This is a genomic window from Corallococcus interemptor (genome assembly GCF_003668875.1).
GTDB lineage: Bacteria > Myxococcota > Myxococcia > Myxococcales > Myxococcaceae > Corallococcus > Corallococcus interemptor.
Genome location: NZ_RAWM01000072.1, coordinates 1 through 43,549, shown reverse-complemented (window position 1 = coordinate 43,549; position 43,549 = coordinate 1). Strand labels below are relative to the sequence as shown.

The following is a 43,549-nucleotide window of genomic DNA, read 5'->3' as shown; positions in this document are numbered from 1 at the left end:
TGTCAGTTGGTGGCGGGGCTTTCGCCGTTGGCCCACGCCTGGGAGGAGACGCGCACGACGCCCTGGCAGCGGGCACACACCCGGCCTTCGGAGTCCATCAGCTTCGCGGAGGCGAAGACGGTGGACGGGCCGCCGTTGTCGATGACGGCCTCCACGCGCAGGTGGTTGCCGGTGGCGGGGCGCTCGAAGCTCATGGACAGCTGGACGGTGGCGCAGCGGCGGGTGGGGTCGCGCAGCGCCGGGGTGCAGCCGATGGCGAAGTCGAAGAGGGCGGAGAGCACGCCGCCGTTGACGGCCGAGGCCCCCAGGCCGCCCCGGTGCTGGGGCTGAACCTCCGGGAGCTCCACCACCACCATGCGTCCCTCCGGGAAGGACATCTTCGCGCCGAAGTGGCGCAGGGTGAGGCTCTGGTTGAAGAGCTCCGCGAAGCGGTCGAGCTGGGCCTGGGTGGGGCGGGACGGGGTGTCGGACATGGCGGGTGTCCCTTCTTATAACCCACGCTCCTGCCCGTCCCGAGGGCGGACGGCCCGGCGGGCGCCAGGGTTGGCGGAAGACCCGGCACCCGCCCGCGAAAGACGTTAGAAGGCGGGGTTCTTCCCCCTGGTGGAACCCTCCGTGAACGCCCACGAAACCGCCCTCCTCGAAGACCTCAACCCGCCCCAGGCGGAAGCCGTGCTCCACGGCGACGGCCCCCTGCTCGTGCTGTCGGGCGCCGGCAGCGGCAAGACGCGCGTCATCACCCGCCGCGTGGCCCACCTGGTGAAGGTCCGCCGCGTCTTCCCGTGGCGCATCCTGGCCGTCACCTTCACCAACAAGGCCGCGCGCGAGATGCGCGAGCGCCTCACCCAGCTGTTGGGCGCGCAGGCCAACGACCTGGTGGTGAGCACGTTCCACTCCGCCGCGTCCATGATTCTGCGCCGCGAGGCGGAGGCCGTGGGCCTGACGAGGTCCTTCGTCATCTACGACGACGGCGACCAGCTCAGCCTGGTGAAGCGCGCCATGCGCGACGCGGGCGTGGAGCCGGTGATGCAGCCGCGCGAAATCCTGCACCGCATCGACCAGGAGAAGAACGCCGCGCGCCTGCCGGAGGACATGCGCGTGGAGCAGGACGACATCCGCGGGCAGATCGTCAAGCGCGTGTACGCGGGCTACCAGAAGCTGTTGCGCGCGGCGAACGCGGTGGACTTCGGGGACCTGCTGCTCCTGTTGGTGAAGCTCTTCCGCGACCGGCCGGACGTGCTGGAGCGCTACCGCACGCGCTTCACGCACGTGCTGGTGGACGAGTTCCAGGACACCAACCCCGTGCAGTACGCGTTCCTGCGCCAGCTTGCGCCGCCGCCGTCCGCGAACCTGGTGGTGGTGGGCGACGATGATCAGTCCATCTACCGCTGGCGCGGCGCGGACGTGGACAACATCCTCCAGTTCCCCATGCAGTACCCGGGCGCGAAGGTGGTGAAGCTGGAGCAGAACTACCGCTCCGACCAGAACATCCTCACCGCCGCGCACGAGGTCATCTCCAAGAACCCGCGCCGCATGGCGAAGAAGCTCTGGAGCGAGCGGCCCAAGGGGGAGAACCTGGAGCTGTTGCTCCACCGCGACGAGCGCGCGGAGGCGCAGGAGGTGGCCCGGCGCATCCTGGCGCTCCAGCGCGAGGGCTTCATCAAGTTCTCCAGCATGGCGGTGTTCTACCGGACCAACGCGCAGAGCCGCGTGCTGGAAGAGGCGCTGCGCCTGGCGCGCGTGCCGTACCAGCTGGTGAGCGGCCGCAGCTTCTACGACCGCGCGGAGGTCCGTGACGCGTCCGCGTACCTGCGGCTGATGGCGAACCCGCGCTCGGACGCGGACCTGCTGCGCGTGCTCAACGTGCCGGCGCGCGGCATCGGTGACACCACCGAGGAGCGGCTGACGGACTTCGCGAACGAGCAGGGCCTGAGCCTCTTCGAGGCCCTGGGCGAGCGCCACCGCATCCCGTCCCTCAACGCCACCGCGCAGAAGCGGCTGGGCGGCTTCCACCAGCTGCTCCAGTCGCTGCACGCCTTCTCCCTCACGGCGAAGGACGCGGCGGGCGCGGTGGACCAGATGCTCAAGGAGACGAAGCTCGTGGAGACGCTGGTCGCGGAAGGCAGCGACGAGGCGCTCACCCGGGCGGAGAACCTGAAGGAGCTTTTGGGCGCGGCGCAGGAGTTCGACCTGAAGCGCGCGTCGGACATGGTGGCCTCAGCGCAGGCGGCCGAGGAGCGCGAGGAGGAGGCGCCGGAGGGCGTGGACTCCGCGCCGCTCACCGCGGACATCCCGCCGCTGCAGGCCTTCCTGGAGCAGATCAGCCTGGTGGGCGAAGCGGACGCGGAGGTCAGCGAAGGCCGCGTGGCGCTGATGACGCTGCACGCGGCCAAGGGCCTGGAGTTCGACGCCGTGTTCCTCACGGGCCTGGAGGAGGGCGTCTTCCCGCACTCGCGCGCGCTCAAGAGCGACGAGCCCGACGGCGGGGAGGAGATGGCCGAGGAGCGGAGGCTCTGCTACGTGGGCTTCACCCGCGCGCGCAAGCGGCTCTTCGTGAGCCTGGCGCAGTGCCGCTCCCTCTTCGGCGAGCTCAAGTACAACCCGCCCAGCCGCTTCCTCGCGGACGTGCCGCAGGCGCTCTTCGGCTTCAAGGAGAACGACCTGCCGCCCCCGCCGCGCGCCGCCGCCATGCCGCAGCGCCGCCGCAACTGGGAGGACGACGAGATGGGCCCGCGCGTGGACCGCAGCTACTCGCAGGCCTCGTCCGACATGGACGGCGTGGGCGGCGACGTGCGCGGCATGCGCGTGCGCCATGAACAGTTCGGCTCCGGCCGAATCGTCGCCGCGGAGGGCAGCGGCCCCAACGCCAAGGTCACCGTGGAGTTCGGCGGGAGCGTGGGCCTCAAGCGCGTCATCGCGCGCTTCCTGATTCCCGGCTGATCCGGTCAGGGCGGCGGTTTCCAGTATTCATGTGGACCGCCGCCTGCCCGGCCGGGGTGCGGATTGACTTCCAGACGTATCCCCAGTGGGATGACCTCCAACGAACGGAGGCGCTTCCCCCCATGGCGCAACGTCGACGATGGAAGAGTTCCGCGTTGCTCGCGGCCTCCTTGAGTTTCCTGGTTGGCTGCGAAGGCCAGATTTCTGACGCGGCGAATCCGCACAATCCGGGCCCTGGTGGTACGAACAAACCGCCCCCTGCTGGCGTGGAGCAGGCAGCGCGCTCGGTGCGCGTCGCGCGGCTGACGCATGCGCAGTGGCTGAGCACCGTGAAGGACCTGCTCAAGCTGGACGCGGCGCCCACGACGCTGGCGCAGTCGTTCCGCGCGGATCCGTCCCAGAGCGGCTTCCTCTTCGACAACGACGCTCGCGCGCTGTCGGTGGATGAGGCGCTGTGGGGCGCGTACCAGCGCGCGGCGGCGGACCTGGCCGGGCAGGTGGCCACGGACGCGACGAAGCTGGGCAAGCTGCTGCCGGCGGGCAACACCACGGACGAGGCCCGCGCGAAGGCGTTCGTGGAGTCCTTCGGCCTGCGCGCCCTGCGCCGCCCGCTGAGCGCGGACGAGGTGGAGACGTACCTCAAGCTGTACCGCGAGGGCCCGAAGGCGTACCCGACGATGGCCGCGTTCCAGGGCGGCCTGCGGCTGGTGCTGGAGGGCTTCCTCCAGTCGCCCCTGTTCCTCTACCGCGTGGAGCGCAGCACGCAGGCGGCGGAGGGCAGGGTGCAGTTGGACGCGTTCGAGGTGGCGTCCCGCCTGAGCTACGCGCTCTGGAACTCCATGCCGGACGACGCGCTGTTCGCCGCGGCCCGCGAGGGTTTGCTTGCGAAGCGCGAGGGCGTGGCCGCCGAGGCGCGCCGGATGATGGCGGACCCCCGGGCGCGCGGCGTGGTGACCGCCTACCACCAGGCCGTCTTCGACGTGCCCCGCTACGCGAGCATCCGGCCCAACACCACGCGCTTCCCCAACGTCACCACGAAGCTGGCGGAGTCCGCGGCGAAGGAGAACGCGCTCTTCGTCCAGGACGTCGTCTTCGGGCGCAAGGGGCGCTTCACGGACCTGCTCACGTCGCGGGACACCTTCGTCAACGACGAGCTGGCGCGCATCTACGGCCTCACCGGGACGTTCACCGCGGACTTCGTGCCGGTGACGCTGGACGGGGCGCAGCGCCGGGGCGTGCTCACGCAGGTGGGCTTCCTCGCGTCGCACGCGACGTCCATCGACCCGGACCCCATCCACCGGGGCGTGTTCCTGTCGGAGCACCTGCTGTGCCAGAAGATTGGCGCGCCGCCGGCCAACATCCCCGCGCTGCCCGCGCCCAACGGCCGCACCAACCGCGAGGTGGTGACGTCGCACACGGAGGCGCCCGGCACGATGTGCGCGTCCTGCCACGCGACGCTCATCAACCCGCTGGGCTTCCCCTTCGAGAACTTCGACGCCGTGGGCGGCTACCGCACGACGGACAACGGGCACCCGGTGGACGCCTCGTCGGCGCCGGGCATCGGCGGCCAGAAGGTGTCCGTGAAGGACGCGCTGGACCTGGCGGACGCGCTCGCGAACACGCAGGCGGTGCACGAGTGCTACGCGCGCCACTGGGTGGAGTTCCTGAGCGGACGCCCCGCCGTGGCGGAGGACGACGCGCTGGTGGCGCGGCTGGGCAAGCTGTCGCAGTCCGGGCAGCTGCCCATCGTGGACCTGGTCGTCGAGGTCGTGACGGGCGTGGGCTTCGTGACGCGCCACCCGGAGGAGCTGCCGTGAAACTGAGCCGTCGACGCGTATTGCAGGGCCTGGGTGGCGTCATGCTGGGGCTGCCGGTGCTGGAGGGGCTGTTGCCCCGCAAGGCCCACGCGGCGGATGCGAACGCGCTGCCCTTCGCCATCTTCCTGCGCCAGGCGGATGGCGTGGCCGCCGCGCAGAGCACCTCCGAATTGGGCAGCGAGCCGGAGCGCTTCTGGCCGGAGCCGCTGGGCAACCTCACCACCACCACGCTCGCGGGCAAGTCGCTGGTGGAGCTGGCGGACCACCGCGCGCGCCTGCTGGTGGTGCGCAACGTCAACATGAAGGACTACAACTACGGGGACGGCCACGCCCGTGGCGCGCTGCAGTGCCTCACCGCGCGCGGCCCCGCCGTGGAGGGCGTGGGCGGCGACTCCGAGGCGTCCGGTGAGTCGCTGGACCACCGCATCGGCCGCGAGCTGAACCCGCAGAAGCGCGACTCGCTCTACCTCTACGCGGGGCAGGCCGGCGGGTGGCTGGGCGGCCCCTGCATCTCCCACCGGGGCAGCGCCTCGCGCCGGGCCGCGCTGCACGATCCGTGGGTGGCCTACCAGACCATGGTGGGCGGCCCCGGGGGCCTCACGCCGGAGGCGCGCGAGCAGCTGCTGGTGCGCCAGAAGAGCCTCAACGACCTGGTGTCGGGCCAGCTGAAGGCGCTCCAGTCGCGGCCGGAGCTGAGCAGCACGGACCGGCAGCGCCTGGACCTGCACCTATCCAACGTGCGCGACCTGGAGGTGGCGCTCAGCTGCCGTGCTCGCGCGGACGAGGAGCTGCGGCTGCAGCAGCAGGCCCCCGGCTACAACAGCACGGACGGCGACGAGGTGCTGGCCACGGTGCGGCTGCACATGGACATCGCGGTGCTGGCGGTGGCGTGCGGCACCACGCGCTCGGTGGCCATCCAGGTGGGCAACGGCAACGACAGCGCCACGCGCTACCGCGACCCCACGACGGGGCAGTTGATGGAGAACTTCCACTACATCTCCCACCGGCGCGCGTCGCACGACGCGTCGGGCGGCATCATCGCGGGCTCGGACGTGCTGCACTCGCGCGTGGACGCGCAGTTCGCGCAGACGTTCAACTACCTCCTGGACCGGCTGGCGTCGTACACGCTGCCGGACGGCAAGAAGCTGGTGGACCAGGGCGTGTCCGTCTGGTTCAACGACCTGGGCAACGGGCCGGCGCACTCGGCGCGCCACATCCCGTTCATCCTGGCGGGCAGCTGCAACGGCTATCTCAAGCAGGGCGTCGCGGTGACGGCGGCGGGCGGCAACAGCAGCCCCAACCTCAACAAGATGCTCAACACCATTGGTGCCGCGGTGGGCCTGAAGAACGCGGCCGGCGGACCGCTGGATGACTTCGGCGACCCCTCGCTGCCCAAGGGCCTGCTGACGGAGCTGCTGGCCTGAAGTGGGAGCGCGCCAGCCAGGACCTGGCGTGGATTCGCCGTAGCTCCGCGTGTTTCCTGTGGCCACTTCCTGCCCTCAGGGGTCCCCCCCCCCATTTCCTTGGGAACCGGACGCTGTATACTGGCGGACAATTACGCTGAACATGGAAAGCCCGGGGGCAAAGGTCTGAGTCTTTCCGGACCCTCCGCCATGCGCGTGATCCTTCCGGCGGCGGCACGCCCCTTCGGGTGCCGCCGGCGGGAGTTCCCCTGAATGCAGCGGAGTCAATTCCATGCCCAAGCCGTGGCCCCAGTGGCCTCTGCTCCTCGCCGGTGTCCTGTCGGCGGGTTCATCCCTCGCGGCTGAGAAACTCAACCCTGTCGCCCCGGCCACGCTGATGCAGCTCCAGGTCCGGGAGCCAGCGCGTGTGGCGCAATCGCTGGCGAACCTCAAGTCGCAGAGCCTCAAGCTCGGGCTGAGCTCGCGGGACGACTTCCAGCTGGCCAACTCCAGCACGGACGCCTTCGGACAGACGCACGCGCGCTTCGAGCAGACGTACCAGGGCGTCCCCGTGTGGGGCGCCATGGCCATCACCCACCAGGGCGTGTCCGGGGGGGACATCCGCATCACCACCGACGGCCTGCGCAAGGGCATCCGCCTGCGCGTGACGCCCACGCTGGACGCGAAGTCCGCGGCGGCGAAGGCCACCCAGGAGCTGGCGCCCCAGGGCGAGCTCGCCGTCACGCCGAAGAGCGAGCTCGTCGTCTATCCCCAGACGCGGCTCGTGAACCGCTACCCCGGCAAGCCGCTGGCGGAGCAGAACGCGGCGGACTTCGACACGCAGGTCGTCGCCTACCGGCTCGCGTACCACGTGCACACCGAGCTGGAGAACGCGAAGGACGGCGTCAAGCACACGGACTTCATCGTCGACGCGCACTCGGGCGAGGTGCTGAAGCAGTGGGACTCGCTCCAGACGGCCGCCGCCAAGGGCCTCGGCCACTCGCAGTACAGCGGTGACGTCCCGCTGGACGTCTTCCAGAACGCCCAGGGCCAGTTCGAGCTGCGCGACGTCACGCGCGCCGGTGGCGAGGGCATCCGGACCTACGACGTCAACCACGCCGCCGTGCAGAACGGCGTCGTTCCCACGCTGACGCTCTACACGGACGCCGACAACGTCTGGGGCGACGGGCAGAACTACATCGTCGGGGCCAACAACACCCTGAGCACCAACGGCCAGACGGCCGCCGTCGACGCGCACTTCGGCCTGCTGGCGACCTGGGACTTCTACAAGAAGATCTTCGGCCGCGACGGCATCGACGGCCTGGGCACGCCCACCTACAACCGGGTGCACGCCAGCAACCTCTACAACAACGCCTTCTGGAGCGACGGCTGCTTCTGCATGAGCTACGGCGACGGCTCGTTCCCGGCCGCCAACGGCTTCAAGTCCATGGGTGTGCTCGACGTGACGGGCCACGAGATGTCCCACGGCGTCACCTCGCAGACGGCCAGCCTCATCTACGACGGCGAGTCCGGCGGCCTCAACGAGGCCAGCTCGGACATCTTCGGCGCCCTGACGGAGTTCTGGGTGGCCAACGGCCGTGGCAGCGCCATTGGTGACACCGCGGGCAACTGGCTCATGGGTGAGCAGCTCAGCGCCTTCCCGCTGCGCATCATGTTCCGCCCGTCGCTGGACGGCTCGAGCGTGGACGCCTGGTACCCCGGTATCGGCAACATCGACGTGCACTTCAGCAGCGGCCCGATGAACCGCGCCTTCTACTTCCTGTCCCAGGGCGTGCAGCCGCTGGCGATCAGCACCGACTTCTCCAGCACCTACCTGCCCGCGGGCATGAGGGGCATTGGCAACGACAAGGCGGCGGCCATCTGGTACCGCGCGCTCACCGTCTACCTGTTCCCGTCGTCCAACTACCTGTCGGCCCGCACCAGCAGCCTCCAGGCCGCGGCGGACCTCTTCGGCTCCCAGTCCAACGAGTACCGCGCGGTGCAGAACGCCTTCGCGGCCATCAACGTGGGCTACACCGCCGGGAACTACGACGACCGCACGGCCCCCACCGTCGCCGCGAGCGTCTCTGGCAGCTCGCCCGGCATCCAGCTGCAGGCGCAGGCCGACGACAACGTCGGCGTGGCCCGCGTGGAGTTCTACGTTGACGGAGCCCTGACGGCGAACGTCTCCGCGCGTCCGTTCCAGGTCCCGCTGGACGCCACCTCGCTGACCAACGGCACGCACGCGCTGGTGGCGGTGGCGTTCGACGCGGCCGGCAACTCCGCCGCGTCCGCTCCGGCGAGCTTCACCGTCTCCAACAGCTTCGATCAGCTGCTCATCAACCCGGGCTTCGAACAGGACACCCTGGGCTGGACGGATGACCCGTCGAACATCAACTTCCCGGTCTCCTCCGGCCCTCGCAACGGCCAGGGCTTCGCGTGGCTCAACGGCTATGGCACGACGCACGTCGACCGGCTGTGGCAGGACGTCACCATCCCCGCCGGCGTCACCAGGGCCGCGCTGACCTTCTTCCTCAGCATCACCACCTCCGAGACGACGACCACCGCGGTGCGCGACACGCTGACGCTGCAGGTGCGCGACACCTCGGGCACGGTGCTGGGGACGGTGGGGACGTGGTCCAACCTGGACGCGACGCTGGGCTACGCGCAGCAGAGCGTGGACCTGACGGCCTACGCGGGCCAGACGGTGCGCATCTTCCTGGAAGGCAGCGAGAACGCCTCGCTCGCCACCAACTTCCAGGTGGATGACTTCTCGCTGCGCGTCATCCGCGCGACGGACGCCGAGGCGCCCCGGGTGAACGCCAGTGTGGTCTTCTCCGGCACGCGCGTGGGCTACTTCGCGGACGTGTCCGACAACGGCTTCGTCAACGCGGTGGAGTTCCTCGTCGACGGCGTGTCCCTGGGCAACTCGGTCAAGTCGTTCACCCGGGCCGTCAACCTCTCCACGCTGACGGCCGGCGCGCACTCGCTCGTGGCCCGGGCCACGGACGCGGACGGCAACGTGGGGGACTCTCCCGCGGTGACGTTCTACGTGGACACCACCTCCACCCAGCGCGTGCTCAACCCCAGCTTCGAGACCTCCACGAGCTGGACGAGCGCGACGACGCAGTCGGGCTCGACGGGCATGCTCACCAGCGCGTCCTTCGCGCACACCGGCAGCCGGATGTACGTCTTCTATACCAACGCGGGTCCGGCGCGGCACTCCGTCCGTCAGTCCGTGGCCATCCCGGCGACCGCGACCTCGGCCATCTTCAGCTTCTGGCTGCGCATCTACAACGGCTCCTTCAGCGATGGCTTGCCCCACCACACCCTCAGCGCGAAGGTGCGGGACTCCGCCGGCACCGAGCTGGCGACGCTGAAGACGCTCTCCAACGTGGATGACACCGGCGGGGAGTACCGCGAGCACCGCTTCGACCTGACCGCGTACAAGGGCCAGACGGTGCAGCTGTTCTTCGACGCGGACCAGACGGCGGCCCCGCAGATTCCGGGTGGCGTCACCCAGGTCTTCCTGGATGACGTCACCCTGGTCACGTCCACCCAGGCGGACCTCCAGGCCCCCTCGCTCTCCGTGGCGGTCGACGGCAGCTACGGGACGGTGCAGCTCACGGCCAACGTGAGCGACAACGTCTGGGCATCCAGCCTCGCGTTCCTGGTGGACGACGCCCCGGTGACCACGTTCAGCGACGTCCAGGGCATCTACGCGGAGGCGTTCGACACGAAGAGCCTGTCCAACGGCCCGCACCAGTTCAAGGCGGTGGCCACGGACAAGGAGGGCAACACGACGGAGCGTGTGGTGACCTTCGAGGTCCGCAACTCCACCACCCAGGACCAGGGCTCACCGCACGTCACCGCCAGCGTGGAGGGCCTGTTCGAGACCTACGCGATGCGGGCCGAGGCCACCGACGACACGGGCGTGGCCTACGTGGAGTTCTACGTGGACGGCGCGCTGAAGGGCCGGGTCTCGTCCGCGCCCTACACGCTGCCGCTGTTCCCGATTCCGCTGGCGCCGGGGGAGCACACCCTCGAGGCGGTGGCGTACGACGCCTATGGCAACTGGTCCAAGGCGACCACCCCCTTCACGCTCCTGCCCGTCACGGTGGAGCTGGCGGAGGCGCGGCAGGTGGTGCCGGTGGGCGGCTCCGTCGCCCTGCAGGCGAACGTGGCGAACGTGGTGAACACGGCGGTGAGCTGGTCCGTGGCGGAGGGCCGCGTCTGCGGCACCGTCGGTACGGACGGCGTCTACACCGCGCCCCTGGCCCGTGGCCTGTGCCACGTGTCCGCGGCGAGCGTCGTGGTGCCCTCGGCGAAGGCCGTGGCGGACATCCAGGTCTACACGGGTGACATCAACGGCGACAACGTCGTGGACGGAGAGGACATGGGCCTGCTCGCGCAGGACTACGGCACCAACGGCTCCGAGATGACGAACCTCGATGGCGCCGGCTCCGTGAACGACAACGACATCTCCCTCTTCGTCAGCCAGTTCGGACGGTAATCCTTCATGAAAACGTGGATGAAGCTCATTGTTCCGCTCCTCATTGGAGCGCTGGCGGCCTGCACCGACCCCGACGCGGGGCCGGTGACGGTGACTCCGAAGACCGTCACGGTGAAGGCCGGTGAGAAGACGGCCTTCAGCGCCTCGGTGAAGGACGCGAAGCAGCCGCGCGTGCTCTGGTCGGTGGAGGGAGGCGACTCCCATGGCACCATCAGCAGCTCGGGCATCTACACCGCGCCGGCCGAAACCGGCACGTACACCGTGGTGGCCACCAACGCGGTGGACACCTCGAAGAAGGACACGGCCACCGTCAAGGTGGAGCCCGCGGAGGTCGGCGAGACTCCGACGGTCATCGTGAAGGTGACGCCGGAGGTGGTGACCATCGGGCAGGGGACCGTCGCGGACTTCACGGCGGAGGTCTCCGGTTCCTCCATCACCGCGGTGCAGTGGTCCGTGGAGGGTGGCGACGAGAACGGCACCGTCAGCAGCACGGGCCGCTACACGGCGCCGGACAAGTCCGGCACGTTCACCGTGACGGCCACCAGCGTGGCGGACCCGGCGAAGAAGGCCTCCGCCTCCATCACGGTGGAGCCCGTCGTCGTCGCGGAGGTCAAGGTGTCCGTGAGCCCTTCGACGGGCAACACGACCTGGGATGGCACGGTCCAGCTGACGGCCCAGGTCACCGGCACCAACAACCTGGCGGTGCAGTGGTCCGTGGAGGGTGGCGACGCGAACGGCTACGTCAGCAGCACGGGCGTGTACCGCGCGCCGAAGAAGTCGGGCACGTTCACCGTGACGGCCACCAGCGTGGCGGATGCGTCGAAGAAGGCTTCGGCCTCCATCACGGTGGAGCCCGTCGTCGTCGCGGAGGTCTCGGTGACCGTCTCTCCGAAGACGGGCACGGTGGCGCAGGATGCCGCCTTCACCCTGTCCGCGCAGGTCACCGGCACCAACAACGTCGCGGTGCAGTGGTCCGTGGCGGGCGGTGACGACAACGGCACCGTGAGCAGCACGGGCGTGTACCGCGCGCCGCGCCGCGAGGGCACGTTCACCGTGACGGCCACCAGCGTGGCGGAGCCGACGAAGTCCGACTCGGCCACCCTCACCGTGGGCCCCTATGTCCCCCCGGCGGTGACGGTGAGCGTCACGCCGAAGACGGCCACCGTGGAGCAGGGCAACTCCGTTGACCTGTCGGCTGACGTCACGGGCTCCTCCGTCGTCGCGGTGACCTGGTCCGTGGAGGGCGGTCCGGCCAACGGTACCGTCACCAGCGCGGGCCGGTACACGGCGCCCAACAAGCCGGGCACGTACACCGTGACCGCCTCCAGCGTGGCGAACCCGGCGGGCAAGGACTCCGCCGTCATCACCGTGCCCGTCGCCGGCTCGGTGAGGTACGTGGACCCCGCGGGTACGGGCTGGCGCCTGGTTCGCAACGCCAGCCTGTCCTCGGGCAACACGCTGGTGCTGGACCTGATGGGCCCCACGGGCCAGTCTGGCCGCGGCGCGGACCTGACGCTGGGGCTGGATGCGGCCACCGCGGCCTGGTCCACCGTGGAGGGCTCCGAGTACGTGGCCAACGGTGGCTATGACCTCGGCGCCGCGCCCCACCTGCTCAAGTCGGGTGTGAAGGGCGGCACGCTGAGCGTGGGCGTGTACCAGAAGGGCGCCGCGGCGCACGCGTACAACGGCGCGCTGCTGTCCGTGGCGCTGACCGTGAAGGCCACCGCCGAGACGCCGGCCGGTGCCGTGGTTCCGCTGACCGTCCTCAAGGCGCATGCGCTGCCGGCTTCCGGCTCGCTGCAGGCCATCAACGTCGCGGTGGGCACCATCACCACCGCTCCGTAGTCCACGGTCCGAAGCAGTGAGAGCGGCGGCCTTCCCCAGGGGAGGCCGCCGTTTTCATTTCAGGACTTCAGGCGGCCCTGGCTCCACGGTGAAGGTCACCTCACCCCGGGCGGGAATCTGGATCTTCCGGGGCGTGAACCGGGTTTCTTCCTCCGCGTCGGGCGGCCTGCTGGCCCGCAGCATGTATTCGCCGGGTTCGACGCCTCGCAGGATGAGGGTGCCCGAGGGGGCGGGGCCCACGTACCGGGTCATGAGGGCGCTCCCCGCCTCCATCAGTGAGATGTGCGCGGGCTGGGGCTTGCCGCTCCGGTCCTGGACCGTGAGCCGCACGGTCGCGCCGCGGTCCAGGGCCACGGTGAGCGTGTCCACGCGGGCCGTCACCTGCTGCTCGAAGGGCCGCGTGCTCCGGCTCTGGAGCGACAGGGTGAAGGGCGGGGGTGGCAGCTGCGACAGGGTGTAGACCCCGTCGCGAACGGAGACGTCGCGGGGACGCGCCAGCGCGCGGGCGAGGTCGGAGTCCCCGGGCCGGGTAATGCCCGCCCGGAAGTACTCCAACCCGGAGAGGGCTTCGCCGGTCTCCGCGTCGCGGACGTCGAGCCGCAGCGTCCAGCCCGGGTCGAGCGTCAACACGCCCAGGTCCAGGTCCACGCCCTCCACCAGCGTCACGGCGCGCATCAGCGGCATGAAGCCTTTCGCCGTCACGGTCAGGGTGGCCGGGCCCGAGGCGGAGAAGGGAAGGTCGAAGGTCCCATCCGGTGACTCGGCGGGCCGTTCGAGGCCCTGCAGTCCCGTCACCTCGAACGCGCTCACGGCCTGTCCGCCCGGTCCCACGACGCGGCCCCGGAGGCGTCCGTCACGCTCCAGCACGAGTTGGAGGGGCGCCTCGCTGGCGACCACCTCCAGGCCGCCCTGCTCCGTGCCGGGCTCGCCTCCCTGCGAGCGCCCGGGGCGGAAGGTGTAGCCCCGCAGGGAGGCCCACAGGATGTAGCGGCGGGAGGGCACGAGCCCGCGCAAGGTGAAGCGTCCATCCGCTCCCGTGCGCAGGCCGGAGGGGCCTTCGTCGTCGGCGGTGGTCCACCCGGAGGGCGCGTCCTCGGGGAGCTCCGCGGTGATGGCGACGTCCGCGAGCGGCTGGCCCGCGCCATCCACCACGATGCCGGAGCGCTCGTGGCCTGCCTCCATGCGCAGGGACACGTCCCGGTGTTCACTCGCCTGGAACGTGATGGGCCGGGACACCGAGGCGTCCATCAGGTCTCCCCGGACGACGGCGCGCAAGGTGTATGCGCCCGGGGCAAGCCCTCCAGCACGAAGCGGCCCTCCGCGTCCGTGGCGGCCTCCGCGAACACTGGCGCTTCGCCGTCGCGGGCCTCCAGGGACTCCCCCTGCATGCGTTCGAAGTCGAAGCTGCACGCGTCGCTCTTGAGCACGGGAGCCCGCGCGTCGTCCTGTCCGGAAGGGGAGGGGCAGGGGCGCTCCGACAGCGTGACCCCGGGCTCCACACGCGAAGCGGAGACGCGCACGCCCACGGCCGGACCGCGGTTGCCCAGCACGCGGCCCGTGATGCGCGCGGTGCCCGCGGGACTCGGGGGCGTGGTGATGCGCGTGGCGCGAGTCACGGGCTTCCGCTCGGACGCTGGCGTGCGCGTGGGCGTGTCCTTCGCGGAGGACGGCGCCGTGGGGTCCCACCACAGGAACGCGAGGAGCGCGACGGCGGCCAGCGCGGCGCCTCCCAGCCAAGGCGTCAGTCCCCCGGCTCTGCCATTCCCCATGCGCGGCAGGATAGCGGGGCTGCGCGTCGTGCGTCAGCGCGCGAGCGGACTCCACACCGGCTTCACGTCGCGAGACAGCGTGCCTTCGGCGGGCACGTCCAGCTCCTCGCGATGGATGCGGTCCTTGTCGCGCGTGCTCACGAGCACGGTGTAGTGGCCCGCGGGAACACGGCGGAACGTGACGGACGCGCGGGTCCATTCCTCGAAGGGATGCTGCTGGAAGCGCAGGTGGTCGAAGAGCTTGGAGCTGTCGGGCAGGGGCGCCTGACCGGGCAGCAGCAACGCGATGTCGGCGTCCGGCGGCAGCCGCAGCGTGACTGTGGCGCCGGTGGCCAGGGCGTCGAAGGTGACGCGGGCTTCACCCGAGGCAGGGACCTGCACGGTGCGGGAAGGAAAGAAGGTTTCGAGCGAGGGATCCCCACTCCAGGCGCTCACCGTGTAGTGCCCTGGGGGAATGGCCCGGAGGGTGAACTCTCCAGGACCGGGGCTGCGTTGAAGCGTCAGGCCGTCGGAGCGCAGGAAGGTGAGGTCGGCACCTATCGGCCGCCCCTGCGCGTCGCGGATGAAGCCCGTCACGCGGGCGCCGGAGTCGAGCGGGAGCGTGATGCTGTCTTCCGCCTCGCCCACCGTTGCCCGCGCCGGCAGGTGGAGCTGGGTATCCACCTCCAGCGTGAACGCGGTGGTGGGCAGGTGATCCAGCCGCAGCGAGCCATCCTTCATCGTCTGCGCTTCGAGGGCGGACAGGTAGGGCGGGCCGTCCGCGGCGCCTGCCCCATGGACCCGATAGCCGATGGCGACGGTCGCCCACTCTCCGTCGTCAGCGCGCACGCGTCCGGTGAACGGCTCGCCGGTCGCGGCGTCGCGCAGGAACACCCGCAGCTTGCGTCCCCGCGACAGCGTGAGCGTACCCAGGTCCACGTCGCCGTCTCCGTCCGGCGTGATGGAGCGGTCCAGCGTCGCGTAGCCATTGGCGCGCACCACGAACCACTGGGGACCGGTGGATTCTTGCAGGGGCTGGTCGAAGCGCCCATCCGGGTTCGTGTACCCGCTGCCGTTCACCTCGAAGAACTCCAGCGCCGCGCCGTCCTCCGGTACCACCCGGCCGCGCACGTGCGGGATGCGCCGCAGTACCAACCGGACCTCCGCCGTGTCGCTGGCCACGATGATGGACTCGTCTTCGCCCGCGTGGACGCCCTGCGACAGGGCGGCGTCGACGCGATGATCCTCCAGCCTTGCGCTGAGCAGGTAGCGGGCCGCGCTCAATGAGCGCAGGGTGAAGTGACCTTCGGCATCCGTGTGGACGCGTTCAGGCGATGCGTCCGTCATGGAAGGGGCCCTCCGGTAGCGAGGCCGGTCCGCGTCCAGCAGCACCGCGTAAACGCCGACGCCGGGCAGGGGCAGGCCCTGGGGATTCACGACGGTGCCTCGCAGGGTCCGGCCTTCCTCCAACTGGAGCGTGACGGACGGCGCCTCACCGGTCTGGACCTCCAGCGGTTGGGAGGCATGGACTTCCACGGCCTGCCTCTTGACTCGCGCCTCGGCGACGTAGCTTCCGGGAGGCACGCCTTGAAGCGTCGCCTGTCCCCGGGCATCCGTGATGCCGTCGTGGTCGGAGTCGCCGCGCGCATCCTGCTTCCACAGCGTCACCCTGGCGCCGCGCACCGGAGCGCCCGCCGTGCTCAGGACGGTGATGGACACGCGGGCACCCCGGCGCAGCACCATCCGGACGTCGCGCGACGGGCGCTCGACCACGAAGCGCGTGGGGACGAAGGTCTCGTCGATGACGTCCAGCCACGCGGGCCCCGCTTCGTCCGAGTCCAGGATGAAGCGGCCGGCTTCGTCCGTCTCGGTGGATTCCAGCTGGAAGTCCATGATGGGAAAGTCCACGTCAGGGGGCCTCACCGGACCGGGATGGAGGAGGATCCTGCGCCCCGCGAGCGGCTGGCCCGCCTCGTCGACGAGGATGCCCTCGACGGAGACGGCGCGCGAAAGGGTGAAGTCGAGCGTCTCCTCCGCCTCCCCGAGGTCGTGGGGTCTTGGCTCCGCGTCGATGTAGTGCGCCGCGCGGACCGTCACGAAGTGCGACAGCCGGAACAGCGGACCCAGCCGGTAATGTCCTCGCGCATCCGTGACGCCCTGACCGCGCGGGGACGGCGCGTTCGCATCGTTCAGATCCGCCTGCACCCGGGCGCCGGGAATCGGTCTTCCGTCCTCATCGCTGACGTAGCCCTGGAGGAACATGGCGGGTTCGAGCGTGAGGACCAGGTCGTCGCCAGGCTCCGCCTTGAGATGGGCCACGGCGTCATGTGACGCCGTCTCCGCGAAGAGCCTGGCGTACACGCCTTCATGGGACTGGAAGGAGAAGCGTCCCTGGGCATCCGTGAGGGTGGTGCTCCACTCGGGCTCGGCGGCGGGCGTGTAGAGCCGGACGAAGACGCCGGGCGCGGGGGCCCCCTTCTGGGTCACCACCCTGCCCGCGAACGTCACGGGGTGGACCAGGATGAAGGTGCCCTCCTCGCGCGGCTCCCGGTCCCGGCTCAGGAGCGGCCTGAACCCCGGGGCCGTGATCACGAGGCCATGGTCGGCCGACGGCAGGGGGCCGATGCGGAAGCGTCCATCCGAGCCGCTGGTCGCGGGGAAGAAGCGCGTGTGCTCCAGGGAGAAGACGGTGATGCGGGCCTCCGCGATGGGCACGTCTTCCTTCGAACCGTCCAGGACGACGCCTCCCAGGAAGCGTCCCTCGTCGAGCACGAGGACCACGTCCTGCTGGCCCGTCGCCACGTCCGGGAGCATCGCCACGTTCGTGCCCTGGGAGGCCCACAGCGAGACCTTGCCGCCGGTGAGTCCGTCCAGGACGAAGGTGCCGTCCTCCGCGCTGGTGATCTCCGCGACGGTGGGCGCTTCGCCTTCGCGCTTGTCGACCTGATCCACCCACTCGTCGAAGGCTTCGTCCCAGCACTGCGTCAGCCGGCGCGCAGGCGCGCTGTCTTCGGATGGAGGGCAGGAGCGCTCGGACAGCGTGACCTCCGGCTCCACGCGTGAAGCGGACACGCGCACGCCCGCGACGGGACCACGCGCATCCCGCACGACGCCGGTGATGCGTGGACTTCTGGTGGAGGACGCTTCCTGGCGGACGAAGGACAAGAGCCCGGAACCGGGAGCGCTTCGGGGCACATGATCCGAAGTGGCTCTGTGTTCGCGCAGGACGAAGAAGGCCAGAAGCAGCAGGCCCACGACGACCACGAAACCGGCTGCCTGATACCCCCTCCGCATGCGCTGCATCTCCTGAAGTGCGAAGGCGCAGGATAGCCGTTCGACGGACTCAGGGGGACGCGGCAGGCATCAGCACCGTGACGGTTTCCTGGGCCGCATCCAGGTCCACGAACTGCTTGGAGTAGGAGTCCGCGCGGACGACGTAGAGCCCAATGGGCGCGAACGGCAGTCCCTCCACCTCAGCACTGCTCCGCGCATCGAGGACTCCTTCGAATGAACCAGGGATGGGGTGGGGGTACGGATCGGGATTGCGCTCGTAACTGAACCGGATGTGGACGCGAACGCCCGCCAGCGAGCCGTGCGTCGCTTCATCCAGGATGATGAAGCGTGCCGTCCGGCTGCGCGCCATCACCAGCGTTCCCAGGTCTACATCCTTGCCGGGGCTCACCTTGAACTCCCGCAGGAGGTCGTGGAAACCCTTCGCGCTCACGACGATGCTCTGGCGGCCATCGTTCGCCAGCGGGAAGTCGAAGGTGCCCTCCAGCACCTGGCCCATGACGGTCCACCCTGGAACGCTGAAGCGAAGCGGCGTGCCGTCCTCACTCACGACCTGCCCTCGCAAACGGGGCCTGTGCTCCAGGACCAACCGGAGGTCATCCGCTCCCGCGCTGACCTGCAATGAGGACGCGTCTGGCGTTCCGCCCCGGGAGCGGGAGGGGGCGAACTCGAGGCCTTCCTTCCAGGCGACGAGCTGATACGCAGGGGCCCTCAGGTCCTTGAGGATGAAGCGGCCGTCCGGCCCGGAGAGCACGCCCTGGTCGTCGCCGCTTCTGCAGGCGGGGCCGTACATCACCCAGGCGGGAATGTCCTCGTTGGGAATGCAGGCCTTGATCCGGACTCCAGGGACGGGCCTCCCTTCGGTATCGACGGTCATGCCTCGCAGCGCGCGACCTTCGTCGAAACGCAGCGAGACATGGGCGTCCGTCCCCGGCTCCAGGTCAACCGGCTGGGAAACGGAGTCCACGCTGCCGAGCGTCCGCAGCCGGGCCTCCACGACGTAATGGCCTTCCGCCAATCCCCGCCATGCGAAGGCGCCCGCGCTGTCCACGCGGGTGGTGCGGCCCTGTCCACTCAAGGGCGCCGTGTTCCAGAGGAAGAGGTCCACGTTGGACATGGGCGCACCCCTGGCGTCCACGACCGTCCCGGAGACGGATGCACCCGGGTGCATCACCACCCGAAGACCGGTGGATGGAACCTCCACGGCCATGCGCACGGGGCGCAGTCCCTCTGTCTCCGCGATGAGTTCGTCTGCTCCATCTCCCAGGCTGTCGACGATGAAGCGCCCGTTCTCGTCCGACAGGGCGGTCTCGGCCCTGACGTTCGCCGCCAGGTAGGACGAATAATCATGGCGTACAGGTCTGAGATTCAGCCGGACGCCAGGGATGGCCGTTCCCCGCGGATCGACCACGATTCCATCCACGGACATCGCCTTGACGAGGGTGAAGTCCATGGGTTCCCGCTGGATGGCACTCAGGCTGAGTCGATGCTCACTGTTCTGGTAGCGCTCGCGCTTCAAGGTGAGTTCGACGTACCCCCCGGTCAGCGGTCCCAGCCGGTAATGGCCTGCTTCGTCCGTGAAGGTCGCTGGGGAAGGTCCATCCCGCTGGGACTGCTCCTCGGTGCGGATGGCCACATGCTCCACGGGAGTGCCCTGCTCATCCCTCACGGTCCCTTCGATGAACGTGACGGACTCCAGCCGGAGGACCGCGTTCGCTGGCGGCAAGACCTCGACCTCGCCGAAGGCGGTCTCGTCGTCGGTCCATGCCCAGAGCCGATGCGAGATGGCGGGGACCTCCTCGAAGTGGAACCGACCCTCGGCGTCGCTTCGAGTGCTCTGGGAGTCGCTACGTTCATCCCTGGCACTCAGGTGGAGGGTCAGGCCGCTCGCGGGAAGCCCGGCCGGTGTCAGCACCACGCCCGCTAGCGGGACCTTCCGCTGGAGCTCCAGCGTCACATCCGAGTCAGCGTCGAGCCAGACGTCCTCAAGGAAGGCCTTCGTCCGCCACCCCTTGGCGCTCGCGACCTTCACATAGCGGCCCGGAGGCAGGGGCCCGACGCGGAACCGGCCTTGGGCGTCCGCGAGCCCATCGAAGAAACGGGACCCGGCCTCATGAACCCACGTCACCTGGGCGCCGGGGATGGGCGCGCGCGTGAATGCGTCCACCACCTGGCCGGAGAGCAAGATGCCCTCTTCGAGCATCAGCATCACACCGTCGCTGCCCGCCTCGACCTCCGGCTGCACCGCCGCGCCTGCCTCGCCCAGGGCCCAGAGGGTCACGGCTCCAGCGGGCAATCCATCGAGCACGAACGAGCCGTCATCGTCCGTCACCGTCTGCGCGAGCACAGGCGCTTCGCCCTCGCGCATCTCCACGAGGCGCGCGTACTCCTGCTCCCGATCCGTCGAGCTGCAATCCGCCAGCAGACGTTCCTGTCTGGGGTGCTGATGATCCAGATGGGTCTCGGGGCAGGGGCGCTCCGACAGCGTGTCCGCATCCACTCGGGACGCGGACACCCGCACGCCCGCGACCGGACCTTGTGCATCCCGCACGATGCCGCTGATGCGGAGGCTTTCCCTGGATGAGGCCATGGCGGCGGAGCTCGCCCTGGGGCCAGGAAGGGACCCCGGGCCGCCGGAGGCGCTTCGGTCCGGATGGCGTGAAGCGTGCTCGTCAGCGCGCAGGAAGAAGGCCAGGAGCAGCACCACGACGCTGCCCGCGATGAGGAACGCTGCCCGGCGATGTCCCCTCGTCATGCGCGTCACTCCCTCGGGCTCAGTGGCCCGGAGCCGGCAGCGTCACCGTGACGACGTCCTGCCGCGTATCCACAAGCCCTTCTCCCCGGAGCCGCCCATCCATCTTGACCTCGAAGTGGATGGGGTAGATGGCCAGGTCCTCGAACTCGACGGCGCCCGCCTTGTCGAGGTTTCCATCAAACGAAGGAGGCATGGCGACCTCGTACGGCCAGACATCCAGGCGATGACTCAATTCAATGGAGACGCGGGCTCCCGCCAGGGGTGCCCGGGTCGCCTCATCGAGGATGACGAACCGGACCTTCCGGCCCCGGAGCAGCTTCACGGTCCCCAGGTCGATGTCCTGCCCGGGGCTTGCTTCGACGTACTGCTCCAGGCCCAGGAAGCCCTTGGCCTTCACGGTCACGTGCCAGGTCTGCCGGTCTTCCGTCAGGGGGAGGGCGAAGCGGCCATCCGCGCGGTGCTGCTCTGCCTGGAACACGTAGAACGGACCCGGGCAGGCAACGATTTCGGTCTCCCGGACTCGCAGCGTGCCAGGCAGCGGCGCGCCGTTCTGATCCACGATCTGTGCCCTCAATCGGGGAGCAGGCTCCAGAACCAATCGGACGCTGTCGGCTCCCGCCGCTACGCGCAGGGAGAGTGGGCCCGGCGTTCCGCCCTGGGAGCGGCTGGGATTGAGACGCAGGTCCTCTCGCCTGGCGACGAGCTGGTACACCGGCGCTGTCAGGTGCTTGAGGGTAAAGCGGCCGTCCGGACCTGAACGCACGCTGTCTTCCTCCGAGGCGACACAACTCAGCTCACGCACCCGCCCTGCGGAAGAGTCCTCTTGGGAGAGACAGGCCTGGACGTGGACCCCCGCGAGGGGCTGGCCCGCGGCGTCCGTCGTCATGCCGCGCAGCGTCCGGCCCTCCTCGAATCGCAGGGCCACGTTCGTGTGCGCCCGCTCCTTCACATCGAGGGTCTGGGAAACCCATTGCACGGAGCCCGGCGTGCGCTGCCAGGCCTCCAGCACGTAGCGGCCCGCCTTCAGTCCGCTCAGCGAGAACGCGCCATGGCTGTCCGTGAAGAGGTAGTCGGGGAGCGGGCGACTACCCGGAGCCGCTGAATCCCAGAGTCCGATCCGCACCTCGGGCAGGGGCTGGCCCGTCGCATCCGTGACCGTGCCGGACACGGAGGCGCCCCGGTCCAGCACCACGCGGACTCCTGTCGAGGGCACCTGCACGGGGCGCGTCAGGGGGATGAAGCCCTGGGTTTCGACGAGGAGGTCCCACTTGCCTGCTGCATCGAGCGCACCCGCGACGAAGCGCCCCGCCTCGTCGGACCTACCGAACGCATCCTCGAAGTTCGTTGCCGCAAGGGGGAACCCACCGGACGCGAGGGCCGTTCCCAGCGACAGGTACACGCCGGGGACGGGCTTGCCGTCGTTATCGGCCAGGATGCCGTCGACCGACTGGCCTGAGGTGAGGGTGAAGTCCCACGGGCCGGTCCGTGCTCCATCCAGGAGCAGTTGCTCGTGTCGAGCGTGATGGTGGTCCCCTTTCAGGGAGATGTCGACGGAGGTCCTGATCAGCGGGCCCAGCCGGTAGTGACCAGCGCCGTCGGTGACGGTCTCCGGCGGAAGACCGTCTCCCACGCCACCCGAGAGCGCCTGCACGCGCACACCGCTCAAGGGCTGACCCTGCTCGTTCCTCACGGTGCCCTCGAGGAACGTACTCGGCCGCATCTGGATGACTGCGCTGCGGGAGGGTTCCCCCCGGCTGTCGCCATACGCGGTCTGGCCGTCGCTCCAGGCCCAGACCGTGTATTCCTTTGCAGGGATGCCGTCGAAGGCGAACCGCCCCTGGGCATCGCTCCGGGTCGTCACCGTCTCGCCATACTCCGAGTTGCGCCGCAGCTGGACGGTCAGGCCACTCGCGGGGCGCTTCTCCGGAGTGAGGACCACGCCTTCGAGCCGCTGCTTCCGGTAGAGGTCGAGCGTCACGTCCACGTCCGAGTTCAGCCAGACGTCCTCGCGGAAGGCGCCAGGAACCCAGCCCTCCGCGCCCGCGAACTTCAAGTAGCGCCCCGGTGGCAGGGGACCGATGCGGAAGCGTCCCTGGTCGTCTGCGAGCACGCGGAAGAAGCGGGACGCGGACTCGTGCACCACCGTCACCCAGGCTCCGGAAATGGGCGTTCGTGCGTCTTCATCCACCACCGCGCCGGAGAGGAAGAAGCCCTCCCCCAGCGACATGGCCACGGCCTCGCTGCCGGCCTGCACCTGCGTACGCACCGCCGCGCCCGTGTCGCCCAGCGCCCAGAGGGTGAAGGCGCCCGGCGGCAGCCCCTCCAGCACGAAGGACCCATCCGCCGCCGTCACCGTCCGCGCGAACAAGGGCGCTTCTCCCGCGCGAGCCTCCACGAGGCGCGCGTTGGAGTCCGCCAGGTCCAGGAAGCACCGCTCCATCGGTGTTTCCAGCGGACGGGAGGTCAGCGGCTCGGGACACGGACGCTGCGACAGGCTGTCGGAGTCCACGCGCGTCGCGGACAGCTCCACCCCCGCGACAGGGCCTCGTGCGTCGCGCACCACGCCGGTGATGCGCAGCGAGCCCAGGGGCGCAGAGGGAAGGGGCCGCGTGGAACGTGTTCCCATGCTGGCACTGGTCGCGCCCTCCAGGGACGCACAAGCCACGCTCAACCCGCAGAGGACCGCGACTGCCCACCACCCCATCTTCCTGGCGCGCATGTGCCACCAGGATAGCAGCGTGCCTCAGGGCGTGGCGAAGCCCACCGCGTGCGCCTCCACGCCTTCGGGCGCCGGGTCCTCGCGGAAGGCCACCCAGGCCTCTCGCTGGGACTTGCGCGGCACGTACGCCAGCACGAGCTCCGCCTCCTCCTTCGGCTCGCGGCCGCCTCGCAGCGACACGCGCACGTGGACCTCCTCCGCCGCGGAGTCGCCGTGGTTCTTCACGGTGACGGGCACGCGCCACTCCTTCGCGTGCTCGCTGCGCACCGGCGTGCCCACCTGCACGGTCAGGTCCGGCGGGCCGCTGCCCGTCGTCCACGCGTCCACCGCCAGGTAGCCCATGACCAGCGCCACGAGCACGCAGCTCGATATGAAGACGACGCCCTCCAGCCAGTTCCAGTTCATCTTCATGATTGGATGAGCAACCTCCCCGCGGACGCACCCAGCGTCGACGCCAGCGCCAGCACCACCACCTGCGCGACACAGACGCTCAGGTCGTTGCCGGTGAACCGGCCGAAGAACCACAGCACCAGGGCGCTCGACAGCAGCGCGATGGCGTACGTCACGAACGTGCCCGCCAGCACGTCCCGGCGCAGGCGGCGGCGCGTGAAGCGTTTGGCGCGGGTGAAGTCGCTCTGGAAGAGGATGAGCCCGCCCAGCACCAGCGACAGCACCGCGAGCCCCAGCAGGCACCACGGCTGCGTCTCCACGGCGATCATCACGATCTCCTCCGTGGGCGCCACGTTGGCCGCGAACAGCACCGCGCCGCAGAACGCGATGACCAGCTGGCCGGGGACGTGGTCCGCGGACTCCAGCCGCTTCTGGTCCTCTTCCTCGTTCTCTTCCCGGTGCTGGCCGCCCAGCTGCGCGGTGCCCACCGACACGCCGATGGCCACCGTGCCGGCCTCCACCACCACCATGCCCACGGCCTCCTGAAGCGACGTGCCCTGGCCGATGCGGCCGATGAGCACGAGCACCGCCGTGGACACGAGCAGCCCCAGCCCCAGCTCCTCCAGCGAGTCCGTGAAGACGTCGAACCAGTCCACGTCCCGCCGGAAGCCGCCGTAGCGGTTGTACCCGAGCAGCAGCACGTAGGTGGCCACCAGGTAGCCCAGCACGCTGCCGGGATGGGACGTGAAGCCCGCCCACCACACCTCCATCGTGTAGAGCAGCGGCAGGCTGAAGAGGAGGCCGCCCGCGATACCCCGGCCGTATTCGCGCAGCGAGTCCTGTACCGGTCGTCGGCTGCGGGACGCGTTGGCTGGAGGGTCGTCAGCCATGACAGGCCAGAATCTAGGTTCGCTTTACCGAGAAGGAAGTGTCCCACGCATGGCATCGGACACTCGCCGCGGCGTGGGGCCAGGCCTTCACACGGCGGGGCTATATTCGCCGCCGTCCATGACCGAGCGTTCCTCCCAATACATCCTCACGCTGTCGTGCCCGGATCAGCGCGGCATCGTCCACGCGGTCTCCGGCTGGCTCGCCGAGCACGGCTGCAACATCCTCGACAGCGCCCAGTATGGAGACCCGCGGACGCGGCTGTTCTTCATGCGGGTGCACTTCACGGACGAGGAGGGGAAGGCGGCGCCCGCGGCGCTTCGCGAGGCCTTCGGGGCGCTCGCGGGACGCTTCTCCATGGAGTGGCACCTGCACGACGCGGCGGAGAAGCCCCGGGTGCTGTTGATGGTCTCGAAGATCGGCCACTGCCTGAACGACCTGCTGTATCGCTACCGCAGCGGCATCCTGCCGGTGGAGATTCCGGCCATCGTGTCGAACCACCGGGACTTCTACCAGCTGGCCGCGTCCCACGACATTCCGTTCCACCACCTGCCGGTGACGCCGGAGAACAAGGAGCGGCAGGAGGCGCGCCTGCTGGAGATCGTGCGCGAGCAGCGCGTGGACCTGGTGGTGCTCGCCCGGTACATGCAGATCCTCTCCGCCGGGACGTGTGATGCGCTGCGCGGGCGGCTCATCAACATCCACCACTCGTTCCTGCCCAGCTTCAAGGGCGCGCGGCCGTACCAGCAGGCCTATGACCGGGGCGTGAAGCTGATTGGCGCGACGGCCCACTTCGTCACGGGGGACCTGGACGAAGGACCCATCATCGAGCAGGACGTGGAGCGCGTGGACCACACGCTGTCGCCCGAGGCGCTGACGGCGATTGGCCGCGACGTGGAGAGCGTGGTGCTGGGCCGCGCGGTGACGTGGTTCGTGCAGCACCGCATCCTGCTCAACGGCCACAAGACCGTCGTGTTCCGCTGAGCTATCCGGCGGGGCACGCGGCGCCCGCGTCGAGCACGTCCGCGTCGTGGTGCACCCGCACCGCGCCGGATGATTCCAGGTGGCGAACGAACAGCGAGCCGAACACCTCCGCGTTGCCGCTCAGGTTGAGCGCGGCCTGGGGCGCGTAGAGGTTGCCCGCGAGCGTGCTGCCCGCGGAGATGTCCAGCGCCTGCGAACCCGCCACGTACACGCGCACCCGCGAGGGCAGGGCGGCGGAGCCCAGCGTGAGCGTGCCGGACACGATGAAGCCCCCGGAGAGGAAGAGGTCCAGCTCGCCGGGAGGCTGCACGTCCACGGTGAGCGCTTCCTTCAGGTCCACGCCGCCGGGGACGAACAGCGCGGTGCGGCCCCGGATGCGCAGCGTGGCCTGGCCCGGCCCCGCGATGCGCGAGAGCAGGAAGCGGCCACAGGGCAGCTCCAGCACGCGTTCGCCGGTGACGTCCGTCAGCGCCGAGGAGTCCAGTCCAATGGCCGCGTTGTCGTTGTCCACGGCGTGGTGGGCGATGAGCGCGGCCGGGTCGAAGCGGGAGGACTCGGAGCAGTCGCAGGGGATGACCGGGGGCACGGGCTCACGGCGCAGCTCCGACGCCTGCGCGGGGCCGGGGGAGAACTCCGGAGGAACCGTGAGCACCCCGCCCACGGTGAACGATGCGAGTGCCACGTCCCCGTTCACCCGAGCATCCATCGTCACCGTGGCGGAGGTGCCTGGACCGGAGAGGGGACCGTTGCTGTCCAGGCTGCCGCCTACGGTGAGCGGGCTGCTGAGCTGCAAGCCACCCACCTGGAGCGAGCCACCCACGGTGACACGGTCGTTCGCGGACAGGCCGCCGTTCACGCCCACGTCACCGCCCGCGCCACCGGGAGCGTAGGGCCCCGCCGAACCGCGGAACGCGTCCACGGTGAACGGCGCGCTGAAGGACAGGCCCTCGCAGGAACACGCCGCGCGGCGGAACAAAGTCTCCGCCAACCGGCCGCTGCACACCTGTGGCCCCGAGGCTGGATTGCCCAACAACAGCGGAGGCCCGCTGTCCGCGCAGTGCGCTGCCCATTCATCCGGCACGCCGGTCCCCGCGTCGGGTGAGCGCAGCGTGGCCACCGCGTCATCCACCGTGCACGCGGCACCGAGCAGCGCGGTCCAGACCACGAACCCTGTGATGCGGAGCCTCATGGAACCGTCACCGTGCCGCGCCATGCGAGGAAGCCTCCTGGCTCGGTGCGGCCCAAAACCTGTCCGACAGTCGGACAGGTTCCGAGGCTCGGAGCGCACAGGTGTGCCGCCACACTGGGGGGCGCGGCGGTGACGTTCCTTCAAAACCTGTCCGACAGTCGGACAGGTTGCCAGCGCTCGGAGGGCAAAGGCGCACCGGCACACCGGGTGCCGAGGAAGCCGTGTTGCTCCAAGCCGGTCCGACAGTCGGACAGGTTTCAACCACGCGGAGGGCGCAGGCGTGGCGCCCTCTACGCCGGATGCCGAGACGGCGGCGTTCCTCCAAACCGGTCCGACAGTCGGACAGGTTTCCGAAGCACGGAGGGCGCAGGCGCACCGTCCGCCCGGATGCGCGATGGCGGCGTTCCTCCAAACTGGTCCGACAGTCAGACAGGTTTCCGAGGCTCGGAGGGCACAGGCGCATCGTCACAACGGGTACCGAGGAGGCAGTGTTCCTCCAAACCTGTCCGACAGTCGGACAGGTTTCCAGCGCTCGGAGGGCGTAGGCGCGCTGCCCGCCACGTTCCTCCAAACCTGTCCGACAGTCGGACAGGTTTCGCGGATGTGCCGCCGACAGGCGTCCTCTCAGGGCTCTCACCTTCTCGTCCGTGAGGACAGGCAGACCCGAGGGCCTTGGTGCATCCGAAGGCGGGCCGCGCCTCATGGCGGCGACAGCTCCCGAAGCCGTGCTCGCGACGCGGCGCTCAGCGGTGAGTCCGGATGCAGCGCGAGGAACTCTCCCAGCGCCCGGGCCTCCGCCCCCGTGTCGCCGAGGGCCCGGTGGGCTTCGGCCTCTCCGTGGCGCGCCTCCGGATCCAACATGCCTCCGGGTTGCAGCCGCACCGCGTCCTGGAACTGGCGCAGGGCTCCTCTTGCGTCCCCCAGGTGTTCCAGCCGCAGCGACCCCGACGCCACGCGCGCGACGTACGCGGCCAGCGACGACGGCTCCGCGCGGATGACCCGCAGGTACAGCCCTTCCGCGTCCCTCCACTTCCCCTCGGAACGGAGCGCGTTGGCCTGCCGCAGCAGGTCCTCCGGCTTCGACGACTCCTTCACCGTGATGCTCGGCCGCAGGGGCCGGGGATGCTCGATGACGAAGGGCTCCGGCGGCGCCGGAGGGGGCAGGGGGACCGGCTCCAGCGTGGCCACCCTCGGGGGCTCCGGCACGGCCGGCTTCAGCACCACCGGCGGTGGCTGCACGGGCCTCGCGTAGCTCCACACGGCGGCGGCCGCGGCTCCCGTGAAGACGAGCGCCGCGCCCGCCATCAACCACACCGGAGGCCGCCTGCGTCGTCGCGGAGGCTCCGGCGCCTGCTGGAGCGCCGCGTCCAGCGCCGCCTGCACCAGCGCGCTCGAGCGCTTCCGGGACAGCCGCCGCGCGGGGCCACTGCCGCCATCCAGGGGCCGCAGCAGGTCGTCCATCGGCTCCGAGTCACCGTCGTCCGGGGGGCGGGAACTCATGGTGACTCCCCCTCGGGTGCCTCGTCCTCCGAGGCCAGCGCGCGCAGGGCGGTGCGTCCCAGGCGCAGGCGGCTGCGCACGGTCTCGAAGGGGACGCCCAGCTCTGTCGAAATCTCCTGCACGCTCAATTCCAGGACATGGTGCAGCACCAACGCGTGCCGCTGCTCCGTCGACAACCGGTCCAGTAACGTCACCAGCTGGCGGCGGTGAAGGTATTCGTCCGCCGGGGCTTCGTCGGACGGCACCGCCAGCAGCTCCACCGGGTCCTCACTGTAGCGGGCCTCGCGCCCCCGGGAACGCTTGAGCCACGCGAACGTGGTGCGCACCACCACCCGGTCCACCCAGCCGTGGAAACGCCCGTCGCCGCGATAGGTGGGCAGGCCCCGCACCAGCGCGATGAGCGACTCCTGCGCGATGTCCTCCACGTCCGAGTCCCCGCGCACCAGGTAGCGCACCAGGTTGCGCACCCGGGGCAACAGCTCCAGGAGCAGGGACTCGGTCGCCTCGCGCTGTCCCCGCATGGCCGCGGTCAGCCGGGCGTCCTCGCCCCGGGGCGCGACGGTCGCATGTGAGCCCGAGCTCCTCATGCCCGGCAAGGAGAACGGCCGGCGCCAGATCGGGTCATCGGTGCTCACGGAAAAATCACCATCCCCACTCCCAGTCGGGGACGCACCGGCGCGCCGTCCTCCCGGAGCACGAAGTCGCCGTCCACCGAGTAACCCAGCCGCGGCCGTCCCAGGAGCACCTCGCCCGACAGCGTCGCCTCCAGCGCGAACGCGGCGGCGAATCTCCTCCACCGCACCCGCACCGCCGGCCCCACCACGAACGCAGCGAGCCACCGCGACGGAGCAGGCTCCACCTCCGCCGCCCGCGCCTCCGTCCGGCGCCAGAAGCCCGCGACGCCCGCCCCCAGGCCCACCGTGGCCAGCCAATGCCCGGCCTCCAGGAAGGGCACGTCCGCCCACGCCAGCGCCGAGCCCTGCGTCAGCCGGATATCCGTGTACGCATCCCGCAGGTGCACCGGCAGCGACGCCAGCACCTGCGCGCGAAGGTGCAGCCGCTGGCCCGCCCACCCCAGGCCCACGGACAGGCCCTGCTGGCCTCCCGGGTGATAACCGTCCAGCGCCGCGTGCAGCCCGACCTGCAAGAAGGCCTCGTTCACGGGCTCCGCGAGAGGCGTCGCCACCTCCGGAGGAGGTAGCGCGGGAGGTGGAGGAGGAGGCGCGACGACCTCGCCCAGCGGCTCACCCGCGTCCACCGCGCGCAGCGCCGAGCGCACCGCCAGCGCCAGCGCCTCCGCGCCCACGGACCATGTCAGCGTCTCCGGCGCGCCCTCCACCCGCGCGGTCCGCACGAACAGGTGGCCCGTGCGAGGCGCCGCCACCGACACGCGCAGCCGCGCCCCCTCGCGCGTGAACCACAGCACCGCGCGAGCATCCCTCCTCAAGGCCGTCCGCTCGGCCTCACGCCACGCGCCGTCGGGCCCCGCGTCCATGGCCAGCCCGGCCTCCGCCTCCAGCACCACCGGCAGGTCGCTGCTCTGCCCCCGCACCCGCTCCAGCAGTGCGCGGTCCTCCAGGGAGGCCACGCGCGCCACCGCCCGCCACGGGTCCGCCGCCCACGCGGTGCCGCCGAGCGCCAGCACCAGGGCCAGTCCCATCACGCGCTGCCACGCCACGGCCTCCAACACGAACATGCAGTAAAACCTACCTTCCAGGGAATTCTTCTGGAAGCTCCGCCCCGTGTGAATGGCCTGTCACGCAGGGGAGGGGGCGGCGGCATGGCGGAGTCGTCCCTTCCCGCGCGGAGCAGAAGCGGTAGGGTCGCGCGCCATGAATCGCCTCCGGGAACTGCGCTCGGTCCTGAACCTCACCGTCCTCGTGGCGGGGCTGGGCTACTTCGTGGACCTCTTCGACATCACGCTCTTCGGCGTGGTGCGCGTCGCGTCGCTGAAGGACCTGGGCCTCACGGACCCCTCGGACATCTTCCAGAAGGGGCTTTTCATCTACAACGCGCAGATGGCGGGGATGATGGTGGGCGGCCTCTTCTGGGGGCTGCTCGGGGACAAGCGCGGGCGGCTGTCGGTGATGTTCGGCTCCATCCTGCTGTACTCGGCGGCGAACCTTCTCAACCCCTTCGTCTGGGACGTGAACAGCTACGCCGCCTGCCGGTTCCTCGGGGGCCTGGGGCTCGCGGGCGAACTGGGCGCGGCCATCACGCTGGTCGCGGAGTCGCTGCCCAGGGAGAAGCGCGGCCTGGGCACCACCGTCGTCGCCACGCTGGGCATGCTGGGCGTCGTCGTCGCGGCGCTCGTCGCGCAGCACCTGCACTGGAAGACGGCCTACGTGACGGGCGGCGTGCTGGGCCTGCTGCTCCTCTTCGCGCGCTTCAAGGTCTCCGAGTCCGCCCTCTTCACGCAAAAGGCCGGACCGTCGAAGGGCAACGCGCTGCTGCTCCTCACCGGCGGCCGCTTCTCCAAGTACGTGGGCTGCATCCTCGTGGGCGTGCCCATCTACTTCACCACCGGCATCCTCTTCGTCTTCGCCCCGGAGCTGACGGCGGGCCTGCACGTGCAGGGCACGGTGACGGCGGGCGACGCCATCCTCTTCGGCAGCGTGGGCCTGACGCTGGGGGACTTCCTGTCCGGCGTGCTGAGCCAGTGGATGAAGAGCCGCAAGCGCGCCGTGGGCTTCAGCCTGTGCGCGTGGTTCGCGCTGGTGCTCGTGTACGGCCTGGTGCCGGGCCTCACCCCGGCGCTCATCTACGCGCTGACCTTCTTGATTGGCCTGAGCGTGGGCTACTGGGCGGTGCTCGTCACCATGGCGGCCGAGCAGTTCGGCACCAACATCCGCGCCACCGTCGCCACGTCCGTGCCCAACTTCGTGCGCGGCTCCGCGGTGATTGCCGCCACCGCCTTCGGCCAGCTCAAGGGCTCGCTGGGCGTGGCGCACGCGGCGCTCGCCGTGGGCGCGGTGTGCTTCGGGCTGGCGCTGGTGGCCCTGGCGCGGCTGACGGAGACCTTCCACCGCGACCTGGACTTCGTGGAGTCCTCCGGCGCCGCGAACGCCAGCGCCGGCGCGAGCACCGGCGCCTGACGGACGTCAGGCCGGCGGGGGCACCCGCAGCCGCCACGCCAGCACGCGGCCGTCCAGCCCCAGCACGAACACCAGCGGCCCGCGCACCACCGGCCGCGTGCGCAGCGGCGTGTCCGCGCGCACCGTGAACGCGGTCGTCCAGCCCGGGGCCTTGAGCGCCACCAGGTTCCCCGCGTGCCCGGACGTGGGCACCAGCAGCAGGTCCTCCAGCCCCACCTGCACCCGGCCCACCAGCGGCGTGGGCAGCTCCACCCGCGCCACCTCCCGGCCCTCCGCCGTGGACAGCCCCACCAGCGACGACGGGCCCGCGCCCAGCCACAAAGCGCCCAGCGCCCGCGCGGGAGGCCCCGTCACCCCGTCCGCGAAGCGCTGCTCCCAGCGCGTGCTCCCGTCCTTCACCGACAGCGCCAGCACCCGGCCCGGCCGCGTGGCCACGAAGACGGTGTCGCGCTCCGAGTCCAGCCCCACCACCTCCGTCACCGGCTGGGACCAGCGCGGCTCCCCGCTCTCCGCGTCCAGCGCCCACAGCCCGGTGCCCAGCGGCACCACCAGCACGCCCTCCACCAGCACCGGCGCCGCCCGGAGCGCCGGGGCCACGGATGGCTGTGGCTCCAACGACTTCGCCGGGGCGGGGGCCGGCCGCTTCCACCTCGCCTGTCCGGAGTCCACCGCCAGGGCCCGCACCGCGCCGTCGGGGGCCACCAGGAAGACGGTGTGTCCGGCGTCGTCCACCACGGGCGGTGTCAGGACGGGGGGCTCGCCTCCCAGGCGCCAGCGCTCCTTGCCGTCCTGGAGGGACAGACAGGCCACCTCCCCCACCACCGTCCCCACGACGACGCTGTCCCCGGCCAGGGCGGGGGCCACCGCCACCTCGCGGCCCAGTCGGGCGGTCCACACCGGCCGGCCCTCGCGGTCCAGGCGCACCACCGCGCCCACCTCGTTGCCCAGGAGCACCCCGTCCTGGAGGGCGGTGAGCCCCGTCCTGGAGGGCGCGTCACTGGAGTACTGGAAGGCCTTTTCCACCGGCGCGCGCTGGCACGCCATGACGGCCAGCGTCAACGTCAGGCAGGGCACCAGGAGCAGGCGTGGACAGGCGCGGGACGGCATGGTTTGGGGGAGGATGACGCAAGCGAGGAACTTCGACCATGCCCACGATTCGTGACGACGAAACCCCCAACGCCACCGGCATCCCTTCATCCGCCCGGCGTACGGACATCATCCCGCCCCCCACGCTGGCGGTGACGGAGGAGCTGCTCCACGCGCTCCCCAAGACGGACCTGCACTGCCACCTGGACGGGTCCATGCGCCTCAAGACCATCCTGGAGCTGGCCGAGCAGCAGAAGATCAAGCTCATGGCCGACACCGAGGACGGCCTGGCCAAGGCCATCCACATGGGCCAGGTGTGCAAGAGCCTGGAGGAGTACCTCGTCGCGTTCGACGTGACGCTCTCCGTGCTGCAGACCGCCGAGTCGCTCTACCGCGCCGCCTACGAGCTGGCCGTGGACGCCGCCGCGGAGAACGTGCGCTGGCTGGAGGTGCGCTACTCGCCCGCGCTGCACCTGCAGAAGGGCCTGAAGATGACCACCGTCATCGACTCCGTGCTGGAGGGCCTGCGCGCCGCCAAGAAGGAGACGGGCATCAAGTGCGCCGTCATCGTCTGCGGCATCCGCCACATCAACCCGCAGACGTCCATGCGCCTGGCGGAGCTGTCCGTGGCGTACAAGAACCGCGGCGTCGTGGGCTTCGACCTGGCGGGCGCCGAGGCCAGCTTCCCGGCCAAGGACCACCTGGACGCCTTCCGCCTCATCCTCAAGAACAACGTCAACTGCACCGCGCACGCGGGTGAGGCGTACGGCCCGGAGTCCATCTCCCAGGCCATCCACTCGCTGGGCGCGCACCGCATCGGCCATGGCACCCGGCTGCGCGAGGACGGCGACCTGCTCAACTACGTCAACGACCACCGCATCCCCATGGAGGTCTGCCCGTCCTCCAACGTCCAGACGGGCGCGGTGTCCTCGCTGGAGTCCCACCCGCTCAAGTTCTACTTCGACTACGGCCTGCGGGTGACCATCAACACGGACAACCGCCTCATCACCGACACCACCGTGACGAAGGAGCTGTGGCTGGCCCACCGCAACCTGGGCCTGTCGCTGGAGGACCTGACCACCATCATCGTGTCCGGCTTCAAGAGCGCCTTCCTGCCGTTCCGGGAGAAGCAGGACATGCTGCGGCAGGTGAACCAGGAGATCGCCACCACCCTGGCCGCCTTCGAGAAGCGCCCCGTCGCGTCCATGCGCCAGCCGGCCTGAGCCCCCCACCATGGACGAAACCCGAGACCTTCCCCCGCCTGACTTCGACCCCTCGCGCGCGAAGGCCGCGCAGGACCTGGCCATCCCCGCCATCCTGATGATGGTGATGGCGGGCCTCACCTTCCTGTACTCGCTGGTGAGCCTGGTGACGCCGGCGGACATGTCGCAGCTGGAGTCCTTCTACGGCAACCAGGACATCCCCGAGCAGTGGAAGGAGGCCCTGCGGTGGATGATGACCCCGCTGGGCCGCTTCGTGCTCACCGTGCCCGGACTGGTGTTCAACGGGCTGGTGGGCTTCGGCGCCTGGAAGATGAAGAACCTGCGGAGCTACGGCTGGGCCCTGACGGCCGCCATCCTCTGCTGCATCCCGTGCTGCGGCCCGTGCTCCTGCCTGTCGCTCGTGCCGGGCATCTGGTCGCTCATCGTGCTCAACCGGCCGGACGTGAAGGCCGCGTTCCGCATGGGCTGACGAAAAGCGAAGCGGGCGCCCCGGAAGTGATTCCGGGAGCGCCCGCCTGAAGTCCTCACCGCCGCCGCTTCAGGTCAGGTGACCTTCATCCCCTTGGGGATGACGACGACGCCGCCGGACGTGACGTGGAAGCGGCGCTTGTCCTCCACCGGGTCGTAGCCAATGGTCATCCCGGGCGGAATCTCCACGTTCTTGTCGATGATGGCCCGCTTGATGCGGCAGCGGCGGCCAATGGTGACGTTCTCGAAGAGGATGGAGTCCTCCACCTCCGAATAGGAATTCACCCGCACCTTCGGCGACAGCACGGAGCGGTGCACGTGGCCGCCGGAGATGATGCAGCCCTCCGCCACCAGCGAGTCCGTGGCGGTGCCCACGCGCTTGTTCTCCCGGTCCGCGAAGACGAACTTCGCCGGCGGGTAGTTGTTGGGCTGCGTGATGATGGGCCAGCGGTCGTTGTACAGGTTGAACGTCGGGTCCACCTCCACCAGGTCCATGTTGGACTGGTAGTACACGTCGATGTTCCCCACGTCCCGCCAGTAGCCGCGCTCCTTGTCCTCCTGGCCGGCCACCGTGTTCTGCGCGAAGTCGTACACGTACACGGGCTCGTGCTTGTAGAGCTCGCTGATGATGGACTTGCCGAAGTCGTGCGCGCTCGTCTCGTCCGCCGCGTCGCGCACCACCTGCTTCACCAGCGTGTCCGTGGTGAAGAGGTAGTTGCCCATGGAGGCCAGGCACATCTTCGGGTTGCCCGGCATGGGCGGCGGGTCCTTGGGCTTCTCCAGGAACTGGAGCATCCGCCCGTCCGGCCCCACGTCGATGATGCCGAACTCGCGCCCCTGCTCGATGGGGACGGGGATGGCCGCCACCGTGCACGCGGCCTTCCGCTGGATGTGGAAGTCCAGCATCTTGCGGACGTCCATCCGGTACACGTGGTCCGCGCCGAAGACGAAGATGTGGTCCGGCTCCTCGTCCGTGATGATGTTGAGGTTCTGGTAGATGGCGTCCGCGCTGCCCTTGTACCAGTCCACGCCGGTGCGCATCTGCGCGGGCACCGCCTCCACGTAGTGACCCAGGAACGCCGTCAGGCGCCACGCGCGTGACAGGTGGTTGTTGAGCGAGTCGCTCTTGTACTGGGTCAGCACCTTCATCCGGTACACGCCGGAGTTGGCGAAGTTGGAGAGGACGAAGTCGATGATGCGGTAGCGCCCACCGAACGGCACCGCGGGCTTCGCGCGCTCACGGGTCAGGGGCTCCAGGCGCGTGCCAGCGCCTCCCGCCAGAATCATGGCCAGCAGCTTTGACATAGGTGCCAGCCACGTTAGCCCCCGGCCGCTGGCTCACAATGGCCGCGCGGCCCCCTTGAAGCCTTCCGTTGAGTGCCCAACCGGGCGGGGTGGATGGGAGGAATCCGACCTCCCGTTTTCGCGGCATGTAGGAGGAGGGGCGCAACCCCGTGCGTCCTCTTGGCTTGCATGGCTTCCCCGGACCTTGCGTGCTACCGTGGCTGGCGCGATGTCTGGCGACCAAACGCGAGTCACCAAGATCTCCAGCCTCACCCCGGGTCCCGAGCGCGGCGCCGAGTGCTGCCTCGTGCAGATCCACGGCCCTGAGCTGGGCAAGAAGTACGTCCTGGAAGAGACCGAGTTCACCATCGGTCGCGACCAGCACAACCACATCGTGGTGGACCTGGACAACGTGTCCCGCCGCCACGCGCGCATCTGGACCCGTCAGGGCAAGACGTTCGTGGAGGACCTCCAGTCCACCAACGGCACCTACCTGAACGACCGGGAGGTGCTCCAGGCGCAGCCCCTGCGCAGCGGGGACCTGGTGAAGGTGGGAGGCTCCATCTTCAAGTTCCTCGATGGCGACAACATCGAGACCCAGTACCACGAGACCATCTACACGCTGACCATCGCGGACGGTCTCACCGGCATCAACAACAAGCGCTACTTCCTGGAGTACCTGGAGCGGGAGATGGGCCGCTCGCACCGGTACCAGCGCACGCTGTCGTTGATGATGTTCGACATCGACCACTTCAAGCAGATCAACGACGTGCACGGCCACCTGGCCGGTGACTACGTGCTGCGCGAAATGGCCCAGTCCATCAAACGGCTGGTGCGCCGCGAGCAGTGCTTCGCGCGCTACGGCGGCGAGGAGTTCGCCATCGTCATGCCGGAGGACGGGCCGGACAAGGCGCGCCTGTTCGCGGAGAAGATCCGCAAGCTGGTGGAGGACAAGCGCTTCGCCTTCGAGGACAAGGACATCCCGGTCACCATCTCCATCGGCGTGGCGGAAGTCGCCTCGGAGATGTCGGAGCCGTCCCAGTTCATCAAGGTGGCGGACGCGAACCTCTACAAGGCCAAGAAGTCCGGCCGAAACCGCGTGGTGGGCTGAAGGCCATGGCGGACGAACGCGGCGGCGGCCCGTCCTTCCTGGCCCGCCTCATCCTCGTCCTGCTGGGCGTGGCCTTCCTGGGCGCCGCCTGGGTGTGGCACCGGAAGGACACCGACCCGAACGCCGCCCGGCTCGTGGAGCGCGTGAGCGGCGGCCGGGTGCACGGCGGCGCGGCGAACCCGTAAGGGCCCGCTCGCGCCCCGCTTCAACGAACGTCAGGTGCCTTCGCGCGACTCGGCCAGCCGGCCGCGGGTGCCGGGCAGGTTTCCGGGCGGCATCTTCCCGTAGATGTACTGCACGGTGTCGAGCAGCGTCTCGTGCACGTCGCGCGCCTTGAAGCCCAGCTCGCGCTCGGCCTTGGCGGGCTCCAGGTAGAAGAAGTGCTCGCCAATCTCGACCTCCTGCGGGTCGAGCTTGGACGTCACGCCGCGCCACTTCGCCACCTGCTCCAGCAGCTTGCCACCCCAGATGTTCACCTCGCGCGGCAGCTTCATGCGCGGGGCGGGGACGCCGGTGAGGCGCTGGAGCCGGTCGAAGAAGTCCGGCATGGCCATGTTCACGCCCATCAGGTGGCGGCCGTACACCTCGCCCCGGGTGAGCGCCTGCGCGAAGGCCTCCGCCGCGTCGCGCGCGTCCACGAAGGAGATGCCGCCGCCGGGCATGGACGGAATCTCCCGGTTGAGGAACTTCACCACCGTCCAGGTGGACGACAGGCGGTCATCCCCGGGCCCCATCAGCAGGCTGGGGTTGAGCACCACCAGCGGGATGGAGTGCTTGCGGCAGTACTCCAGCGCCAGCTTCTCTTCGTAGATTTTCGACAGGTAGTAGGGCCAGTGGGCCACGGTGGTGATGGGGTAGTCGTCGTCCTCCGTGCCCACGCGGTCCTCCTTCGACACCGCGATGGTGCCGGAGGTGGAGCCCAGGATGACGCGCTTCACACCCGCTTCGCGCACGTCGCGAAGCAGCTCGCGCGTGCAGTCCACGTGCAGCTCGTACATCCGCCGCGCGTCCTTGTTCTGGAAGGAGACGAGCCCCGCCAGGTGGTAGACGGCGTCCACGCCCTCCAGCGCGCGGCGCACGGCGTCCCGGTCCTTCAGGTCGCCCTGCCGCACTTCCGTCTTCGCGAACGCGGGGCCTGACGGCTTCGAGCGCGCGATGAGCCGCACGTCGTGGCCCGCGGCCACCAGCTTGGGCACCAGGTGCGTGCCCAGGAATCCCGTGCCTCCGGTGACGAGCAGCTTCACGCGTCCTTCCCTTCCGGCAGGGCCCGGGCGGGCGGGGTGAAGTCCCGGTCCGCGCCCACCTGCTCCAGGTCCAGCACCTTGCCCGCCCTCAGCGCGCGCACCGCTTCCTCCGCGATGTGCGTCACGTAGCGGTAGCCCTCCGAGCGCGCCATGCCCTGCGCCCGGGCCTTCAGCGACGCGTACTCCAGCGCCGGGCCCACGTGCACCTCCAGCTCCTTCGTCTTCGGGAACATGGAGCCCTTGGGCAGGGCTTCGTACGCGCCGTGGATGTACAGCGGCAGCACGTCCACGCCGTAGGTGAGCGACAGGTAGCCCAGCGTCGGCTTGAACTCCATCAGCTCGCCCGTCTTGGAGCGCGTGCCCTCCGGGAAGATGAGGACGTTGAAGCCCTGCCGCAGCGCCTCGCCCGCCACCCGCAGCGACTCGCGCAAGCTGCCCTGCCGGTCAATGGGGATGAGGTTGGTGAAGTTCTCGAACCACGCGCGCTTGAGCGGCGTGTCGAAGAAGTAGTCGCGCGCGGCCAGCGACACCATGCGCTCGCCCTGGTCGCCCAGCACCACGCGCACCAGGCCCGCGTCCAGGTGGCTGGCGTGGTTGGCGATGACGAGGAAGTTGCGGTTCTGCGGGATGAACGTCTTGCCCGTCACCTTCACGTCGAAGACGCCGCCGTAGAGCACCTTCTGCCCGAAGGACATCAGCTGACGGCCCAGCGCGGACACCGCCTCCGGCACCGGAATCTCCGCCTCCTCCGCGCGCTCGGCCTCCTTCTTGATGTCGCGCGCGCGCGTCTCCGCCGAAGGCCGGCGTCCGGAGGCCACCACCAGCTTGCGCAGGTCCTCCACCGTCTGCACCTGCGTCAGGTCTTCAATGGCGGGCAGCGGCACGCCCGCGCCCTCCAGCGCCACGGACATCTCCGTGAGCATCAGCGAGTCAAAGCCCAGGTCGCCAATGAGCTGCGCGTCCGGCTTCACGTCCGACACAGGGCGGTGGCAGACCTCGGCAACGAGCGGGTAGAGCCAGTCCGACACGCCACCCGTGGTGGGCGCCGCCTGCGCCTTCTCCTTCACGCGGCCCGCGCTGGCCGCCACGCGGTCCAGCCGCTGCAGCTCCTCCACCACGCGCTTGCGCTTCACCTTGCGGGTGGACGTGCGCGGCAGCTCGCCGTCCCAGAAGCGCAGCACCTTCACGCGCCGGTAGAAGGGCATGCCCGCGCTCACCTTGCGGAAGTGCTCCTCCAGCTCGTGGCGCACCTCTTCACGCGGGCGGTCCTTGAAGTCCGGCACGCAGAGGCACGCCACCTTCTCACCGCCGGCGTCATCCGGCAGGCCGACGATGGACAGCTCCTTGATGTGCTCGTGCTCCTGGTAGAGCTCTTCCAGTTCGTCCGGGTAGACGTTCTTGCCGTTGGCGTCGACGATGACGTCCTTGGCGCGGCCCATGAGGTACAGGCGGCCCTCGTCGTCCATGCGGCCCAGGTCGCCCGTGTGCAGCCAGCCGTCCTTCACCACGGCCTCGGTCGCCTCGCGGTCCCCGAAGTAGCCCGCCATCACGTTCGGGCCCTTGGCCAGCACCTCGCCAATGCCGTCGTTGTCCGGGTTGAGGACCTTGAACTCGATGCCCGGCAGCGCCTTGCCCACCGTGCCCTTGATGCGCTTGTTGGTGGCTTCCGACACCGCCAGCACCGGCGCGGCCTCCGTGAGGCCGTAGCCCTCGCGCATGGTGAAGCCCAGCTCGTGGAAGGCCTGGTGCACCTCTTCGGACAGCGCGGAGCCGCCCGACACCAGCACCTTCACCCGGCCGCCGAACTTGCGGTGCACCGGCCAGAACAACAGCTTGCCCAGGTTGAGCGAGCTGCGGTTGCGCAGCTCCCCGTTGGCCGCCATCAGCGCCTTGAGCGCCTGCTCCACCAGCGGCGGGCGCGCGGCCATCTCCTGGGTAATCTTGCGGTGCAACAGCTGCCAGAGCGCGGGCACGCCAATCATCGCCGTCACGCGGCCCGTCTCGAAGACGTCGCCCAGCCGGTCCGACGTGAGCTCGTCGATGTACGTGATCTCCGCGCCGCGCATGAACGGCGTGAGGAAGCCGGCGGAGAACTCGAAGGTGTGGTGCAGGGGCAGCACGGACAGCACGCCGTCGCCCACGCCCACGTCGAACGCGCCCGCCAGCTTCGCCACCAGCGACGCGAAGTTGCGGTGGGTGAGCATCACGCCCTTGGGCGTGCCGGTGGTGCCGGAGGTGAAGATGACGCTCGCCACGTCGTCGGCGGCGGCGGACTTCCTCACCGGCCCGATGCGGTCCGGGAACGCCGGGTCGCCCGTCATGGCCTCCGCGAGGCTCGCCACGCCCACGCCTTCACCCAGCGCCGCGAAGAGGCCGGGGAAGTCCTGGGCGGCCTGCTCGGACACGAGGCACTGCTTCGCCGCCGCGCGCTTCGCGATGTTGACCACCTCCGCTTCCGTGAGCGCGGGGTCCACGGGGACGGCGGTGCCGCCCGCGCGCAGGATGCCGAAGTAGCTGATGGCCCACTCCGGCCGGTTCTCTGACACCAGCAGCACGCGGTCGCCGCGCTTGATGCCCTGGGCCATGAGGTAGCTGCCCACGCGGGCCGCGTAGCGGTGCACCTCGCCGAAGGTGAAGCGCTCCTCCTTCTCCCCCGCGGCCATGCGGAACGCCACCCGGTGGCGGTACGCGTGCACGGTGGCCTCGAACAGCTCCAGCAGGTCGCGGTGCGCGGGGATGGCGGTGCGCTTCTCGCGCTCCTCGTCCAGGCCCGGGAACACCCACTTCTCCAGGCCGGGCAGGTGCGTGCCCAGGAAGTACTCGCGCCAGTCGATGCGGTCCGGCGCCCAGTCAATCTTCGCGCGGTCCGCCGGCACCATGCGCTCGTAGACGGAGCGCGTGTTGTCGCAGCGGAAGACGTAGCGGTTCTCCCAGAGGAAGGGGAGGAACAGCTCGATGAGGCCGGAGAGGCTGCCCGCCTGGGACTCCACCTCGTCCAGCGCGACGCGGGCCTTGTCCATCATGGCCTGCACGCGGGGCGCGCCCCACGCGGGCCGCACCTCGTCCATGGCCTTCTTCAAGAGCTTCGCGCCCTTGGCCAGCATGGGCGCGCTGAGCAGCTGGAACTCCTGCTTGCTCACCGGCTGCGGCTCGATGCGCGAGCGCAGCGCGTTGACCAGCGTGTTGCCCGTCTCGCGGTTGCGGTAGTAGCGGCGGCGGTACAGGCCCACCAGCTCCACGGAGCGGCTGGCGAGGAACGGGTTCACGTCACCGGACGCCAGGTTGTAGACGCGGCGCTCCTCCACCTGCATCGCGTGCGCGGTGATGCCCAGCGTGGCGCCCGCCACCTGGTCCACCGGGATGATGTCCAGGATGGCGTGGTCGCCCGCGGGGATGCCGCGCTGGCCCTTGATGCCCGCGTACGCCAGCGGCGCGGACGTGGTGAAGCCCTCGTTCCAGCCGGGGAACGGGAAGTGCGCCGCGCTCTCCACGATGGAGGGCCGCACGATGGAGTAGCGAAGCCCCGGCGTCGCGGCCATCACCTGTTCACCCAGGTGCTTGGCGTACGTGTACGTGTTGGGCCAGCCCCAGTGCTGCGCGCGCTCCATGCCCGCGCGGACCAGCTCGCCGGACAGCCACAGCTTGCGCTCGCGGCCCACGGCCAGGCGCAGCGTCTTCTCATCCGTGGCGTCGCGGCCTTCTTCCTCCAGGCGGTCCAGCGCCTTCTGCCGGAAGAGGGAGGTGAGCGCCTTGTCATCCGCCTGTTCGCGCAGGCGGGCGACGATCTTCTCCGCGTCCGCCAGCTCCTGCTCCAGGCTGAAGTCGCGCCCGTCCATCTCGTCGTGCTTGGGGAAGTAGCCCAGCACCGGCTCGTCCTCGAAGACGAGCCCGCTGCGGTTGCCCACCACGAACGCGGTGGACATGTGGATGAGCGGCACGCTCCAGCGCAGCGCCAGCGCCACCGCGTTCTTCACGCCGTGGGTGTTGACGTTGAGGCCCACCTCCAGCGACGGGTTGAAGGAGACCAGACCCGCGCAGTTGACGATGGCGTGCACCTGCCCGGTGAGGGCCGCGACCTGCGCCTCCTCCAGGCCCACCAGGGGGTCGGTGATGTCGCCATCCAGGATGGTGCACTTCTGCTGGATGAACGCCATGGCGCCTTCGTCGCCCAGGCGGTCGCGCAGCGGCTGGAAGGGCTCGCTGGGGGCCACCTTGTCGAAGAAGCGGCGCTCCGCGGACGCGGCGCTGCCCTTGCGCACGACGACGTAGACCCGGTCCAGCACGTCGCCGTAGTGGGTCAGCAGCATCGACAGCGTCACCTTGCCCACGAAGCCGGTGGTGCCGACGAAGACGATGCGCTTGCCGGTGAAGACCTGGGTGACGTCCAGCGAGGGAGGCGTGGCCATGTCCGTGTGCGACCCTTTCACTTCACGTCCACCATCACCGTGGGCGCGATGCGCAGCAGGCTGATGGACGCCGAGCGCCCCATGAAGCCGCGCGCCTCTTCAATCGCCTCGGAGAGGGTGTCCGTGCGGTCCCAGCCGAGCAGGGCCGGGACGTGGTTGTTCTCCGCGCCCGCGACGATGACCTTGCCCACGTGCTGGCGGCCGTTCTCGCCCCAGTACCACATGTAGAAGGGGTGCACGCCGTGGTAGGCGTTGCCCTTCCTGTACAGGTGCACGTAGCTGGGGTTCTCCGCGAACTCCTTCTCGTACTTGTGCTCCAGCTTCATGGAGTCCCGCGTCTCCGGCAGCAGCCGGTGGAAGAACTCGATGTAGCTGGGGTGCTGCACGGGGTCGAACTCGTCGTAGGCCGGGTGCAGGAGGATGAGCACGCCCCCCTTCTTCACCAGCGGCACGCCCCGGTTGAGGTTGTAGAAGTAGCCCAGCCCCATCACCTGCACGAGCAGCGGGTTGAGGATGGAGTTGACGCTGTAGGGGCTGACGAACGGGATGGGGAAGATGACGATGTCGCTCTGTCCCTCCACCGGCACCACGTACTGCTTCCAGCTCTGCTCCAGCGTCTTCGCGTGCGTGGGCTCCGTGGCGCCCGCGAACACGCCCGTCACGTCGTAGGGCGCGGGGATGGCGTTGAGCACCTTGCGCGCCGCCGCGCGGGGCAGCTTGGACAGCGTGTAGCGCAGGGCCTGGAACTTCAGCCGGTCCGCCTCCGTGTAGTCCTCCTCCTTCTTCGCGAGGAAGTCCGTGGGCGCGCCGAACATGCGGTTGTTCAGCGTGGTCTCGATGTGGAAGACCTTCAGCGTGTTGTCGATGACCGTGCCGATGCGCGAGTTCTTCGTGTAGAGCGCGCTCGCCTTCGGCTCCATGTAGGAGTCCGACTCGCGGATCGTCTTGGGGTTGTGGTGGTGCCGGAGCGACGCGTAGTTCGTCACGCCCGTGCCCATGGACTTGTGCCCGCCGTTCATGGGCACGAAGTTGATGTTCACGTAGACGATGAGGTCGCTCTCCGCGACGCGCCGGTTCACCGCCACCACTTCGTTGTGGCTGGTGCGCTCCAGCTCCGTCATCCCGTCCGGGTCTTCCGCGTCGTGGTTGTAGTAGCGGTCCGGGTAGTAGGCGTCGAAGATCTTCTCGCCCACCATGCGCTTCATCTCACCTTCCGTCATCCGGCGGTGCAGCGCGTTGGCGATGACCAGGTGCACGTCGTCCACGCCACTGTCCGCGCACAGCTCCAGCACCACCTCCAGGATGGACTGGCGCACGTCCGGCGTGACCATGGGCGGCAGCGGCACGCTGATGTCGTCGATGACGCACGTCAGCCGCATGCCGGGCTTGAGCAGCGCGTGCAGCGGGTCCATGCCCTCCGGGTGGTTGATGGCCCAGCGGATGGCGGCCTTCACGTTGGGCACGCCCTCCAGCGGGGGGCGGGGGAAGATGACCCGGGTGCCCACGGGCAGGTCTTCCTGGAGGAAGCCCTCGCCGTAGAAGAGCGCCCGCGGGGGGCTGCCCTTCTCCGTGATGACCACCTGGCTTTCCTCGTCGTACAGCTTCTGGAGCGTCTTGAGCGGGCGCATGGGGAGGGGGACGGCGGAAGGG

28 protein-coding genes are annotated in these 43,549 nt (G+C 69.9%); 11 read left to right on the top strand and 17 right to left on the bottom strand.

Translation table 11 applies throughout. The features are described from left to right. Window positions 1-2: 2 nt before the first annotated feature. Window positions 3-473: a PaaI family thioesterase gene (locus D7X96_RS23835; protein ID WP_121770789.1), complete on the bottom strand. Its 471-nt coding sequence runs from the start codon at window positions 471-473 to the stop codon at window positions 3-5. 142 nt (window positions 474-615) lie between these two features. On the opposite strand from D7X96_RS23835, the gene D7X96_RS23830 reads away from it, so the two are divergent. The 5 genes from D7X96_RS23830 to D7X96_RS23810 all read left to right on the top strand — a co-directional run bounded on the left by D7X96_RS23830 (window position 616) and on the right by D7X96_RS23810 (window position 12,518). After that, window positions 616-2,940 carry an ATP-dependent helicase gene (locus tag D7X96_RS23830; protein WP_370450141.1) on the top strand — a complete coding sequence of 775 codons (2,325 nt, stop codon included), beginning with the start codon at window positions 616-618 and terminating at the stop codon, window positions 2,938-2,940. Between the two features lie 266 nt (window positions 2,941-3,206). Continuing rightward, entirely contained in the window at window positions 3,207-4,757 is a 1,551-nt protein-coding gene (locus D7X96_RS23825) for a DUF1592 domain-containing protein (protein WP_244219702.1), read from the top strand. Beyond that, on the top strand, window positions 4,754-6,181 hold the full coding sequence (locus tag D7X96_RS23820; RefSeq protein ID WP_120551747.1) for a DUF1552 domain-containing protein: 1,428 nt from the start codon (window positions 4,754-4,756) through the stop codon (window positions 6,179-6,181). Before D7X96_RS23825 ends, D7X96_RS23820 begins: the two co-directional genes overlap by 4 nt. A 271-nt stretch (window positions 6,182-6,452) precedes the next feature. After that, window positions 6,453-10,673 carry a M4 family metallopeptidase gene (locus D7X96_RS23815; RefSeq protein ID WP_121770787.1) on the top strand — a complete coding sequence of 1,407 codons (4,221 nt, stop codon included), beginning with the start codon at window positions 6,453-6,455 and terminating at the stop codon, window positions 10,671-10,673. Between the two features lie 18 nt (window positions 10,674-10,691). Then, on the top strand, window positions 10,692-12,518 hold the full coding sequence (locus D7X96_RS23810) for an Ig-like domain-containing protein (protein WP_121770786.1): 1,827 nt from the start codon (window positions 10,692-10,694) through the stop codon (window positions 12,516-12,518). A gap of 54 nt (window positions 12,519-12,572) precedes the next feature. On the opposite strand, the gene D7X96_RS23805 is transcribed toward D7X96_RS23810, so the two are convergent. The 7 genes from D7X96_RS23805 to D7X96_RS23775 form a co-directional block, all read right to left on the bottom strand. Then, window positions 12,573-13,793, bottom strand: a complete 1,221-nt coding sequence (locus D7X96_RS23805; RefSeq protein WP_121770785.1) for a carboxypeptidase-like regulatory domain-containing protein — start codon at window positions 13,791-13,793, stop codon at window positions 12,573-12,575. Then, window positions 13,766-14,287 (bottom strand): hypothetical protein, encoded by a 522-nt coding sequence (locus tag D7X96_RS23800; protein WP_121770784.1) that lies wholly within the window; start codon window positions 14,285-14,287, stop codon window positions 13,766-13,768. The genes D7X96_RS23805 and D7X96_RS23800 overlap by 28 nt, the downstream gene beginning before the upstream one ends. 33 nt (window positions 14,288-14,320) lie before the next feature. Further along, window positions 14,321-17,338 carry a carboxypeptidase regulatory-like domain-containing protein gene (locus D7X96_RS23795; protein ID WP_158626621.1) on the bottom strand — a complete coding sequence of 1,006 codons (3,018 nt, stop codon included), beginning with the start codon at window positions 17,336-17,338 and terminating at the stop codon, window positions 14,321-14,323. Window positions 17,339-17,609: 271 nt separating this feature from the next. After that, a complete protein-coding gene (locus D7X96_RS23790) occupies window positions 17,610-20,312 on the bottom strand; it encodes a carboxypeptidase-like regulatory domain-containing protein (RefSeq protein WP_121770782.1) in 2,703 nt (900 codons plus the stop codon). A gap of 19 nt (window positions 20,313-20,331) precedes the next feature. Continuing rightward, a complete protein-coding gene (locus D7X96_RS23785; RefSeq protein ID WP_244219701.1) occupies window positions 20,332-22,938 on the bottom strand; it encodes a carboxypeptidase-like regulatory domain-containing protein in 2,607 nt (868 codons plus the stop codon). 117 nt (window positions 22,939-23,055) lie between these two features. Next, the gene (locus D7X96_RS23780; protein ID WP_121770780.1) at window positions 23,056-23,442 is read right to left on the bottom strand and encodes a hypothetical protein; all 387 of its coding nucleotides are present in this window, start codon (window positions 23,440-23,442) and stop codon (window positions 23,056-23,058) included. Continuing rightward, complete coding sequence (locus tag D7X96_RS23775) at window positions 23,439-24,311, bottom strand: TIGR02587 family membrane protein (protein ID WP_121770779.1); 873 nt, start codon at window positions 24,309-24,311, stop codon at window positions 23,439-23,441. Before D7X96_RS23775 ends, D7X96_RS23780 begins: the two co-directional genes overlap by 4 nt. 118 nt (window positions 24,312-24,429) lie before the next feature. Between D7X96_RS23775 and purU the strand changes: the two genes are divergently transcribed. Then, window positions 24,430-25,293, top strand: coding sequence for a formyltetrahydrofolate deformylase (gene purU, locus D7X96_RS23770; protein ID WP_121770778.1), 864 nt, complete (start codon window positions 24,430-24,432; stop codon window positions 25,291-25,293). Window position 25,294: 1 nt separating this feature from the next. Here the strand turns inward: purU and D7X96_RS23765 are convergent, their stop codons facing one another. From D7X96_RS23765 to D7X96_RS23750, 4 genes are all read right to left on the bottom strand, one after another. Next, window positions 25,295-26,482, bottom strand: a complete 1,188-nt coding sequence (locus D7X96_RS23765) for a DUF7305 domain-containing protein (RefSeq protein ID WP_121770791.1) — start codon at window positions 26,480-26,482, stop codon at window positions 25,295-25,297. A gap of 699 nt (window positions 26,483-27,181) precedes the next feature. Further along, window positions 27,182-27,982 carry a tetratricopeptide repeat protein gene (locus D7X96_RS23760; protein WP_120550755.1) on the bottom strand — a complete coding sequence of 267 codons (801 nt, stop codon included), beginning with the start codon at window positions 27,980-27,982 and terminating at the stop codon, window positions 27,182-27,184. Further along, window positions 27,979-28,569, bottom strand: coding sequence for an RNA polymerase sigma factor (locus D7X96_RS23755; RefSeq protein WP_208647362.1), 591 nt, complete (start codon window positions 28,567-28,569; stop codon window positions 27,979-27,981). Before D7X96_RS23755 ends, D7X96_RS23760 begins: the two co-directional genes overlap by 4 nt. Before the next feature lie 44 nt (window positions 28,570-28,613). Beyond that, window positions 28,614-29,678, bottom strand: coding sequence for a hypothetical protein (locus tag D7X96_RS23750; RefSeq protein ID WP_244219700.1), 1,065 nt, complete (start codon window positions 29,676-29,678; stop codon window positions 28,614-28,616). A gap of 136 nt (window positions 29,679-29,814) precedes the next feature. On the opposite strand from D7X96_RS23750, the gene D7X96_RS23745 reads away from it, so the two are divergent. Further along, on the top strand, window positions 29,815-31,077 hold the full coding sequence (locus D7X96_RS23745; RefSeq protein WP_121770777.1) for an MFS transporter: 1,263 nt from the start codon (window positions 29,815-29,817) through the stop codon (window positions 31,075-31,077). 6 nt (window positions 31,078-31,083) lie between these two features. Here D7X96_RS23745 and D7X96_RS23740 read toward each other — a convergent pair whose 3' ends face one another. After that, window positions 31,084-32,136 (bottom strand): outer membrane protein assembly factor BamB family protein, encoded by a 1,053-nt coding sequence (locus D7X96_RS23740; protein ID WP_244219699.1) that lies wholly within the window; start codon window positions 32,134-32,136, stop codon window positions 31,084-31,086. An 86-nt stretch (window positions 32,137-32,222) separates the two neighbouring features. Here D7X96_RS23740 and add point away from each other — a divergent pair, with 86 nt between their 5' ends. Continuing rightward, window positions 32,223-33,386, top strand: coding sequence for an adenosine deaminase (gene add, locus D7X96_RS23735; protein WP_120550758.1), 1,164 nt, complete (start codon window positions 32,223-32,225; stop codon window positions 33,384-33,386). A 10-nt stretch (window positions 33,387-33,396) separates the two neighbouring features. Next, entirely contained in the window at window positions 33,397-33,855 is a 459-nt protein-coding gene (locus D7X96_RS23730; protein ID WP_120550759.1) for a hypothetical protein, read from the top strand. Window positions 33,856-33,929: 74 nt separating this feature from the next. Here the strand turns inward: D7X96_RS23730 and glgC are convergent, their stop codons facing one another. Further along, the gene (gene glgC / locus D7X96_RS23725; protein WP_120550760.1) at window positions 33,930-35,159 is read right to left on the bottom strand and encodes a glucose-1-phosphate adenylyltransferase; all 1,230 of its coding nucleotides are present in this window, start codon (window positions 35,157-35,159) and stop codon (window positions 33,930-33,932) included. 208 nt (window positions 35,160-35,367) lie between these two features. Between glgC and D7X96_RS23720 the strand changes: the two genes are divergently transcribed. Then, window positions 35,368-36,249, top strand: coding sequence for a GGDEF domain-containing protein (locus D7X96_RS23720; RefSeq protein ID WP_120550761.1), 882 nt, complete (start codon window positions 35,368-35,370; stop codon window positions 36,247-36,249). A gap of 5 nt (window positions 36,250-36,254) precedes the next feature. Then, a complete protein-coding gene (locus D7X96_RS23715; protein ID WP_120550762.1) occupies window positions 36,255-36,434 on the top strand; it encodes a hypothetical protein in 180 nt (59 codons plus the stop codon). Window positions 36,435-36,464: 30 nt separating this feature from the next. Here D7X96_RS23715 and D7X96_RS23710 read toward each other — a convergent pair whose 3' ends face one another. The 3 genes from D7X96_RS23710 to larAH are packed head-to-tail and all read right to left on the bottom strand — an operon-like array spanning window position 36,465 to window position 43,527. Beyond that, window positions 36,465-37,493: an NAD-dependent epimerase/dehydratase family protein gene (locus D7X96_RS23710; protein ID WP_121770775.1), complete on the bottom strand. Its 1,029-nt coding sequence runs from the start codon at window positions 37,491-37,493 to the stop codon at window positions 36,465-36,467. After that, a complete protein-coding gene (locus D7X96_RS23705; protein WP_121770774.1) occupies window positions 37,490-41,899 on the bottom strand; it encodes an AMP-binding protein in 4,410 nt (1,469 codons plus the stop codon). The genes D7X96_RS23710 and D7X96_RS23705 overlap by 4 nt, the downstream gene beginning before the upstream one ends. Window positions 41,900-41,916: 17 nt before the next feature. After that, window positions 41,917-43,527, bottom strand: a complete 1,611-nt coding sequence (gene larAH / locus D7X96_RS23700; protein ID WP_120550765.1) for an NPN-dependent hydroxyacid isomerase, LarAH14/15/16 family — start codon at window positions 43,525-43,527, stop codon at window positions 41,917-41,919. Window positions 43,528-43,549 lie beyond the last annotated feature (22 nt).

What these genes read in the sequence shown, in the direction of transcription:
- D7X96_RS23745 (WP_121770777.1), top strand. Translation starts at nt 29,815, where the DNA reads ATGAATCGCCTCCGGGAACTGCGCTCGGTCCTGAACCTCACCGTCCTC.
- D7X96_RS23835 (WP_121770789.1), bottom strand. Translation starts at nt 473, where the DNA reads ATGTCCGACACCCCGTCCCGCCCCACCCAGGCCCAGCTCGACCGCTTC.
- D7X96_RS23800 (WP_121770784.1), bottom strand. Translation starts at nt 14,287, where the DNA reads ATGGGGAATGGCAGAGCCGGGGGACTGACGCCTTGGCTGGGAGGCGCC.
- D7X96_RS23810 (WP_121770786.1), top strand. Translation starts at nt 10,692, where the DNA reads ATGAAGCTCATTGTTCCGCTCCTCATTGGAGCGCTGGCGGCCTGCACC.
- D7X96_RS23750 (WP_244219700.1), bottom strand. Translation starts at nt 29,678, where the DNA reads ATGTTCGTGTTGGAGGCCGTGGCGTGGCAGCGCGTGATGGGACTGGCC.
- D7X96_RS23715 (WP_120550762.1), top strand. Translation starts at nt 36,255, where the DNA reads ATGGCGGACGAACGCGGCGGCGGCCCGTCCTTCCTGGCCCGCCTCATC.
- D7X96_RS23760 (WP_120550755.1), bottom strand. Translation starts at nt 27,982, where the DNA reads ATGAGTTCCCGCCCCCCGGACGACGGTGACTCGGAGCCGATGGACGAC.
- D7X96_RS23720 (WP_120550761.1), top strand. Translation starts at nt 35,368, where the DNA reads ATGTCTGGCGACCAAACGCGAGTCACCAAGATCTCCAGCCTCACCCCG.
- D7X96_RS23780 (WP_121770780.1), bottom strand. Translation starts at nt 23,442, where the DNA reads ATGAAGATGAACTGGAACTGGCTGGAGGGCGTCGTCTTCATATCGAGC.
- D7X96_RS23755 (WP_208647362.1), bottom strand. Translation starts at nt 28,569, where the DNA reads ATGAGGAGCTCGGGCTCACATGCGACCGTCGCGCCCCGGGGCGAGGAC.
- D7X96_RS23775 (WP_121770779.1), bottom strand. Translation starts at nt 24,311, where the DNA reads ATGGCTGACGACCCTCCAGCCAACGCGTCCCGCAGCCGACGACCGGTA.
- add (WP_120550758.1), top strand. Translation starts at nt 32,223, where the DNA reads ATGCCCACGATTCGTGACGACGAAACCCCCAACGCCACCGGCATCCCT.
- larAH (WP_120550765.1), bottom strand. Translation starts at nt 43,527, where the DNA reads ATGCGCCCGCTCAAGACGCTCCAGAAGCTGTACGACGAGGAAAGCCAG.
- purU (WP_121770778.1), top strand. Translation starts at nt 24,430, where the DNA reads ATGACCGAGCGTTCCTCCCAATACATCCTCACGCTGTCGTGCCCGGAT.
- D7X96_RS23705 (WP_121770774.1), bottom strand. Translation starts at nt 41,899, where the DNA reads ATGGCCACGCCTCCCTCGCTGGACGTCACCCAGGTCTTCACCGGCAAG.
- D7X96_RS23765 (WP_121770791.1), bottom strand. Translation starts at nt 26,482, where the DNA reads ATGAGGCTCCGCATCACAGGGTTCGTGGTCTGGACCGCGCTGCTCGGT.
- glgC (WP_120550760.1), bottom strand. Translation starts at nt 35,159, where the DNA reads ATGTCAAAGCTGCTGGCCATGATTCTGGCGGGAGGCGCTGGCACGCGC.
- D7X96_RS23785 (WP_244219701.1), bottom strand. Translation starts at nt 22,938, where the DNA reads ATGGGAACACGTTCCACGCGGCCCCTTCCCTCTGCGCCCCTGGGCTCG.
- D7X96_RS23730 (WP_120550759.1), top strand. Translation starts at nt 33,397, where the DNA reads ATGGACGAAACCCGAGACCTTCCCCCGCCTGACTTCGACCCCTCGCGC.
- D7X96_RS23790 (WP_121770782.1), bottom strand. Translation starts at nt 20,312, where the DNA reads ATGACGAGGGGACATCGCCGGGCAGCGTTCCTCATCGCGGGCAGCGTC.
- D7X96_RS23815 (WP_121770787.1), top strand. Translation starts at nt 6,453, where the DNA reads ATGCCCAAGCCGTGGCCCCAGTGGCCTCTGCTCCTCGCCGGTGTCCTG.